38 protein-coding genes and 5 pseudogenes are annotated in these 42,939 nt (G+C 65.0%); 17 read left to right on the top strand and 26 right to left on the bottom strand.

Annotated features, from left to right (window positions below; all coding sequences use genetic code 11):
• Nucleotides 1-169: 169 nt before the first annotated feature.
• From AKN84_RS36980 to AKN84_RS50870, 4 genes and pseudogenes are all read right to left on the bottom strand, one after another.
• Nucleotides 170-901 (bottom strand): amino acid ABC transporter ATP-binding protein, encoded by a 732-nt coding sequence (locus tag AKN84_RS36980; RefSeq protein ID WP_050425339.1) that lies wholly within the window; start codon nt 899-901, stop codon nt 170-172.
• A complete protein-coding gene (locus AKN84_RS36975) occupies nt 898-1,551 on the bottom strand; it encodes an amino acid ABC transporter permease (RefSeq protein ID WP_050425338.1) in 654 nt (217 codons plus the stop codon). The genes AKN84_RS36980 and AKN84_RS36975 overlap by 4 nt, the downstream gene beginning before the upstream one ends.
• Before the next feature lie 167 nt (nt 1,552-1,718).
• Nucleotides 1,719-2,003 (bottom strand): annotated as a pseudogene (locus AKN84_RS50875) (substrate-binding periplasmic protein); the annotation flags it as partial.
• Between the two features lie 128 nt (nt 2,004-2,131).
• Nucleotides 2,132-2,485: pseudogene (locus AKN84_RS50870) on the bottom strand (transporter substrate-binding domain-containing protein); the annotation flags it as partial.
• Between the two features lie 181 nt (nt 2,486-2,666).
• Here AKN84_RS50870 and AKN84_RS36965 point away from each other — a divergent pair.
• On the top strand, nt 2,667-3,326 hold the full coding sequence (locus AKN84_RS36965; RefSeq protein ID WP_050425337.1) for a helix-turn-helix domain-containing protein: 660 nt from the start codon (nt 2,667-2,669) through the stop codon (nt 3,324-3,326).
• Nucleotides 3,327-3,658: 332 nt separating this feature from the next.
• On the opposite strand, the pseudogene AKN84_RS36960 reads toward AKN84_RS36965, so the two are convergent.
• From AKN84_RS36960 to AKN84_RS36950, 3 genes and pseudogenes are all read right to left on the bottom strand, one after another.
• A pseudogene (locus AKN84_RS36960) lies at nt 3,659-5,928 on the bottom strand (xanthine dehydrogenase family protein molybdopterin-binding subunit).
• 3 nt (nt 5,929-5,931) lie between these two features.
• Nucleotides 5,932-6,977, bottom strand: a pseudogene (locus tag AKN84_RS36955) (FAD binding domain-containing protein).
• Nucleotides 6,974-7,471 (bottom strand): (2Fe-2S)-binding protein, encoded by a 498-nt coding sequence (locus AKN84_RS36950; RefSeq protein ID WP_050425336.1) that lies wholly within the window; start codon nt 7,469-7,471, stop codon nt 6,974-6,976. The pseudogene AKN84_RS36955 and the gene AKN84_RS36950 overlap by 4 nt, the downstream one beginning before the upstream one ends.
• A gap of 154 nt (nt 7,472-7,625) precedes the next feature.
• On the opposite strand from AKN84_RS36950, the gene AKN84_RS36945 reads away from it, so the two are divergent.
• Nucleotides 7,626-8,270 (top strand): TetR/AcrR family transcriptional regulator, encoded by a 645-nt coding sequence (locus AKN84_RS36945; protein WP_050425335.1) that lies wholly within the window; start codon nt 7,626-7,628, stop codon nt 8,268-8,270.
• 465 nt (nt 8,271-8,735) lie between these two features.
• Nucleotides 8,736-11,867, top strand: coding sequence for a multidrug efflux RND transporter permease subunit (locus AKN84_RS36940; protein ID WP_050425334.1), 3,132 nt, complete (start codon nt 8,736-8,738; stop codon nt 11,865-11,867).
• Between the two features lie 28 nt (nt 11,868-11,895).
• Here the strand turns inward: AKN84_RS36940 and AKN84_RS36935 are convergent, their stop codons facing one another.
• Both AKN84_RS36935 and aptA read right to left on the bottom strand, forming a co-directional pair.
• Complete coding sequence (locus AKN84_RS36935; protein WP_050425333.1) at nt 11,896-13,161, bottom strand: D-amino acid dehydrogenase; 1,266 nt, start codon at nt 13,159-13,161, stop codon at nt 11,896-11,898.
• Between the two features lie 106 nt (nt 13,162-13,267).
• On the bottom strand, nt 13,268-14,596 hold the full coding sequence (aptA, locus tag AKN84_RS36930) for an omega-aminotransferase AptA (RefSeq protein WP_050425332.1): 1,329 nt from the start codon (nt 14,594-14,596) through the stop codon (nt 13,268-13,270).
• A 148-nt stretch (nt 14,597-14,744) separates the two neighbouring features.
• Between aptA and AKN84_RS36925 the strand changes: the two genes are divergently transcribed.
• Both AKN84_RS36925 and AKN84_RS36920 read left to right on the top strand, forming a co-directional pair.
• On the top strand, nt 14,745-15,293 hold the full coding sequence (locus AKN84_RS36925) for a cupin domain-containing protein (protein WP_018273259.1): 549 nt from the start codon (nt 14,745-14,747) through the stop codon (nt 15,291-15,293).
• Nucleotides 15,294-15,360: 67 nt separating this feature from the next.
• Nucleotides 15,361-16,899 (top strand): lysozyme inhibitor LprI family protein, encoded by a 1,539-nt coding sequence (locus AKN84_RS36920; protein ID WP_157863381.1) that lies wholly within the window; start codon nt 15,361-15,363, stop codon nt 16,897-16,899.
• Between the two features lie 215 nt (nt 16,900-17,114).
• On the opposite strand, the gene AKN84_RS36915 is transcribed toward AKN84_RS36920, so the two are convergent.
• Nucleotides 17,115-17,867 carry a Crp/Fnr family transcriptional regulator gene (locus AKN84_RS36915; protein ID WP_128971492.1) on the bottom strand — a complete coding sequence of 251 codons (753 nt, stop codon included), beginning with the start codon at nt 17,865-17,867 and terminating at the stop codon, nt 17,115-17,117.
• A gap of 139 nt (nt 17,868-18,006) precedes the next feature.
• Here AKN84_RS36915 and AKN84_RS36910 point away from each other — a divergent pair, with 139 nt between their 5' ends.
• Together AKN84_RS36910 and AKN84_RS36905 are read left to right on the top strand one after the other, a co-directional pair.
• Nucleotides 18,007-18,432 (top strand): hypothetical protein, encoded by a 426-nt coding sequence (locus tag AKN84_RS36910; protein WP_050425330.1) that lies wholly within the window; start codon nt 18,007-18,009, stop codon nt 18,430-18,432.
• Between the two features lie 136 nt (nt 18,433-18,568).
• A complete protein-coding gene (locus AKN84_RS36905) occupies nt 18,569-18,973 on the top strand; it encodes a DUF4864 domain-containing protein (protein ID WP_050425329.1) in 405 nt (134 codons plus the stop codon).
• 29 nt (nt 18,974-19,002) lie between these two features.
• Here the strand turns inward: AKN84_RS36905 and AKN84_RS36900 are convergent, their stop codons facing one another.
• From AKN84_RS36900 to AKN84_RS36890, 3 genes and pseudogenes are all read right to left on the bottom strand, one after another.
• Nucleotides 19,003-19,980, bottom strand: a complete 978-nt coding sequence (locus tag AKN84_RS36900; RefSeq protein ID WP_128971491.1) for a dienelactone hydrolase — start codon at nt 19,978-19,980, stop codon at nt 19,003-19,005.
• Nucleotides 19,981-20,471: 491 nt separating this feature from the next.
• Complete coding sequence (locus AKN84_RS36895) at nt 20,472-20,720, bottom strand: hypothetical protein (protein WP_050425327.1); 249 nt, start codon at nt 20,718-20,720, stop codon at nt 20,472-20,474.
• A gap of 255 nt (nt 20,721-20,975) precedes the next feature.
• Nucleotides 20,976-22,533, bottom strand: a pseudogene (locus AKN84_RS36890) (porin).
• A gap of 314 nt (nt 22,534-22,847) precedes the next feature.
• Between AKN84_RS36890 and AKN84_RS36885 the strand changes: the two are divergent.
• Nucleotides 22,848-23,339: a MarR family winged helix-turn-helix transcriptional regulator gene (locus tag AKN84_RS36885; RefSeq protein WP_050425326.1), complete on the top strand. Its 492-nt coding sequence runs from the start codon at nt 22,848-22,850 to the stop codon at nt 23,337-23,339.
• Between the two features lie 141 nt (nt 23,340-23,480).
• Here the strand turns inward: AKN84_RS36885 and AKN84_RS36880 are convergent, their stop codons facing one another.
• Both AKN84_RS36880 and AKN84_RS36875 read right to left on the bottom strand, forming a co-directional pair.
• Nucleotides 23,481-24,716 (bottom strand): MFS transporter, encoded by a 1,236-nt coding sequence (locus tag AKN84_RS36880; RefSeq protein ID WP_050425325.1) that lies wholly within the window; start codon nt 24,714-24,716, stop codon nt 23,481-23,483.
• Between the two features lie 107 nt (nt 24,717-24,823).
• On the bottom strand, nt 24,824-25,267 hold the full coding sequence (locus AKN84_RS36875; protein ID WP_128971490.1) for a hypothetical protein: 444 nt from the start codon (nt 25,265-25,267) through the stop codon (nt 24,824-24,826).
• Nucleotides 25,268-25,537: 270 nt separating this feature from the next.
• On the opposite strand from AKN84_RS36875, the gene AKN84_RS47560 reads away from it, so the two are divergent.
• The 4 genes from AKN84_RS47560 (at nt 25,538) to AKN84_RS36855 (ending at nt 29,207) form a co-directional block, all read left to right on the top strand.
• Nucleotides 25,538-25,747, top strand: coding sequence for a hypothetical protein (locus AKN84_RS47560; RefSeq protein WP_050425323.1), 210 nt, complete (start codon nt 25,538-25,540; stop codon nt 25,745-25,747).
• Nucleotides 25,748-25,851: 104 nt separating this feature from the next.
• A complete protein-coding gene (locus AKN84_RS36865; RefSeq protein ID WP_050425322.1) occupies nt 25,852-26,148 on the top strand; it encodes a hypothetical protein in 297 nt (98 codons plus the stop codon).
• A gap of 306 nt (nt 26,149-26,454) precedes the next feature.
• Nucleotides 26,455-28,587, top strand: a complete 2,133-nt coding sequence (gene flhA, locus AKN84_RS36860; protein ID WP_050425340.1) for a flagellar biosynthesis protein FlhA — start codon at nt 26,455-26,457, stop codon at nt 28,585-28,587.
• 419 nt (nt 28,588-29,006) lie between these two features.
• Complete coding sequence (locus AKN84_RS36855; protein ID WP_050425321.1) at nt 29,007-29,207, top strand: hypothetical protein; 201 nt, start codon at nt 29,007-29,009, stop codon at nt 29,205-29,207.
• Between the two features lie 327 nt (nt 29,208-29,534).
• On the opposite strand, the gene AKN84_RS36850 is transcribed toward AKN84_RS36855, so the two are convergent.
• The 4 genes from AKN84_RS36850 to fliI all read right to left on the bottom strand — a co-directional run bounded on the left by AKN84_RS36850 (nt 29,535) and on the right by fliI (nt 33,133).
• Nucleotides 29,535-30,518 (bottom strand): anti-sigma factor, encoded by a 984-nt coding sequence (locus tag AKN84_RS36850; protein WP_050425320.1) that lies wholly within the window; start codon nt 30,516-30,518, stop codon nt 29,535-29,537.
• Nucleotides 30,519-30,521: 3 nt separating this feature from the next.
• Nucleotides 30,522-31,067: a sigma-70 family RNA polymerase sigma factor gene (locus tag AKN84_RS36845; protein ID WP_050425319.1), complete on the bottom strand. Its 546-nt coding sequence runs from the start codon at nt 31,065-31,067 to the stop codon at nt 30,522-30,524.
• A 212-nt stretch (nt 31,068-31,279) separates the two neighbouring features.
• Entirely contained in the window at nt 31,280-31,699 is a 420-nt protein-coding gene (fliJ, locus tag AKN84_RS36840) for a flagellar export protein FliJ (protein ID WP_021081901.1), read from the bottom strand.
• 108 nt (nt 31,700-31,807) lie between these two features.
• Nucleotides 31,808-33,133 (bottom strand): flagellar protein export ATPase FliI, encoded by a 1,326-nt coding sequence (fliI, locus tag AKN84_RS36835; RefSeq protein ID WP_050425318.1) that lies wholly within the window; start codon nt 33,131-33,133, stop codon nt 31,808-31,810.
• A 367-nt stretch (nt 33,134-33,500) separates the two neighbouring features.
• Here fliI and ctrA point away from each other — a divergent pair, with 367 nt between their 5' ends.
• On the top strand, nt 33,501-34,202 hold the full coding sequence (gene ctrA, locus AKN84_RS36830; RefSeq protein ID WP_016848562.1) for a response regulator transcription factor CtrA: 702 nt from the start codon (nt 33,501-33,503) through the stop codon (nt 34,200-34,202).
• 62 nt (nt 34,203-34,264) lie between these two features.
• Here ctrA and AKN84_RS36825 read toward each other — a convergent pair whose 3' ends face one another.
• From AKN84_RS36825 to AKN84_RS36815, 3 genes are read right to left on the bottom strand one after another with little or no spacing between them, the layout of a single operon-like run.
• A complete protein-coding gene (locus AKN84_RS36825; RefSeq protein WP_050425317.1) occupies nt 34,265-35,851 on the bottom strand; it encodes a S53 family peptidase in 1,587 nt (528 codons plus the stop codon).
• Between the two features lie 10 nt (nt 35,852-35,861).
• Entirely contained in the window at nt 35,862-37,049 is a 1,188-nt protein-coding gene (locus tag AKN84_RS47870; RefSeq protein ID WP_050425316.1) for a hypothetical protein, read from the bottom strand.
• Nucleotides 37,050-37,070: 21 nt separating this feature from the next.
• On the bottom strand, nt 37,071-37,328 hold the full coding sequence (locus AKN84_RS36815) for a hypothetical protein (RefSeq protein WP_128971487.1): 258 nt from the start codon (nt 37,326-37,328) through the stop codon (nt 37,071-37,073).
• Nucleotides 37,329-37,647: 319 nt separating this feature from the next.
• Between AKN84_RS36815 and AKN84_RS36810 the strand changes: the two genes are divergently transcribed.
• From AKN84_RS36810 to AKN84_RS36795, 4 genes are all read left to right on the top strand, one after another.
• Nucleotides 37,648-38,052 carry a DUF350 domain-containing protein gene (locus tag AKN84_RS36810; protein WP_050425314.1) on the top strand — a complete coding sequence of 135 codons (405 nt, stop codon included), beginning with the start codon at nt 37,648-37,650 and terminating at the stop codon, nt 38,050-38,052.
• Nucleotides 38,053-38,068: 16 nt separating this feature from the next.
• Nucleotides 38,069-38,485: a hypothetical protein gene (locus tag AKN84_RS36805; protein ID WP_050425313.1), complete on the top strand. Its 417-nt coding sequence runs from the start codon at nt 38,069-38,071 to the stop codon at nt 38,483-38,485.
• A 96-nt stretch (nt 38,486-38,581) separates the two neighbouring features.
• A complete protein-coding gene (locus tag AKN84_RS36800) occupies nt 38,582-38,791 on the top strand; it encodes a hypothetical protein (protein WP_050425312.1) in 210 nt (69 codons plus the stop codon).
• Between the two features lie 42 nt (nt 38,792-38,833).
• On the top strand, nt 38,834-39,991 hold the full coding sequence (locus tag AKN84_RS36795; protein ID WP_050425311.1) for a glutathionylspermidine synthase family protein: 1,158 nt from the start codon (nt 38,834-38,836) through the stop codon (nt 39,989-39,991).
• Between the two features lie 175 nt (nt 39,992-40,166).
• On the opposite strand, the gene AKN84_RS36790 is transcribed toward AKN84_RS36795, so the two are convergent.
• From AKN84_RS36790 to AKN84_RS36775, 4 genes are all read right to left on the bottom strand, one after another.
• Nucleotides 40,167-41,036 (bottom strand): CheR family methyltransferase, encoded by an 870-nt coding sequence (locus tag AKN84_RS36790; protein WP_050425310.1) that lies wholly within the window; start codon nt 41,034-41,036, stop codon nt 40,167-40,169.
• The gene (locus tag AKN84_RS36785; protein ID WP_050425309.1) at nt 41,033-42,199 is read right to left on the bottom strand and encodes a protein-glutamate methylesterase/protein-glutamine glutaminase; all 1,167 of its coding nucleotides are present in this window, start codon (nt 42,197-42,199) and stop codon (nt 41,033-41,035) included. Before AKN84_RS36785 ends, AKN84_RS36790 begins: the two co-directional genes overlap by 4 nt.
• 75 nt (nt 42,200-42,274) lie before the next feature.
• Nucleotides 42,275-42,640: a response regulator gene (locus tag AKN84_RS36780; RefSeq protein WP_021081912.1), complete on the bottom strand. Its 366-nt coding sequence runs from the start codon at nt 42,638-42,640 to the stop codon at nt 42,275-42,277.
• 64 nt (nt 42,641-42,704) lie between these two features.
• Nucleotides 42,705-42,939: chemotaxis protein CheW (locus AKN84_RS36775; protein WP_193399712.1), on the bottom strand; the 235-nt coding region annotated here is incomplete at its 5' end.

Raw genomic sequence — 42,939 nt, 5'->3', positions numbered from 1 at the left:
TCTCCCATCGGGAGAGGTCGGCGCGAAGCGCCGGGTGAGGGTTCAGGTCCCACGAGAGAGCGTCACCCCTCACCCGCATCGCATCTGACGATGCGATCCGACCTCTCCCACAAGGGGAGAGGTGGACCGTTGGCATGGCAACGTCTCGATTCAAGTCAACCATCAGCCATCACAGCGGATGCAGCACGCGGCGCAGGAAATCCTGGGTGCGCGGGTGCTGCGGTTGGTTGAGGACGGATTTGGCGGCGCCCTGCTCGACGATGACGCCGCCGTCGATAAACAGCACGCGATCGGCGACGTCGCGGGCAAAGCCCATCTCGTGGGTGACGACCACCATGGTCATGCCGTCATCGGCGAGCTTGCGCATCACCGAGAGCACCTCGCCGACCAGTTCGGGATCGAGCGCCGAGGTCGGCTCGTCGAACAGGATCGCCTTCGGCTGCATCGCCAGCGCCCGCGCGATCGCGACACGCTGCTGTTGGCCGCCGGAGAGTTTTGGCGGATGCACCTCGGCCTTGTCGGCGAGGCCGACCTGCGCGAGCAGCGCGCGGCCGCGCGCGACGGCCTGCTCGCGCGGCTCCTTCTTCACATAAAGCGGGCCCTCGATGACGTTCTCGAGCGCGGTGCGATGCGGAAACAAGTTGAAGCGCTGGAACACCATCGAGACCTGGGTACGGATCGACACGATCGAGCGGTCGCCCTGATCGACGCGCGCGCCCTCGACGCTGATCTCGCCGCGATCGTAGCTCTCGAGCCCGTTGATGCAGCGCAGGATGGTCGACTTGCCGGAACCTGAGGGACCGATGATGCAGACCACCTCGCTCTTGGCGACGGAGGCGGTGATGCCCTTCAGCACCTCGACCTTGCCAAAGCTCTTGTGGACGTCGCGAAGCTCGATCATTTGCGGTTCGCCTTGTTCTCGAAGTGCCGAACCAGCAGGATGAGCGGAATGCTCATGGTGAGGTACATCAGCGCCACCAGGGTGAACACGCTGGTGTTCTTGAAGGTCGAGGACGCGATCAGCTTGCCCTGCAGCGCCAGCTCGGCGACCGTGATGGTGGAGGCCTGCGAGGAATCCTTCAGCATCATGATCATGATGTTGCCGTAGGGCGGCAGGATGATCCTGACCGCCTGCGGCAGCACCACGCGGCGCATGGTGAGCCACCAGCCCATGCCGATGGTCTGCGCCGCCTCGATCTGCCCCTTGTCGATCGCCTCGATGCCGGCGCGGAAATTTTCCGCCTGATAGGCCGAGTACGCGATGCCGAGCCCGATGATCGCGGCCTGCAGCGCTGAGAGTGCGATGCCGAAATCGGGCATCACGAAATAGATGTAGAACAGCAGCACGATGATCGGGATGCCGCGGATCACATTGATCAGCGCCGCGCTGAGCCAAACGAGGATGCGGATGCCGGACACCCGCATCAAGGCCCATACCAGCCCGAGCGCGGTCGAAAGCAACAGCGAGCCGACGGTGACGACGATGGTCAGCCAGACACCCTGCAGCAGGATCGGCACGAACTCGACGGCGTCATGGAAGAATTTTTGCATCGGCTAGGCGTATCCGGTCCCGTCACCTTCGAATTTTATCTCCGTTATCCTGAGGAGCGGCGTCTTCGCCGCGTCTCGAAGGATGTACGGCCCGGCTGGTGGCCGTCGCCCCTTCGAGACGCGCTACGCGCTCCTCAGGGTGACGGGTCAGCTCGGCGCGCGAGCCCTCACGACCCGCTGGCCTTCTGGCCCCATTTCTCCAGGATCTTCGCGATCGTGCCGTTCGCCTTCAGCTTCGCCAGCGAGGCGTTGATCTTGGCGAGCAGTTCGGTGTCGCTCTTGCGGACGCCGATCGCGACCGTGCCGACGGTGACGGGCTTGTAGCCGTCGACCAGCCGCACGTCGGCGAAATTGCCCTGCTGCAGATTGTAGGCGAGGATCGGATAGTCGGCGAAGCGGCCTTGAGGCGGCCGGCATTCACGTCGCGCAGGATATCGGGAATGGTGTCGTAGACCTTGACCTCGCTGAACAGCCCGGTCTTCTTCAGCGCATCGACAAAGGCTGTCCCGACCTGGGCGCCGACCACCGTGCCCTTCAGATCCTCCTGCGAGGCATAGGCCTTGGTGTCGGACTTCGGCACCACGAGCCCCTCGCCATAGGTGTAGACCGGCTCGGAGAAGTCGATCACCTCCTTGCGCGCAGCGGTGGCGAACATCGCGGCGGCAATGATGTCGATCTTGTTCGCGGTCAGCGAGGGGATCAGCGCCGAGAACTGCATCGGCTCGATCTGCACGGTGAAGCCGGCGTCCTTGCCGATCTCGGTGGCGAGATCGACCATGATGCCCTGGATCGAATTGGTCTTGGTGTCGAGGAAGGTGAAGGGGATGCCGGTCGGCGTCGAGCCGACCTTGAGCACCTGCTGCGCCTGCGACGGCGCGCTCACGGCAAGGGCAAGCGCCGCAACCGCGGCCTGAACAAGACGCTGAAAGGACATCGCACCACCTCCCAAACTGGCGCCGGTGCCGCCTCGCCCGCTGTATCAGCGCTTTTGGTTGCGGGCGACGCCGTTCCGGCCTGTTTTCACCAATATGAAATTGTGGTCACGAAACCGCGGCCAATGCAAGCGGTTTTCATGCACATGAAGGAAGCTGTGTGACGTGAGCGGCGGCAGGAGGATGCGCAAAGGCGCGGCAGCGAAGCCCGTGACGGTACGCCGCGCGGCCAAAAAGCCGGCCAAGAAGCTGGATAAGAAGCCGGCCGAGCCCGCGATGGATCTCGCGGTCGGACGCCGCATCCGCGACCTGCGCCGAGCCAGGCAGATGTCGCTGGAGCTGGTTGCCGCGCGCACCGATTTGTCGATCGGCTTCATCAGCCAGATCGAGCGCGGCCTCTCCTCGCCCTCGCTGCGTGCGCTGGCGACCCTGGCCGACGTGCTCGGCGTCGGCATCGCCGCGCTGTTCGGCGCGGCGCCGAAGGATGACGGCACCGGCGGCGTGGTGACCCGCGAGGTGCAGCGCGCCGAGCTGAAGCTGTGGCGCACCGGCATCTCAAAGGAGCTCTTGAGCCCCGCCGGCAGCGAGAGCCGGCTCAATCTGTTCCTGGTGCATCTCGACCCCGGCGGCAACACCGGCGACGAGTTCTATACCCATGACGGCGAAGAGGCCGGCCTCGTGCTGCAGGGCGAGATGACGCTGACGGTGGACACCGAGACCTGGACGCTGAAACAGGGCGACAGCTTCCGCTTCGCGAGCCGCAGGCCGCACCGGTTTTCCAATCCTGCGCGCGATGCCAACGCCGTGGTGCTATGGGTGAATTGCGTGACGGCGGCAGGGTAAACCCTCGCTCTCTCGCCGTCGTCCCGGCAAAAGCCAACACGACGATGATAGCCGTTTCGCGTGTCGTCATTGCGAGGAGCGAAGCGACGAAGCAATCCATGGTTCCGCATGCGCGGAGCAATGGATTGCTTCGCTTCGCTCGCAATGACAGGTCCACCCTGCCCTGGAGGGGGAGGGTCGGATCGCGTTGAGCGCAGCGAAATGCGAGCCGGGGTGGGGTGATCTCTCAACACGGGCAGCACCCGATACGAGAGACTTTCACCCCACCCCGCTAAGCATCTTGCTTCGCGCGATGCTTATCGACCCTCCCCCTCCATGGGAGGGTGAAGTCGCTAGTCTCCCAGCCCCATCACCAACTCCTCGATCTTGATCGGGAAATTCCGCACCCGGATGCCGGTGGCGTGGAAGACGGCGTTGGCGACGGCGCCGGCGCTGCCGGTGATGCCGATCTCGCCGACGCCCTTGATGCCGAGCGGGTTCACATGCGGATCGTGCTCGTCGACCGTGATGACGTCCATCGGCGGCACGTCGGCATTCACGGGCACATGATACTCGGCGAGGTTCGCATTCAGGATGCGTCCCGAGCGATGGTCCATCACCGCCTCCTCGTGCAGCGCGAAGGAGAGGCCCCAGATCATGCCGCCGCGGAGCTGGCTCTGCACCATCAACGGATTGATGATGCGGCCGGCCGCGAACGCGCCGACCAGCCGCGTGGCGCGGATCTGGCCGAGTTCCGGATCGACCTTGACCTCGGCAAAGACAGCGCCATGCGCGTGCATCGCATATTGCGACTGCGCCGCCGCATCCGCTGCGCCGCTGCCGGTCGCGTCGACCTCGGCGAGGCCGGCGCGCGCCAGGATCTCGGCATAGCTTTCGCTGCGCGCATCGTCGTCGCGGCGACGCAGCCGTCCACCCCGCGCCACCACGCCGGCATTGCCGGCGCCGAACAGCGGAGAGCGCTCGTCCGTGGTCGCAAGCTCGGCGAGTTTTGCGATCACGGCAGCACCTGCGTTATGGATCGCGGCGCCGACGGTTGCGGTATGGCCCGAGCCGCCGGCGATGCCGGCATCGGGCAGATCCGAGCTGCCGGAGCGGAACGTCAGCTGATCGAAATCGAGCCCGAGCGCGTCGGCTGAGATCTGCGCCAGCGCGGTCCAGGCGCCCTGCCCCATGTCATGCGCGCCGGTCTCCATCACGCCCTTGCCGTCGGCGCGGATCACCGCGCGCGCATTGCCCTGGAACATGATCGCCGGGAATGTCGCGGTCCCCATGCCCCAGCCGACCAGAAAACCGTTCTCGTCGCGCATCTGCTTCGGCTGCAGCGGACGACCCGCCCAGCCGAAGCGTTCGGCGGCTCTGGCGTAGCATTGGCGCAGCGCCTTGGAGGAGAACGGCTTGCCGGTGGTCGGCTCGACCTCGGCGTAGTTCTTCAACCGAAACTCCAGCGGATCGATGCCGCAGGCGAAAGCCGCCTCGTCGATCGCGCTTTCCAGCACGATCGATCCGGTGGCCTCGCCCGGCGCGCGCATGAACAGCGGCGTGCCGGTGTCGACGCGCACCGCTTCATGCGCGGTGCGGATCGCGGGGCTGGCATAGAGCGTGTGCGAGGCGTCGGCGGCGGGCTCGTAGAAATCGTCGAAGCTCGACGTCGTGACGCGCGCCTCATGATTGATCACGGTCAGCGCACCGGCATCGTCGGTGCCGATCCGGATGCGCTGGCGGGTCGGCGGACGATGGCCGACCGGGCCATACATCTGGCTCCTGCGCAACACGAGCTTGACCGGGCGGCGACCAGCTTGGCGGCCATGATGCCGAGCACCTGCGGCCCGGAGATCAGCCCCTTGGAGCCGAAACCGCCGCCAAGGAACGGGCTGTTGATGTGGATATTCGCCGGCGGAATGCCGAACAGGCCGGCGACGCGCATCTGGGCGAATCCCATGCCCTGGCTCGGCGTATCGATGAACAGGCGGTCGCCGTCCCACACCGCGACGATCGCATGCGGCTCCATCGCGTTGTGATACTGCGCCGGGGTTTCGTAGGTCGCATCGGTCAGCCTCACAGCCGCAGCCATGCCGGCGTCGATATCGCCGTGACGGACTTCGGCGGGATTGCCGATGCCCACCACCGGCGGCGCATAGGCTTCGCCGGCGTCGAGGCCGACCCGCGCGATCTCGACCTGGTAGCGCGGCGACAGCAGCGCCGCGCCTTCGGTTGCGGCCTCCAGCGTCTCGGCAATCACGACCGCGATCGCCTGGTTGGCGTAGCGCACCTCGTCGCTCTGCAACAGCTCCATGCGGAACGCGAACGGATTGCCCTTGGCATCCGGGTCTTCCGCGAGCTCGGGCTTGTGCGCCGGGGTCATCACGTCGATCACGCCGGGATGGCGCTTGGCAGCGTCGACACAGAGCGCGGTGACGCGGCCGCGCGCGATGCAGCTGGTCGCGATCACGGCATAGACCATGCCGGGCGGATGATTGTCGGCGGCATAGCGGGCCTTGCCGGTGACCTTCAGCACGCCGTCGGTGCGGGTCATCGGCTGGCCGATGTTCGAGCCATGCCGGATATGGGCGGGGTCGCGGGTCAGACTGAGTTCAACCGTCATGCGTTACGCTCCTGCAACGGACGAGAAGGGAGAGCCGGGCAGCGCGGGAATGCGATCCGGCGTACCTGCGGCAGCAGGGTGAGCGCGCGCACGACGATGCGCTGCGCGAGCTCGATCTTGAAGGCGTTGTCGCCGGACGGCTTTGCGTCCGCGAGCGCGGCACGCGCCGCCTCGCGATAGCAGGCGACATCCGGCGCCGCGCCGGCGAGCACCTGCTCGGCGTCGCGCGCCCGCCAGGGTTTTGCGGCGACGCCGCCGAGCGCAAGCCGCGCCTCGCGGATCTTACCGTCCTCGATGCGCAACCCGGCCGCAGCCGAGACCACCGCGAAGGCATAGGATGTGCGCTCGCGGACCTTGATGTAGCGGGCATGCCCGGCGAAATCCTTCGCCTCGGCCGGCAGGCGCAGCGCGACGATCAAATCGCCGCGCTCCAGCGCAGTCTCGCGCTCCGGTGCGTCACCGGGCAGACGGTGCAGCGCCTCCAGCGGCAACTCGCGCCGGCCGCCTTTGCCCTCGATCTCGACGACCGCGTCGAACGCCACCAGCGGCACGCAGAAGTCCGACGGATGGGTTGCGATGCAACCCTCGCTCCAGCCGAGCACCGCGTGCAGGCGGTTCTCGCCCTTCAGCGCATCGCAACCGGCGCCCGGCCAGCGCCGGTTGCAGGCGCTGCCGGCGTCGTAGAAATAGGCGCAGCGCGTCCGCTGCATCAGATTGCCGCCGACGGTCGCGGCGTTGCGCAGCTGCGCGGAGGCGCCCGACAGCAACGCCTCAGCGACCGCCGGATAGCTGCGCGCGAACTCCGTGTCATGCGCCAGATCGGCGTTGCGCACCAGCGCGCCGATGCGCAAGCTGCCGTCGGGGAGATGCTCGATGCGGTCGAGCCCGGGCAGGCGCGTGACGTCGACGAGACGGCTCGGCCGGCTGACGCCGCCCTTCATCAGGTCGAGCAGGTTCGTGCCGGAGGCGAGATAGCTCGCGCCCTTCTCGCTGCCCGCCGCGATCGCGTCCGCGACGCTGGCCGGCCTGACATAATCGAAGTTCATCATGCGGAGCGCCTCTGCTTGGTGGCGGTCATGTTGGATTGCGCCTCGAGCACGGCCTCGGTGATCCCCTGATAGGCGCCGCAGCGGCACAGATTGCCGCTCATGCATTCGCGCACCCGCTCCGGATCGTCGCCGGCCTGCCCTTCCTGAATCATGCCGATGCCGCTCATGATCTGGCCCGGCGTGCAGAAGCCGCACTGAAAACCGTCATGGGCGATGAAGGCGGCCTGCACCGGATGCAGCTCGCCGCCGCGCCCGACGCCTTCGATGGTGACGATCTCGGCGCCGTCATGGCTGGCGGCGAGCGCGAGGCAGGAATTGATGCGGCGGCCGTCGACCAGGATGGTGCACGCGCCGCACTGGCCGCGGTCGCATCCCTTCTTGGTTCCGGTGAGGTCGAGCCGCTCGCGCAGCAGGTCGAGCAGCGTGACCCGGGGGTCGTCGAGGACAATTTCCCGGCGGACGCCGTTAATGGTGAGGCTGAGTGGAAGATTCATGCAGGGCTCCGATCCGTGTATGGTCGGGTTGAATCGAGGCAACGCAGACCCGTGGCCGCCGATCCAGGGGGTCGGCGCGTCTTGTCAGGCCCGGTGCTGGTCGCCATATACGGAGGCATCCTCCGTTTACAAGGGAGGGTGAAAAGAAAAAGCAATGGCCGATCCATCACCAGAAATTGTCCGCAAGCCGCGCGCCGATGCCGTGCGCAACCGCGAGCGCGTGCTGGAAGCGGCCAAGGCCGTGTTCTCGGCCGGCGGCAGCGAGGCGAGCCTGGAGGCCGTTGCGCGCCATGCCGGCGTCGGCATCGGCACGCTCTACCGCCACTTTCCGACCCGCGAGGCGCTGTATGAGGCGGTCTATCGCCGCGAGGTCGAGCAGCTCGGCGATCTTGCCGAGCAATTGCAATGCGCCCCCGAGCCGGTCGAGGCGCTGCGGCGCTGGCTGCGCGCCAATGTGGAATTCGTCGCCACCAAGAAGGGCATGGTCGCAGCGCTGGCGCTGGTCGCGCATGGCTCGACCGAGCTGCACGCCTATTCGTTCGATCGCCTGACCAAAGCGATCGGCACCCTGCTCGCGCGCGCCGTCGCGGCCGGCGTCATCCGCAGCGACATCAGCGCCGAGGACGTGCTGCGCGCGCTGATCGGCATGTGCTACATGCACGACCAGCCGGGCTGGCAGACCACCGCGCTCAGGCTGTTGGACGTGTTCGTCGACGGCTTGCGGGTGCAGCCTGTGGCCAAGGAGGCATCGGCGAAGCCTGCGAAGAACGCCGGCCGAAAACCGCCGCGCAAGACATAGCTGCCGAAGCCTGCAGAAAAAAGAAATCGGCAAAATGTGAAAAAGTGCACAGACAGTCCGGCCGGCGTCCGGCTAGATCGTCGTATTGACGCGTCCAAGCTCATATTTGCTCTAGTTCATATTTGCGATCCAGCCCGGCCATCGTGCCGGGCTTTTCGTTGATCCATCGCGCAGCTGGCCGAACGGCGCGAATATACCGTAGTAAGATATATTACGCGCCAGGCACACGTTTGACGGCTCCCCGGCAGCGGCAATTGAACGAAGGTCGAATGGACCATCCGACGTTTCCATTCGCGCCGTCCTCAGGAATGATTATGCTGGCAAGAAAACAGGCAGACGCGAAGGCCAACTTCGCGATCTGCCCGTTGGCCATGGCGAGGAAAACGCGCGTTCGCGCTCGAGCTTTCGAGGACGACTCCCGGCATTCGGGAAAAGATGCGCCTGCCGTTCATTTGGATTGCAGAAATGAACGAGAGCATCTCATCTCCGTTTATCCGCTATCCCATTGGCACCTCGCTGCTGATGGCCGGCGTTCTGTTCGTCGGCATGGTCGCCTATCCGCTGCTGCCGGTCGCGCCACTGCCGCAGGTCGACTTTCCGACCATCCAGATTTCCGCAAGCCTGCCCGGCGCCAGCCCCGAAACCATGGCCTCCTCCGTCGCGCAGCCGCTGGAGCGGCAATTCGCGCAGATTCCCGGCATCGCGCAGATGACCTCGACGAGCTCGCTCGGATCGACCGCGGTCACCATCCAGTTCGATCTGAACCGCAACATCGACGGCGCCGCCAACGACGTCCAGGCGGCGATCAATGCCGCAGGCGGCCAGTTGCCCAAGAACCTGCCGTCGCCGCCGACCTATCGAAAGGTCAATCCGGCGGACTCGCCTGTCCTCATCTTGTCGGCGACCTCGGACACCCTGCCGCTGATCAAGGTGAGCGACGCGGTCGACGCCCAGCTCGGGCAGCAGATCAGTCAGATTTCGGGCGTCGCCCAGGTGTTCATCGGCGGGCAGCAGAAGCCCGCCATTCGCGTCCAGGTCGACCCCGCCAAGCTGGTCGCCAAGGGGCTCTCGCTGGAAGACATCCGCGGCCAGATCGCCATCACAACGACAGACAGTCCGAAGGGCAACATCGACGGCGCGAGCCGCGCCTACACGATCTACGCCAACGATCAGCTGCCGGATGCCAAGGACTGGAATGACGTCATCGTCGCCTACCGCAACGGCGGCCCGTTGCGGATCCGCGACATCGGCCAGGCCGTCGCCGCGCCGGAAGACATGAAACAGGCCGCCTGGGCCGATGGCCAACGCGGCGTGTTCCTCGTCATATTCAAGCAACCCGGCGCCAACGTCATCGGAACGGTCGACAGGATCAAGGAGCAACTTCCGAGACTGATTGCCGCGATTCCGCCCGCCATCAAGATCAAGATCATCAGCGACCGGACATTGACCATCCGCGCGGCGGTCGAGGACGTGCAGATCACGCTGCTGATCACCATCACCCTGGTCGTCATGGTGATCTTCCTGTTCCTGCGCAGCTTCTGGGCCACGGTGATTCCGGCCGTCACCGTGCCGCTCGCGCTGCTCGGCGCCTGCGCGCTGATGTGGGTATTCGGCTATACGCTCGACAATCTGTCGCTGATGGCCCTGACGATTGCGGTCGGCTTCGTGGTCGACGACGCGATCGTCATGCTGGAAAACATCACGCGCTATGTCGAGCAGGGTGAGCGGCCGCTCGCCGCGGCACTACGGGGCGCGGGCGAGATCGGGTTCACCATCCTGTCGATCAGCATCTCACTGGTCGCGGTGCTGATCCCGCTGCTGCTGATGGGCGGCGTGATCGGCCGGCTGTTCCGCGAGTTCGCGGTGACCCTGGCGATGGCGATCTTCGTCTCACTGGTGGTGTCGCTGACGCTGACGCCCATGATGGCATCGCGCTTCCTGCGCGCGCATGCCGAAACCAGGCACGGCCGGCTCTACCAATGGAGCGAAGCGGCATTCGATCGGATGCTGCACGGCTACGAGCGCGGCCTCGATCTGGCGCTGCGCTGGAGCCGCACCACGCTCTGCATCTTCTTCGCGACCGTTGCGCTGTCGGTCTACCTGTTCGTGATCATTCCCAAGGGATTCTTCCCGCAACAGGACAACGGCTTCCTGATCGCCGTATCGCAGATGGCGGAAGATATCTCGTTTGCCGACATGAAGCGGCATCAGGAGGAGCTCAGCAGCATCGTCCGGGCCGATCCCACGGTCGACAGCATGGCCGAGTTCATCGGCGGCGGCGGCACCGCGCTGAATTCGGGCCGCATGTACATCACGCTGAAGCCGCGCGAGGAGCGCGACGCGAACGCCGAGCAGATCATCGCCCGGCTGCGGCCGAAGCTCGAGGCTGTCGAGGGCGCCCGGCTCTACATGCAGGCGTCGCAGGACGTCCGGCTCGGCGGCCGCGCCACGCGGACGCAGTTCGAATACACGTTGCAGGACGCGAACCTCGCCGAGCTGAACGAATGGGCCCCGAAGATTCTGGCGAAAATGAAGACGCTGAGCGAATTGCGCGACGTTGCCACCGACCAGCAGACCGAGGGAACGACGCTGACGATGACCATCGATCGCGACACCGCGTCGCGCTTCGGAATCCAGCCGCAGTTGATCGATGACACGCTGTACGACGCGTTCGGCCAGCGCCAGGTAACCCAATATTTCACCCAGCTCAACAGCTATCACGTCATCCTCGAGATCCTGCCCGAACTGCAGGGCAAGCTCGACACGCTCAACAATATCTACATCAAGTCGCCGACGACCGGCGACGAAGTGCCGCTCTCCGTGTTCGCCAAATGGACGACGGTTCCGGTGCGGCCGCTCGCGATCGCCCACCAGGGGCAGTTTCCGGCGACCACGATCAGCTTCAACCTCGCGCAGGGCGTGGCGCTGGGTCAGGCCACCGACGCGATCCAGAACGCCGTCGCCGACCTGGGCGCCCCAGGCACGCTCAGCTCGAGCTTCCAGGGCACTGCGCAGGCCTTCCAGCAATCACTGAGTTCGGTGCCGCTCCTGATCCTGGCCGCGCTGGTCGTGGTCTATCTGATCCTCGGCATGCTCTATGAAAGCTACATCCATCCGCTCACGATCTTGTCCACGCTGCCCTCGGCCGGGGTCGGCGCGCTGGCGATCCTGATAGCGTTCGGATTCGATTTCAGCCTGATCGCGCTGATCGGCATCATCCTGCTGATCGGGATCGTGAAGAAGAACGGCATCATGATGGTCGACTTCGCGATCGCCGCTGAACGCGAGGAGCATCTGTCGCCGCGGGAATCGATCCGGAAAGCGGCGCTGCTGCGCTTCCGGCCGATCATGATGACGACGATGGCGGCCCTGCTCGGCGGCGTACCGCTGATGCTCGGCACCGGAACGGGGTCGGAAATCCGTCAGCCGCTCGGCTATGCGATGGTCGGCGGCCTGATCGTGAGCCAGGCGCTCACGCTGTTCACGACGCCGGTCGTGTATCTCTATCTCGACCGGCTCTCGAACGCGCTGTCGAGCTGGACGGCAACCAAGCAGGACGACGATGCCGAACCGCCGGTGAGGAACGCCGCCGAGTAGCCGTTCGCCTGCGACGATGAGGCCTGCCCTAGCCGAACCTGTGATCGTAGCGCTTGATCGACAGCTCCTTGGTGTCGATCTCGGGCTTCTTCCCTGAGAGCATGTCGGCCAGCACCCGGCCCGAGCCGCAGGCCATGGTCCAGCCGAGCGTGCCGTGGCCGGTGTTGAGGTGCAGATTGGCAAAACGCGTCGCGCCGATCACCGGCGGGCCATCCGGCGTCATCGGGCGCAGGCCGCACCAGAAGGTCGCCTTGGGAAGATCGCCGCCGCGCGGGAACAGATCCGTCAGCGAATGGTCCAGCGTCGCGCGGCGCGCGGCGTAGAGCTTGGTCGAATAGCCGGAGATCTCGGCGGTCCCGCCGACGCGGATGCGATCGCCTAGCCGCGTGATCGCGACCTTGTAGCTCTCATCCATCACGGTCGATTCCGGCGCGCCGGCAGCGTCCTTGATCGGCACCGTGATCGAATAGCCCTTCACCGGGTAGACCGGCAGCGAGATGCCGAGCGGCCGCACCAGATGCGGCGAGTAGCTGCCGAGCGCCAGCACATAGGCGTCGGCGGTCATCATGCCGTTACTGGTCGCAACGCCGGTGATGCGGGTCGTATCGGCGTTCAGCCCATCGATGCCGACATTGAAGTTGAAGCGCACGCCGATCTTCTCAGCTTCCAGCGCCAGGGCCTGCGTGAACATGTGGCAGTCGCCGGTCTCGTCATGCGGCAGCCGCAACCCGCCGGCGAATTTTTGCTTCACGCCGGCGAGCGCCGGCTCGGCTGCGATACAGCCCTCGCGGTCGAGCACCTCGAACGGCACGCCGTACTGCTTCAGCACGGCGATATCATCACCAGTGCCATCGAGCTGCGATTGATAGCGAAACAGCTGCAGCGTGCCTTTCGCGCGCTCGTCGTAGCGGATGCCGATCTCGTCGCGCAGCGCCTGCAGGCAGTCGCGGCTGTATTCCGCGATCGGGATCATGCGCGCCTTGTTCACCGCGTAGCGCGCCGTGGTGCAGTTGCGCAGCATCTTGAGCAGCCACAGCCACATCACGGGATCGAGCTTCGGGCGGATCACCAGCGGGCCGTGCTTCATCAACAGCCACTTCACCGCCTTCACCGGCACGCCCGGGCCGGCCCAGGGCGACGAATAGCCCGGCGACACCTCGCCGGCATTGGCAAAGGAGGTTTCGAGCGCGGGCTTCGGCTGACGGTCGATCACCGTCACGTCATGGCCGGCGCGCGCGAGATAATAGGCCGAGGTGACGCCGATCACGCCACTGCCGAGAACAAGGACCTTCACTTTTCCTCACATCCTGCAGCGAAAACGCAATCGCCGCTGCGAAACCACTCTGCTTCGCAACGGCGACAGCAATTTGTAGAGCTAGCTAGAATCTAGCTAGCAATTATCAGGCCACGCGCTTGATCGAGTCACCGAGGATCGAGACGATGTCGTCGATGTGCGACTTCTCGACGATCAAGGGCGGCGACAGCGCCAGCGAGTCGCCGCTCATGCGGAAGTAGAGGCCGCGATTGAAGCAGTCGACCATCACGTCGTAGCCGCGTACGCCGACGACGCCGTCACGCGGCGCGAGCTCGACCGCGCCCATCAGACCCTGGTTGCGGATGTCGACGACGTTCGGCAGGCCCTTGAGCGAGTGCAGGCCATCGCGCCAGTAGTCGGCGATCGAGGCACCACGGGTCAGCAGAGCCTCGTCCTTGTAGATGTCGAGCGTGGCAAGACCCGCCGCGCAGGCCACCGGATGCGCCGAATAGGTGTAGCCGTGGAACAGCTCCATGGCGTTGTCAGGGCCGACCATCAGCCCGTCATGGACCTGGCGGCTGGCGAACACCGCACCGCACGGCACGGTGCCGTTGGTGATGCCCTTGGCGGTGGTCATCATGTCCGGCGTCACGCCGTAGAAGTTGGCGGCGAACGGGGTGCCGAGACGGCCGAAACCGGTGATGACCTCGTCGAAGATCAGGAGGATGCCGTGCTTGGTGCAGAGCTCGCGCAGCCGCTGCAGATAGCCCTTCGGCGCCGGCAGCACCGCGGTCGAGCCCGGCACCGGCTCGACGATCACGGCCGCGATGGTATCGGCGCCATGCAGCGCGACCATCCGCTCGACGTCGTCGGCGAGCTCGGCGCCGTGGTCCGGCTGGTCCTTGGCGAAGGCGTTGCGGGCGAGATCATGGGTGTGACGGATGTGGTCGACACCCGGCAGATGGGTCGCGAACTGGCGGCGGTTGGCAACCATGCCGCCGACCGACATGCCGCCGAAGCCGACGCCGTGATAACCGCGCTCGCGGCCGATCAGACGGGTGCGAGTCGGCTGGCCGGCAGCGCGGTGATAGGCCAGCGCGATCTTCAGCGCGGTATCGACCGACTCAGAGCCCGAATTGGTGAAGAAGATCCGGTCCAGCCCCTTCGGGGCGATCTCGGCGAGACGCTCGGCAAAATCGAACGCCAGCGGGTGGCCCATGTTGAAGGAGGGCGCGAAATCCAGTGTCGACAGCTGGCGCTCGACGGCGGCTGCGATCTGCGGGCGACCGTGGCCGGCGTTGACGCACCACAGACCGGCGGAGCCGTCGATCACCTGCCGGCCATCGACCGAGGTGTAGTACATGCCCTTGGCGGAGGAGAACAGCCGCGGCGCTTTCTTGAACTGCCGGTTGGCCGTGAAGGGCATCCAGAACGAATCGGTCTTGATGGTGTTCGGAATCTGATGAACGGTCACGGCGGCGCTCCATTGTTGGTTAGCCTAGTCGGACCATTCTTCACGACACTCAACAAGTCCTTTTCTGTCGCACCGCAAGCCATTGATCTTGTTGGGGCGGTCTGCGAAGATTTGTTTGATCCGCAACACCTGCAACAGGGATCCTGTCATGAGCGTCGACATCGGCGGTCGGCTTCGATTCATCCGCGCGCGGCACAAGCTGTCGCAGCGCGAGCTCGCAAAGCGCTCCGGCGTGACCAATTCGACGATTTCGCTGATCGAATCCAACCAGATGAACCCGTCGGTCGGCGCACTGAAGCGCATCCTCGACGGCATCCCGATGGGGCTTGCGGAGTTCTTCGCGATCGAGCCGGAGCGGCCGCGCAAGGCGTTCTACCGCGCCGACGAGCTGACCGAGATCGGCAAGAAGCCGATCTCCTACCTGCAGATCGGCGACAGCCTGTTCGGACGGGCGTTGCAGATCCTGAAAGAGCGCTACGAGCCCGGCAGCGACACCGGCCGGGTGCCGCTGGTGCATGAGGGCGAGGAAGGCGGCATCGTGGTCTCGGGCCGGCTCGAGGTCACGGTCGACGACGAGCGGCGGGTGCTCAACGCCGGCGATGCCTATTACTTCGAAAGCCGCCGGCCGCACCGCTTCCGCTGCATCGGCGCCAAGCCGTGCGAGGTGATTTCGGCCTGCACGCCGCCGACATTTTGAACCCGGCGCGGGCGATGCGCGACCCAAGCCGCAAGGGCCGCGTGTCGCGGCGTTGCGGATGACGTCCATGCCTTGCTCCCCACGGCTTGCCGCCGCCGTCGCGGCCATCTCGGTCCTCGCGTCCGGCCCGTCGGTTGCGATGGACGATTTCCTGCGCGCATCGAGCAGCGCGCCGACCGCGATCAGGCTGTGCGGCGACAGCGGCGATGGCACGATCAAGACCGCCGACTGCAAGAAGGCCGGTACCGACAGGTTGGTGGCGCAGATCGACAAGGCCTTCGATGCGGCACTCGGCAAGATGCCGGCAAACGTCAAGCCGCTGTTGAAGCGCGACCAGGCCTGGTTCAACGAGATGATCATCGATGCCGCTGAAGTGCTGGCCGATTCCGGCGAGGACGCACTGAAGCAGAGTTTCACTGAAACGTTGCGCCGCCACGCGGCCGCGCTCGAGGGGATCGCATCCGGCCGGCCCGGCATTGCCGGCAAATGGGTCAATGCCTTCGGCAGCATCACGCTGACGCCGGCCGACGGCGGCGCCTATCGCCTCGCCGCCGATCTGCGCGGCGACTATGGCGGCGACCGCAGGCGGACCTGCAAGCTGACCGCCGAGTTGAAGCCTTCGGGGACTGGCTGGCTCTCTGGTACCGTGGTGATCGTCGCGGACACACCGGCCGACAAGCCGAAGACCGACACGGCGACGGACGCAGCCGCCACTCCCGCCAAGCCGCCGTCACTCAAACTCCGCCGCCAGGGCGAGACCTTGCGGATCGTCGGGACCATCGATGACGAGGACTGGGACGGCATCAACGACTGCTCGTCGATGTGGCAGGTCACCGGCAGCTATTTTGCCGCCGGCAAGGATGCGGCATCCGACAAAGCGGACACCGCCTTCGTCGCGCCGACCTTCGACTGCACGAAGCCTGAGACCGCGACCGACGAAGAAATCTGCGCCGATCCTGATCTCGCCGACAACGACCGGCGGCTGAACCGCGCCTGGAAGGCGTTGCAGCCGCGGCTCGACGAGGCGACGCGGCGCGCGCTGATCGACGACCAGCGCAACTGGGTGAAGAGCCAGACCGGACAATTCCCGGAATTCCTGCATCCGGCCTGGAACAAGCAGAGCTCGCAGGTCCACTTCACCGTCGATGCACGCGATCACGTCGACGGCTTGCAGCGCGAACGCCTGGCGCTGCTCGAAGGCTTCGACGACAAGCGCAGCGGACTTGCCGGCATGTGGCTCGCCTACAACGCCATCATCAAGGTTACCGCCGACGGCAACGGCGCCGTGACGGCCAAGGGATGGAAATGGGACCAGGGCGACTGGAAGGCCGGCTGCGACTACGAGATGACGGGCAAGATGGCAGGCGGCGCGTTCCGCTCCGACGAGCGGCGGAAAAATCCCGATACGCTCGAGCGCGACCATGCGATGCTGATCGTCAACCGGCTCGACGATGTCTTTGCCAAGAAGCGCACCGGGAAGGACGGCGCTGAAGACAGCGCCGACGAGGCCAAATGCAGGCGCCGGCTCGACAACTCCTCGGCCGCGCGGCTGTTTCCGGCCCGCCCCTCGCCCGATATCGACAATCTCAAGGGCTCGATCAGGTAGCCGCGCCAGCGCCGGTCATCACATCATCACAGGTCGCGCGTCTGCCGATCGCCCCAGGCGATCACGGCGGCAACGGTGGCAAACATCGCGACGGTGGCGATCAAGACAGGGATGGTGTCGAGAGACATCGGTCTTCTCCTGCGTGCTGCGGAGAAAACCTAACGTGCGGCTGCGCACATTGCTTTGTGCTGGATCAAATGCAGAGGTCGGGACGATCAGCTCGCGCCTGCGAGCTTGAGCCGCTCCAGATCGAGCAGCCGCACGCCGTCCGGCACGATCAACACCGCCTTCTCGCGCGCAAGCCGCGTCAGGGTGCGGCTCACCGTCTCGATGGTGAGACCGAGATAGTCGGCGATGTCCTGCCGGCTCATCGGCAACGGCACGGTGACGGAGACCGTTCCAATGCGGGCATACCGTGCCTGCATGTTGAGGAGGAATGCAGCGATCTTCTCCTCGGCGGTGCGCCGGCCGAGCAGCAGCATCTGCTCCTGCGCAAGGCTCAATTCATGCCCGGCGAATTCGTGCAGCCGGCGCAACAGATGCGGCTTGTCGTCGACATAGGCGAGGAACGCCGGTCGCGCAAAACGACACACCGCAACCGCGGTGACGGCTTCGGCGGTCACGCCGTAGCGGTCCTGCAACGCGAGCCCGAGGAAATCACCCGGCAGCGCGAAACCGACGATCTGCCGGCGGCCATCGGGCAACGACTTGTACAGGCGCACCACGCCTTCAGTGACGTTGAACACGCTGCCCGCCAGCGCGCTCTGCTCGAACAATGTCGTTCTCGCCGGGACCTCTCGGGCCTGGCTGATCCGGTCGAGCTCTTCGAGCTCGGGGGCCTCCAGCGCGGCGCAGACGCTGAACAGCCTGACCTTGCAGTCCTCGCAGCCATTCGTGGCCAGGCCATGCCTACAGTCGCGCGTCGCCGCGCCAGCACATGAATCCTGCAGGGGGTCGGCAATCCTCATCGCTCGGGGGTCCGCATGGTTCGGTATCGACCTTTATCGGCCGCTATTTGAGCTGGATCAACCATCCCCGGCATTGATGCAAATCAATGCCCTCACCGCCATCCCCCGGCAATTTCGCCAAGATCGGGGATTTCGGACGATGAACAAGCAATTTCAGGCGCTTCCGATCGACGATCGGCACGCAAATTCAGCCTATCCGCTCGTGTTCATGCATGATGCCAGTATTACCACGGGCCAATGGCTGGAATTCGTGCGCCGGCACAGCCGGGGCAGCTCCAGGCTGATCGCGATCCGCGACCGCCGCGGCGTGGTCCATGCCCTGTTCAGTTACCGGATCGACAGCGACCTGCGCGTCCGCAAGCGGCTCAGCATCGGCGACCTGATCGTGGCCCACCTTGCCGGATCGCAGATCGACGACGCAGTGGCGAACGTCGTCGCCGATGTGGCGCAGCAGTTCGGTTGCCAGATCGTCACCATCGAACGCCCCTTCGTCACACGCCGCGCGCGAGACGCCGGATGCCCGACCGCGGACGCGCTGCGGCGCGGCAACTGGCGGATCAACTGACGCGGCACTCGGCCTTGGCGCGGGCGGCAAGGCTTCGAGCAAGGACGTTCGGCGCCAGGGCACGGCATTTGTGCTTGCAGCGGAAACCGGCCCGGGGTGTCATCCGTAGCAGCTGGTATCCGAGACGGAGCCCCGCATGCGCGCGATCGCCCTCATTGCCGCCATTCTGTTCGCCCTCGCCTCACCTGCCCGAGCCGACGACGCCGGCGCCGCACAGGACGTGATCCGCGCCCAGGAGCAGGCGTTCGGCCGCGACGACGCCGCGGCGGCCTATTCCTATGCCGCGCCCGCGATTCGGCGGATCTTTCCGCAGGCCGAGATCTTCATGTCGATGGTGCAGAGCCAATACGCGCCGGTCTATCGCCACAAGAGCTTCGAGTTCGGCGAGGCGCAGAGCGAGGGCGACCGGATTGCGCAGCGCGTTCACATCGTCGATGCCAATGGCGAGGCATGGGAGGCGCTCTACACGCTGGAGCGGCAGGCGGACGGCAGTTTGAAGATCACCGGCTGCTCATTGCTCAAGGCCGGCCAATCGGTGTGATCGCCGCGATCGGCCGCGCGGTTGGCCCCTCAGGACAAGCCCTTTCGCAAGCGCAGCCTGTCTTCGAGCCAGTCGAAGATGACTTCATTGACCAATGTCGGGTTGTCGATATGACCTTGCATGGCAGCGGTTTCGCCACGCCGGAACAGGATCAACCTGGCGTCGCGGTGAGAGCTGCCCAGTTGATCGCCGAATTCGGTCAAGGCGCCCGGAAGCAGCCAGCCGGCTTCGCCCGCGGTGACAAGCAGCGGGCATTCGATGCTTCGCGAGATCGCATTGGCCTCCTCGAGCCATCCGGCCTGCTCGTCGTCGCCGGCTTGCCGAAAGAAGAAACTTCTTTCGTGCGAGTCCCACATTCCGGCATCGCAAACCGCCGCGGCAAACCGGGCGTCGCTTGCCGCCGCACGGGCGACCAGGGAGGAATTGCACGCATCCGCGACGATGGCGATCCGCGTGCTGTCGACACCAGGCTTCTCCGAAAGGAAGTCCAGCACGCGGCTCATGGCGGCTTCGAACCTGTGGCCCTCGAGCCGTTCCGGTGACACGGCCGTCTGCGTGCCCAGCAGGTCCACCGCGAGCAGCGAGAAGCCGCGCTCATTCGCATGACCGGCGTATTTGGTGATCAACTCTTCCTTGTACGAACCGGGCTCGCCGATGCACACGATGACGGGCCCATCGTCGCGAAACGCCGACGGCAGATAGTAGGCCTGAAGCGACAGGTCTTCGGTCCACGGAATCGAGAGCACCTGGCCGGCCGGAACCCGGGTCTTCAAAAAGCTGGTCGCGCATCGCCGCATTCCGTCGACAGCACGTGCCAGCAAATCGTTGGCGTATCCGGGAGGCCTTGCTGCGGCGTGAAAGTAGGTCGTGGCCCGAAGCCAATTGCGACGGGCGGTGACCAGATTGTTGTTCAGCAACGAAAGCTTGGCGCGCGCCTCGTTCAGTTCCGCGGTCTTGATCCACTGTTCGGACCACGAGCTCTCTGAAGCGAGGTTGATCTTGCTCAAGGTCAGCCAGCACTCGGAGACGGTCGACCCGCCTTCCTGCGCGGCGGCCAGCAGCTTGACGAACTCCGCCGACAGATCCTCTCGATCCGGCCAGGCAGGCCAGCCTTTGTCGTCGAACTCGACGCTGCTTGACGAGGCACCGCGCGCCCCACAGTGGTCATGCATATTTCGTCAACTCGTTCGCACCCGGCTCCGCTGCCGGCATGCGTGATCGGTACGAGTCCACTTGTTGTTATCGATGAGCCGCCGCCTCGGTAGCCGCGCGACGTTGGCGTCGAGATCGCAAACGCCAATCACCCAGCTCTCCCAAGAAAATATTCCAATGTCGCTTCATATAATTGAAGTAATTCGACGGCGGCAAATGTTGATATGGCGGCGCAGGAATGCGTTGCGCTTATGCCTGAGGGGCCGAACGTTGCTGCAGCAATCGTTGCCGAGCAAACGCTCGGAAACGTTCCGCTTGCGAACTTGCCGGCGGCGCAAGCAGCTGCTCACGGGATCGCGAGAACCGGCACGCCCTCACTCACTCGGCCGTGACTGCGCAGAGCTCGCAGCTCGAATGCGCAGGCATATCCCCGCACCGCTAAACGCGTGCGCTGGCGCCCGCCCTTAACCAGGTAGTCCTGCATTGCCGGCGCTCGGTCGCTGGATCTGATGCAGCGCTCGACGAGATCGAGAGAGATCGAGAACTCCGCGTCGTTCATGCAATCCAGCCAGACGTCGTTGACGTTCGACTGCATCGGCGCAAGCTCGAGCAGCGCGCGATCCTACCTCCCTGAAATGAAAAACCTCCGGCAGGGCATTGCCGGAGGTTTCGGAGGTTCATGAAGAAGTTTGATATCTCCTCGTCATGGTCGGCAGAGCAACCGACGTCACGTTTGTACATGATAGACTAATGTTAGTAAATCATACAATGCGCTCTTCTTCCAAAATCAAAGCCTCGACAGTTTCCCGTCGAGGCTTTGGGTCGCGATCAAGTCCGGATCAACCGGGCTTTACCAGTTGCGCTGCGCGCGGAGCAGCAGCATGTAGGTATCCTGGTTGCTGAGCGAGTAGACAGCGGCCGGCTTGCCGATCGCAGCGCTACCCGGGTAGGTGATCGTGCCAGCGTAGTTCTGATCCAGATGGGTGTAGGTGAAGTCAGCCGAGAAGGTCAGGTTCTTCACCGGGGTCCACTGAGTCTGCGTACCGATCTGAGCAATGCTGTAATCGGGGTTGCACGAGGTCAGGTTCGAGGTGGCGCCGATCAGCACGCCGAACGATCCGCCCACGCCAGTTCCGCCCGGACCGCAGATGTAGCTCTTGGCGGTGCCGTTGTAGTTCACCTGGGCCCACGCACCATAGACGCTGGTGTTCCAATATGGATTCCAGTTGTGGACGTATGCACCGCGCACGCCGTACGTCGTGATCAGCTGTTGCTGACCGCCCGAGACGAACACGCTGTCCGGCGCGATGCCGAAGCCGATGCTCTGATAGGCACCGGGAACGCTGGTGTTGCCGAAGGAGGTGAACGCACCGGCACCCGAGAGATCCTGGATGTTGTAGCGCGTTGCGCCGTTGGTGTAGACGCCCTGGACGTTGATGGTATCGCCGGGTCCGGTCGGGATGTTCTTGATCGACAGGGCCAACTGACCCGCCCAGCCCCACTTGTCGTCGGGATGACCGGTGAGTTCAGTGCCGCCATAGTAGGCCGCGTGATTGTCATGCGCCGCGAACGACGCCTGGAACAGGCCCCAGGCCTGGTCGACGCGGAGCGACGCGACGAGATCCGGAGCAATCGTGCCGGCATAGTCGCTCGCGCCGTAGGGACCGAGAGCGCCGGTACCGAGCACGCCGAGATTCTGCACGCCGGCCTGATAATAGGCCGACTGATCCTGGGCCGACAAAGCCAGCGACACGCCGTTGCCGAACTGTGCGGTGTAGGTGAACTGGTTCACACCGGTGATCGTGCCGCCACCGCCGACGAGACCGTCGAAGTTGTTGCCGGGATAGTTGGCCCACGGCGTAGCGAACTGCGAGACCGCCTTACCCATTGTGAAGCCGGCGAACTGAATGAAGGCGTAATAGACGCCGACCGTGCCGGCGGCGACACCGCCCGCGCTCGCGTTGTTCGGAGCAGCAGACGTTCCGATCGGCGAGTAGACCGTCGAGCCTGCCGCGGCGCCCGCGCCATAGCTGTCCGAGGTCCAGCTGAAGGTCGCATCGAAGAAGGTACGAACCACGCCGTATTCGGTCGCGGTGCGGGTGTCGACGTTGAGGTCTTCGCGCGAGCGCCAGGTGTAGCCGTTGGTGAAGCGGTTGTTCGCGCCGCCGGCGCGCGTAGTTGCCGGTGTGATCCGAGTTGGTGTTCGCCAGAACGTCGACGCGCAAATAGCCGCCCAGCTTGATGCAGGTGTCGGTGCCCGGAATAAAGTAGAAGCCCGGACCATAGAGCGAGCAGACCTTCACGTACTCGACTGCCTTGGCCTTGACCGGAAGGTCGGCCGCCATCGCTCCACTGCTCGCGGCGAGAGCTGCCGCCGAGCCCAACAAAAGGCCCTTAACTATCTTCATGCTATCCTCCAATTGATGCCTTGCTCTGCTGGCAAAGCGACAAACGTTCCCCTCCCGAAAACCGCTGCGGCGCAGCCATTTTCAAGATGCTCGTGGTCAACTCGGCCACTGCAGGCGTGAGATGGTGGATGCCCCCCATCTACGATGCGGAACAATGCAATTGAGAGGTCACATATTCAACTTATATTAGTTAGTCATTCTATGTTTGCGCACCCTTGTGTCATTCAGGCAACGCCCGCACGAACATTTTCGTCCAGCGCCTGCTTCAAAAATTGCTCGATATCTGTGAAGATGAATTTTTGTTAAGGTAGGTCATGACCGAGCGCAAATCGACCGACAAACTGCAGGACGCGGCTGAGCGATTGGCTTGGGAGATCGTGTCGACCAGCATCCGCCTGGACGAGTTGCGCAGCATCTGGGCCAAGATGATCGGAATCACCGGGCCGCAATGGATGATCATGACGGTGCTGGCGAATGCCGAGGACCGCAGCGTCGGCCTGCCTGTCGGCGCGGTTTCGAGGGCGCTGCGCGTCGATCAGTCGTTCGTGGTGACGCAGTCGAAGCTGCTCGAAAAGAAGAACCTCGTGCGCCGCAAGAGCTCGACCGAGGATGCCCGGGTCGTGAACCTGTCGCTGACCGAGCACGCCAAGAAGCAGATGGCGAATCTATCCGCGCAACGCCGGGAGTTGAACGAGTTCGTCTATGCCGACCTCGATCTGCGGGAGCTGTTGCAACTGACCGGCAAGATGGATTCCATCAAGAGCCGCCTGGACAAGGCGATCGCGAGGATCTCGGTCGATCTTTAGCGGAGTTCGCTGATCTCAGCCGCAGTCCTGATCAAGCTCTCATCCGAGCATGATCTCGTCGGAAAACCGCGTCGCACGTTTCCGGATCATGCTCTCATCTGAGCGTGATCTCTCCGGAAAACCGCTACGCACTTTTCCGGATCATGCCATCGCCAGCCGCTGCCGCGACCGCAGCAGGAGCAGCAGGATGATGCTGACATTGAGCAGGTTCCAGGCCAGGCCATTGGCGAAGGCTGCCGCATAGGAACCGGTGGCGTCGAAGATCACGCCCGAGATCCAGCCGCCAAAGGACATGCCGAACACCGAGGCGAAGATCACGATGCCGATCCGGGTCGCAGCTTCGGAGGCCGGCATCGCCTCGCGCACGATGATGGCGTAGCTCGGCACGATGCCGCCCTGGAACAGGCCGAACATCGCCGAGATGACGTAGAGCGAGGTCAGGCTGTCGAAGAACAGATAGAACAGCAGTGCCGAGCCCTGCGCGATCGAGCCGATCAAGAGCGTGCGGATGCCGCCGATCCTGTCGGCGAGGAATCCGGAGCCGATCCGGCTGATGATGCCGAAGCCGAGCATCAGCGACAGCATCTCCGCGCCGCGCGCCACGCCGTAGCCGAGATCGCCGCAATAAGCGACGATGTGAACCTGCGGCATCGACATCGCCACGCAGCAGGAGATCGACGCCAGCGACAGGACCGCGGTCAGCGCGTTGGTGGAGAGCTTGAGGTCGACGCGCGGCGGCGCCGCGTTGACATGGCTGCGCCGGGTCGCCGCCCCCATCAACAGCCGCAACACCACCAGCGCCAGCGCCATAGCGATCGCGGTGAAGATGCCGATCGCGATGTGGGTGGTGCGCCAGCCGACGCTCTGCATGCCGAAATTGACCAGCGGCGGCCACACCGTGCCGCCGACATAATTGCCGCTGGCGGCGATCGCGACCGCAAGCCCGCGGTAGCGCTCGAACCAGTGCGAAGCCTCCGCCATCAGGGGACCGAAGGTCGCGGCCGACGACAAGCCGATCGCGAAATGGAGCAGGATGAAGGCCAGGATCGACGGCGCGTAGCCGGCGCCGATATAGCCGAGGCCGAGGATGCCGATCCCGGCACCGATTGCCGCGACGATGCCGTAGCGGTCGCTGATCTTGCCGGTCACGACCTGGCCGAGGCCGAAGCCGAGCATCACCATCGTAAAGGCGAGCGATGCCGTTCCGCGGGTCGCGCCGAAGTCGGTCTGCACCATCGGCAGCGCCACCACCACCGACCACATGCCGACGCTGCCGAGCGAGCCGATCACCACGGCGACGACAAGGCGCAGCCATGCCCGGCTCGAGTCGGGAACGAACGTTGCAGCTTCAGGGGAATATTCAGAAGAAATTACCACGGCACGCGGAACTTCGTCGGCATTTGCCTCAAGGTCAAGCGCGTTGCCGAGAGATTAGGCATGCAGCAGCAAGGGGACGCGCCGAACTTCACCGGCGCGTGAGCAGCTCATTTGCCGTAGTTCGGATCCTGCGCCTGGAACGGGCCGCACTTCGCATCGAGTCCGAAGCGATGGTCGAAATCGACGGTGCCGCCGCCAACCGGGATGCGGGTCGGCGGCAGGCCGCGCGTATATTGATCAACCGTCACGAACTTCTTGTCCGCGCTCATCGTCACATGCACCGGCTCGAGGCCCTTGCCCTTGTTGAGCTCGGTCAGATCGAGCGTGTAATAGCCCTCCGCCGTCGTGCCCGCGGCCATGCCGCCATGCGGCGCGAACGCGACGGATTGCGGCAGATAGACCTCCATCAGGACGCCGTTGCCGTTGCAGGCAATCATGCGGATCAGCCAGGTCCGATCGTCGGGTAGCGTCGCCGCCGAGGCCGGCGCCGACAGCAGCGCGATTGCCGCGGCGCATGCTGCTGTCGCGGTTCGACCAGCGCGGTTCACCATGGATGCCTCCGGCGGCTGAATTGCCTTGCTGGCGTTTTCGTCGAAGACGAGGCCGCGAAAGTTCAACGGCGGTGTGGACCGCAGCGATCGCGGCCGGACCGATCGGCCGGGAATATCGTCGGCCGAACCGTGATCCATGTTGACGAGGAAAAACTGATACAATGCGAGCCGGTTCACACTGGCGGCTCGCCATCCGGACCTATCATCCCGCCGGATGGCGCGCAGTTCGCAGGTTATGAGGATCGAAGCGCACACCGTCGGAGGCTCATCATGCATTCGTCGTCAGCAGAGTGGTTACCCGTTGCAACGGCGCCGTCGGACCGGGAGCTCGAGGTCTGTGTCCTCGACTATGACGGCATGGTCCATGCGCTGATGTTCCCGTGCCACCGGGATGGCACCGAGTGGGTCGACCATGCCGGCAGCAGGCACCTCGACATCCAGCCGACGCATTGGCGCAAATGGATGCAGTCAGCCAACTAGCACCGCGCTGATCGGTCCGGTGCAGCCGACACCGGCCTCGCACCGGCCCGGATATTGAGCTAGAATTGCCACGTGAGGTTCAAGGGTGGGCCAGGAGGCTCGTCATGGAATCACACGTGATTCCTTTCGAAAATCGCTGGACCAACGGCAAGCATGCCTGGGAATGGCATTGCGAGCTCGAGCGGCTGGGCGTGGCGACGGTCCGGACGATGTACAGCGAGCACGAGACGCATCATCACGACGAGCCTGCCGTGGTGTTCGACATCCCCGCAGGCTTTGTCCGCGACTGGCTGGCCTTTCACGACCAGCGCACCGCCCGGCAGCAATTGCTCTGGCGGGCCAGCGTCATTACGCTCGGCATCATCGCCGCATCGGGCGTCGTGCTCGGCGCGCTCAGATAGCGGCCGCCGGCGCGCGCCCCCCCCCGGAACAGCCGGACGGTCCGACCCGCCCTTCACGGCCCAGAATCGCATTTCCTGGCCCCCTGCGACGTCCCGCGCAGCCCCTAGGACGGCACTTATTAACCCTTTGCTAACCATACACCCGGCAAGAATTGCCGAGTGAAGTCGAGTGTCGTCGAACGCGTCTAACGGGCGGAGATCCCCGTGAACGCCAGCGCGGTGCCTCACTTTCGGAACGGCGGCCCTGCGGCCGTCGCGCAGACGCTTGGCGGCCGCGGCCGCCAGTCGCGAGGGAGAGCGGCTACCATGGTCGACGTCACGGCGGGTCAGGGCACGGCAGGCAAGAGCGGATTACCGAGCCTCGGCGAGATCGGCGACATCCTGAAGCGCGGCGACATCGCGCTGGCGGTCGGCGTCCTCACCATCCTGGTGGTGCTGATCCTGCCGCTGCCCTCGATCGTGCTCGACCTCTTCCTGGCGGTCTCGATCACGGTCTCGATCCTGATCCTGATGACCTCGCTCTTCATCCAGGCGCCGCTGGAATTCTCGTCGTTTCCGACCATCCTCCTGATCTCGACCATGCTGCGGCTGTCGCTCAACATGGCCTCGACCCGGTTGATCCTGAGCCACGGCCACGAGGGCACGGCGGCGGCCGGCCACGTCATCGAGGCCTTCGGCAACTTCGTGATGGGCGGCAACTTCGTGATCGGCATCATCGTGTTCGCGATCCTGGTGATCGTGAACTTCGTGGTCATCACCAAGGGTTCGGGCCGCATCGCCGAGGTCGCGGCGCGCTTCCAGTTGGACTCGATGCCCGGCAAGCAGATGGCGATCGACGCCGATCTCTCCGCCGGCCTGATCGACGAGAAGGCCGCCAAGGAGCGCCGCAAGGCGCTGGAAGACGAAAGCGGCTTCTTCGGCGCGATGGACGGTGCCTCGAAATTCGTTCGCGGCGATGCCATCGCCGGCCTCCTGATCGTCGGCATCAACATCGTCGGCGGTATCATCATCGGCGTAGCCCAGCAGGGCCTGTCCTTCAGCGAAGCCGCCCGCACCTACACCGTGCTGACCGTCGGCGACGGCCTCGTCACCCAGGTGCCGGCGCTGATCGTCTCGACCGCAGCCGGCCTGCTCGTCTCCAAGGCCGGCATCTCCGGCGCCGCCGACAAGGCGCTGATGCGCCAGCTCTCCGGCTATCCGCAGGCGCTCGGCATGTCGGCCGGCGTCATGCTGGTGCTGGGGCTGCTGCCGGGCATTCCGACCCTGCCGTTCCTGGCGCTGGGCTCCGGCGCGGCGATGCTGGCCTGGAACGCGCGCAAGCAGAAGCGCGCGGCGAAGGCGGCCGAAACCGCAGCGGCCGCCGCCCCCGCTGCAGCCGCGGCCGCCGCCGCAGCCGCCGCGGAAGAGCCGATCGCCGCCGCGCTGAAGATCGACGACCTCAAGATCGAGCTCGGCTACGCGCTGCTGCCGCTGGTCAACGGTCCCGACGGCACCGACCGCCTCACCGAGCAGATCAAGGCGCTGCGCCGCTCGCTCGCGATCGAGATGGGTTTCGTGATGCCGGCGGTGCGCATCCTCGACAATGTGCAGCTCGAGGCCAACAGCTACGCCATCAAGATCAAGGAAGTCGACGCCGGCAGCGGCAAGATCTGGCCGAACCAGTTCATGGTCATGGACCCCGCCGGCAACCAGGTGCAGCTGCCGGGCATCCACACCATCGAGCCGACCTTCGGCCTGCCTGCGACCTGGGTCGATGCCGGCCTGAAGGAAGAGGCCGCGCTGAAGGGCTACACCGTGGTCGACGCCGCCACGGTGCTGTCGACGCACCTGACCGAGCTGCTCAAGACCAACATGTCGGACCTGTTGTCCTACGGCGAGGTGCAGAAGCTCCTGAAGGACCTGCCGAAGGAGCAGGGCGAGCTGATCAAGGACATCGTGCCGAGCCAGGTCACGGTGTCGGGCATCCAGCGCGTGCTGCAATTGCTGCTCGCCGAACGCATCTCGATCCGCGATCTCTCGACCATCCTCGAGGGCATCGCCGACGCGCTGGCGTTCTCGCGCAATCCGGCGACCATGGTCGAGCACGTGCGCACCCGGCTGGCGCGGCAGATCTGTGCCCAGAACACCTCGCCGAACGGCTACCTGCCGCTGATCGCGCTGTCGGCGCGCTGGGAGCAGGCATTCGCCGAGTCGATCGTCGGCACCGGCGACGACCGGAGCCTGGCGATGCAGCCCTCGAAGCTTTCGGAATTCATGACCGCCGTGCGCAACGCCTTCGAGCAGGCGGCGCGCGAAGGCGAGGCTCCGGTGCTGGTGACGTCGGCCGCGATCCGGCCGTTCGTCCGCTCGCTGGTGGAACGGTTCCGTTCGCAGACCACCGTTTTGTCGCAGGCCGAGATCCATCCGCGGGCCCGGCTGAAGACGGTCGGCAGCGTCTGAAGCTTCGATTCTGGCCGAGCGGAACCGAAGCCCTGGGTTGTTATCTGACGCGTTGTCGTCACGCGAACCGGGCGGCCGCATCATTCGAAAATGCTCTAGCGGCCGCAAATCACTTGCGTTTTCGTCTGTGTTTTCTCGCCACAGGCAACTGATTTGTGTGGAACAGACCGAAACGGACCTATCTGGGATGCAGCATCCCAGCATTCGTTCAAGATACTGATATTACATTGGTTTAATGCGACTCTAGATTACCAAAGGGTCATCTTTGATCGCGCCCGATCACGTCTCATCACGCCCTTGTGATGACCTCTGGGGAACGGAATCGGCAAATCCTACGTTAGCGAGGCACGAGACGTTGAACCGGGCAGTAGACCGAACCGACAGATTGACAGAGAGCAGGAAGGCGGCAGGAGACTTCCATGAACCACTCGATCTACAGCGCTGATCGTACGACGCATCTGAAGATTGTGGTCGTGGCGTTGGTCGCCGGTATCCTGGTCGCTGGTTTCGGCATCTCGGCGCACAATTCGTCGGACGAGGGTTACACCCAGACGGCGCGTGTGATGAAGGCCGGCAAGCCGGTGGCAATCACGAGCTCGAGCAACTCGCTGGTCCGTTGATCGGCAGGCTCGCTAACAGGAGAGTTTCAGGAATTCACGTAGTGTTCTTTACAGCCCCCCAAAGTCGCTGCGTGGATATTTAAGACCCCAACTACCCCCAAGTTGACTATCGAAAACGCCCGCTCCCCACGGGCGTTTTCTTTTTTGTGCGGGTGGCATTCAACCCAATCGCCGACCCCAGCGCGCACAGCCCTCTCCACGTCATTGCGAGCGAAGCGAAGCAATCCATGTCTCCGCATCTGCGGAAGTATGGATTGCTTCGTCGCTCCGCTCCTCGCAATGACGGGGTTACCGCTTCCGACAGTCTCCGACGACGAGGCGCCTGGCCTATCGCGGCGTCGAACCTGACCCAGGCCGCACGGTCTCGATCAGCTTGCCGGTGAAGATCGGCGCCGAGGTCGGCTGGCCGTTCGGCGAACCGCCGGCCTGTTCGACGGTCACCGCGTAGGTGGCGCCGTTGATCACGTCGGGATCGTAGCCCGACAGCACCGGACGCGCGGTGAAATCATCGGCGCCGATCACGCCGAGCGAGCGCGGCTGCGGCAGCTTGTCGGAGATCAGCCAGAGCTCGAAGCTCTTGCCGGGCTCCGAGGCGGCGCCGACCTTGCGCACGGTGAAGTTCTTGGTCGCGCCGTCGATGGTCATGATGAAGGCCGGCCCGCCATTCTGGCCCTGCAACAGCGCGACATATTGCGCCGACGGCGTGAAGGCCGGCGCGGGCGTCTTCACTTCCACGGTCTGGATGCGCGGCTGCGGCCGGATCGCGTTCGGCAAGGCATCGGGCCGGTAGATCTGCAGGCCGAGCGTCACCAGCAGCGCGGCCGCGATCGCTGTCGCGGCCGACGCGATGCCGCGCCAGCGCTTCATGCGGCTCGTCAGCGCGATCACCTGGCTGTCGTCGATGCCAAAACGCGCCCGGACCGATGCCCGGCGGGCCTCGGCGGGCTGCGGGATCTGTGGCGACTGCGAAGGCTCCGGATCGAACGCCGAGCCGAATTCGACATCGTCCGCGATCGGTGTCGGTGGCGGCGACGTCACCGTGGCGGCCGGCGTCTCGGGCAGCAGCAGCGGCGCCTGCGGCGCGCTGGCATGGCCGATCGCCGCCTTGATGTTCTCCCAGACCACCGGGCGCGGCTCGACCAGGCCGACCATCTGGTTCAGCGGCCCGAGCCTGAATTCCCAGGCCTGCACGAGCGCGGCGAACTCGGTGTCGACGGCCATCATGGTCTCGACCTGCGTGCGCTCGTCGGCATCGAGCGTACCGAGCGCATATTCCGCGGCGAGCGCGATATGGTCTTCGCTATAGGCCATCAATCAGAGTCCAAGACACTCCCGGATATCCATCAGGCTGCGGCGCAGCCAGGTCTTCACCGTATTCACCGGTGTCTCGAACTTTGCGGCGAGCTGCTCGCGGCTCCAGCCGTTGTAATAGGCGAGCAGCACGAGCTTCTGACGATCGGGCTCCAGGCGACCGACGCACTCCAGCAGCCGCTTCAACTCTTCCGTCATCTCCCGTCGCGCCAGCGGATCGGGCTGGTCGGCGGCGACTTCCATCGCGGCCGGCTCTTCTTCCAGCGAGGACTCGCCTCGCTTGCGCACCACATCGATGGCGCGGTTGCGCGCGATCGACGTCATCCACGTGATCGGGGAAGACAGGGCTGGGTTGAACTGCCCGGCGCTGTTCCAGATCTTGACGTAAGCCTCCTGAATGACCTCCTCGGCGAGGTCCTGTCGCCGCAAGATACGGAGCACCACGCCAAAGAGTTTCGCGCGGGTCGCGGCATACAGCCGCTCGAAGGCGGCCTCATCCCCCTTGGCGACGGCGGCGATCAGCCAGACGAGCTCAGCCGGCGTCAGCATTCAGCGCCCTCCAAGCCTGCATCCCCCATCGCCTCATTGCCACCGCGCCGCCGATCGTCCGGTCCGGACCGGTGGTAGCATATTTTGGAACAGCACGATCCGCCAAGTGGCTGACAAGAGGCCGGCACGTCGCGGGCTTGTGGACAGCGCCCAGCAAAAAGCCCGGGCGATCGGCCCGGGCTTGCAAGATGGTCAGCGGAGGGAGCTAGGGTTCAGGCGATGACGCCGAGACGGGCCCGCATCAGGCCGATCGAATCCATGTCGGCTTGCTCGCGAGCGCTCTCCTCCGCGCGTTCGCGCGCCTGGTCGCGCTCGTCGAGCAGCTCCACCTTCTTCAGCTCCTCGAAGGCTTCCGACAGCAGCGCCTTGGCGTCGTCGAGCTGGGCGCGCAACTCGTCGGCCGAGCGGGTCAGGTTCTCGCGGCGCTGGATCGCGGCCTTGGCATAGGTGGGATAGGCGAAGTGCGAGGGATCATTGATCCCGGCGCGCTCCTGCTCGGTCTGGATCTCGCGCTCGAGCTCGACTGACATGCGCTGGAAGTCGGCGATCATGCCTTCGATCTGGGTAACCCGACGGCGCTTTTCATCGACCTGAAATTTCTTCAGGCGGATCAGCGTTTCACGTGACTTCATCGACTCATACTCCCCAGAAGTCCCAAATCTGAACGCGGGACAGAGCCGGCTCCCCGCTGGGCCCCGCCGGCATAGCTATGGTGTGCCGGGGATGATGGCCTGACAAAGTTAGCGTTCCGTTTCCAAACCCGACAGGATTTGAGCAAGTTGCCGGTAGCCGTCGCCGAGGCTGGTCGCCTCGTCCTTGGCCTGGCGCAGATAGGCCTCGAGCGGCTCATGCAGCCGGATCGCCTCGTCGACCTCGGGGCTGGAACCCGGCCGGTAGGCGCCGAGCCGGATCAATTCCTCCATATCGGCATAGGTCGCCATCACCTGCCGCGCCTTGTTGATGAAGGGCAGGAAGTTGGGGTCGGCCGACTTCGGCATGGTGCGCGAGACCGACTTCAGGATGTTGACGGCGGGATAGCGGCCGCGCTCGGCGATCGCCCGCTGCATCACGATATGACCGTCGAGGATGCCGCGCACCGCGTCGGCGATCGGCTCATTGTGATCGTCGCCGTCGACCAGCACGGTGAAGATCGCGGTGATGGTGCCGGCGCCGGTGCCGGGCCCTGCCCGCTCCAACAGCTTCGGCAGTTCGGTGAACACGGTCGGCGTGTAGCCCTTGGCGGTCGGCGGCTCGCCCGCCGAGAGCCCGATCTCGCGCTGCGCCATCGCAAAGCGCGTCACCGAGTCCATCAGGCACAACACGTCCTTGTCCTCGTCGCGGAAATACTCCGCGATGGCCAGCGTGAGATAGGCCGCCTGGCGCCGCATCAGCGCCGGCTCGTCCGAGGTGGCGACCACCACGACCGAGCGCGCCAGCCCTTCCTCGCCGAGATCCTCCTGGAGGAATTCCTGCACCTCGCGGCCGCGTTCGCCGATCAGCCCAATCACCGAGATCGCGGCATCGACATTACGCGCCAGCATCGACAGCAGCACCGACTTGCCGACGCCGCTTCCAGCGAAGATGCCGAGCCGCTGGCCGCGGCAGCAGGTCAGGAAAGTATTGAGGCCGCGCACGCCGAGGTCGAGCGGCGGCCCGACCCGCTTGCGCGAATGCGCCGGCGGCGGCGAGTTGCGATAGGACATTGGCGAGGCGCCTTGCGGCAGCGGCCCCTTGCCGTCGATCGGTTCGCCCATCGCATTGACGACGCGGCCGAGCCAGGCGGGCGACGGCCGCACCTGGCTCGCCGCATTGGCGATGACGGCGCGGCAACCGCGCCTGACGCCTTCGAGTCCGCCGAACGGCATCACCACCGCGTTCTCGCCGGAGAAGCCGATCACCTCGGCCGGGATGAAGCGTCCGGCGCCGACGTCGATCACGATGCGCGCGCCGACCGACATCGCGTGAATGGGTCCGGCGATCTCGACCATCAGCCCGCGGACGCCGACGACACGGCCATAAATATTGACGCCGTCGATGTCGCCGATCTGCTCCGCGAGGGCCTTCATTGCGAAAACCTTAAGTTTCCGCGATTTTGCTCCAGCCGCTTAACTTCGTGTTTACCCGCATCATTAATCATTGCGTCACTGTCTTTGGTGACTGAGGTCGCTTGCCCATCAGAAGAAGGGCGAGTCGCGAGAGTCGGTTAGGCCCGTCTCTTAATGTGGAAACTGAACGAGCGCGGTTAGGAAAAGCTTCTTCTACGCAATATCTTAGGGCGATTCGACAAAAATTGCACGGTTAGAGCTTGCGTCGAGGAATCAGTTTTTGTTAACCATATCTCGTCAGGATCCGAATCAGTTGTTCAAAGGCGTTTTGTGAGTGCCGCAAGTGCGGCCGACCTGACGCCCGGAGCGGCGACTATAGGGGACTGGCATGCGCGTTTTGCTGATTGAAGATGATAGCGCCGTCGCGCAGTCGATCGAATTGATGCTCAAATCCGAGAGTTTCAACGTCTACACGACGGACCTCGGTGAAGAAGGCGTCGATCTCGGCAAGCTTTACGACTACGACATCATCCTGCTCGACCTCAACCTGCCCGACATGTCCGGCTACGACGTGCTCAAGCAGCTCCGGGTTTCGAAGATCAAGACTCCCATTCTGATCCTCTCCGGCCTCGCCGGCATCGAGGACAAGGTCAAGGGTCTCGGCGTCGGCGCCGACGACTACATGACCAAACCCTTCCACAAGGACGAGCTGGTCGCCCGCATCCACGCGATCGTGCGCCGCTCCAAGGGTCACGCCCAGTCGGTCATCCAGACCGGCGATCTCGTGGTTAACCTGGACACCAAGACGGTCGAGGTCGGCGGTCAGCGCGTGCACCTGACCGGCAAGGAATACCAGATGCTGGAGCTGCTCTCGCTCCGCAAGGGCACCACGCTCACCAAGGAAATGTTCCTCAATCACCTCTACGGCGGCATGGATGAGCCGGAGCTGAAGATCATCGACGTCTTCATCTGCAAGCTCCGCAAGAAGCTCGCCAACGCCTCCGAGGGCCGCAACTTCATCGAGACCGTGTGGGGCCGCGGCTACGTGCTGCGCGAGCCGCACGAGGCCGACGAGCGCATTCCCGCCTGACGCTTTCTGCAGCAAACCTCCTGAACCCCGCCGCAAATGGCGGGGTTTTTGTTTTTGGCAGTCTACGCCACCGGGACCGCGGCCAGCGCGGCGAGAACATCGGCGCCCCTGGGAACGCCGAGCCCGGTGCAGGCGCTCCAGCCGGGGCCGGCATCGTAGCCCTTGCCGCCGACGCGGTTGTTGCCCTGCTCGATCGCGCGGAAGGCGCCGGGATTGGCGTAAAGCGCCGCATTGAGGAAGCCGATCTGCTCGCCGCGCGTGGCGATCGCGATCGCGACCAGGGCGGCCCATAGCGGTGTCGCGGCGCTGGTCCCGCTCATCGCCATCGCCTGCCCGTTGACGATGATGCGGTAGCCCGGGCTCGCCGCGGCCGCGCAGGCGACGTCCGGGACGCCGCGCCGGATCGCGCCGTCGTTCTGCGACTTCGGCAGCGTCAGATGCGACTGATAATCGGGGACCGGAAACGCATCGCTGATGCCGCCGCCGGTGCCGACCGCGCCGGCGTTCCAGACCGCCTCCGCCGTGGCCGCCCCGTTGCCCGCGGCAAGCACCGGCTGCGTGCCGCCGCAGCTCGTCGCATAGGGGCTCGAGGCGGGAAACCAGACATGGACCTTGCCGTCGGTCAGGCCGCTGGTCGCAAGCTGATCGCCAGAGGCAAACAGCACGCTGACCCGCAGCCGCGCGGCATCGGCTAGCACCGCCTGCATCGCATCGCGCCCCGGCTCGGTCCAGAATTTCTCCGCGCTGCCCCAGCTGACCGAGATCACCTGCGGCGCATGCTGCTCATCGAACACCGCCTGATGGATCGCGTCGGTGAGACCGGCGGCGGAGTTCTCGGCAAAGTAGACCACGATCTTGGCCTTCGGCAGCAGGCCGGCGAGCACCTGGAGGTCGAGCGCGAGCTCCTGATCGGCGACATCGTTGGTGCCGAGACCGCTGTCGTTACCGGTCTGCGGCACATTGACGACGACCGGCGGCTGCCGGTTCATGCCGGTCAGCGCCATCGCGAGATCGCTCTGGAGATAGCCGCCGCCGAGCGCGACGATGCCGACGCAGATCGACGACACGTCGCGATCGAGCGGAATGCCGTAGAGGGCGGCGATGTCGGTCGGCCACAACCCGCTGTCGCTCCCCGTGTCGGCGCGGGCCTGCACAAGCGGCATCCTGGTCCGGAGCGGGCGCTGATCGAAACCGAGAATGGCGCGGGTCCATGGCGCGATCTCGGCCGGCACCGTCAGGCCGCCGACCCGCGCACGAAATTCGCGCTGGCCGTCACGATAGATGCGAAGCGTTGCGCCGAAGGTCTCGGCCATCTGCCTTGCGGTGCCTTCAAGCACGACGGTGCGCGCGACAACATCGGTGCCGAGGACGCTCAATCCCCGCTCCGCCGCCAATCGTGCGATCCGCGCGGCGGCGCGGGCATGGCTGCGGTGGCGCTGCGTTGCGAGCTGGTGCCGCGTGACCGGCTTGGCGAGCCGGGCCAGATCACCGGCGCTGCCCGGCTGAAACTCGTCCGGGGTCCGCCGCTTGACATAGACCACGATGGAGATCCGCTCGTTCGGATCGACATCGCCGACCAGCGTCGCGCCATCGGGCGCGGCGCGGTTGCTGCCCGCAAGCGGAATCCTGCGCTCGCGCGAGCCGGCCATCAGTGCGGTCTCACTTCCCGGCGCATGGCGTCGGCTGCACCGGACTTTGCGTATCGTCATAGGCGCAGAACGGGATCGACCACACGAAGTCCGCCGCTGTCGCGATCCGCGTGAGGCCGGGCTTGCCCTCGAAGATCGGCGGCTGGCTCGCGAACTTCCAGTACCATTCGGGCAGCAGCGGCCCGAGCGGAGCGACCGGACCATTCGGACCGAACGAGAGGAATCCGGCCTGCGACGCCGGCGTGCCGTCCGCCTTGAAGGCCGCGCGGCCGTGGCAGGTGATGCAGGACGACGTCGCGACGAAGCCGTCCTCGGTGACGGAATTGCCGACCCTGATGTCGAGCCCGACATTGTCGACGAAATCCACCTGCGACCCCTTCAGGCAGTAGTTGCTGTAAACGGGATCGATGTCCGCGCCCGACAGCATCGCCGCCAATGCGGGCGTCTTGACGCAATCCGGATAGCCCTGGCCGGCGGTCCGGTTCGACGGCACGAACGCGGTCTGCGCGCCGAAATTATCGCGGCAGCCGATGATGTCGCAGCGGCCCGGATTGAAGCGGTGCTCGAACGTCGCCCAGGTCCAGTTCGGCACCTGCTTGCTGATCACATGCATCGAGACCAGGGCGTACTGCACGCCGGCCGCGCTGTTGACGTGATAGAGCTGCGGCGCCTGCGCCGCCGTCACCTTGTTGTCGGTGAATTGCGGAATGTCGCTGACCGGCACCCAATTCCCCTTCACCTCGATCGAGTCGACCGGGAACGACAGTGTCTTGCCGAATGCGGCCTTCACGCCCGACAGCTTGTAGAGGTTGTTCTGGACGATGAAGTCGAACGTCGCCTTGTTGTGACGCGTTTCCTCCATCTGCCCTTGCGCTGCGCCCGGCGGCAGCGCCGGCAGCAATCCGCCGCTCTGCTGCACGCCTTCGCGCGCCACCTGCGGCAGGATCGGCGGACGCAGCGACGGCGGCGTCGCGGCCGCCGGAAACTGCGGATTGGGCTGGAACAGATCGGTATCGCTCGCCCAGGTCTCGAACGTCGAATTGCTGCCGCCGGCGCGGGTATTGGCCTGGATGAAGAGCTGCCAGGCGACCTGATCCGGCGCGGTCATCGCAAGATTCGGCGGCGACTGCGCCGCGGCCGGAACGGCAGGAAGCACAAACAGACCACAGACGAGCAGCGTGTCGATCGACCTTCTCATCTTTGCTCTCCACATTGAGGTTCAAGGATGGAAGCCGTCCCCCATCCAGCTCGCATAGAGATCGAGCGAGTCCTGGGACCATCGGTGACCGGGCGGCATGAAGCCGGACGACAGCGCGGCGAAGACGCGGCGTGCATTGGCGTGATCGGCAAAGTCATCATTGCCGGCCGGGTCGCCCATCCAGTCGGCGTCGCCGAGCCGAACGCCCTTTGGCGCCATGCAGGCGATGTCGCCCGGTCGAAACATCGGCAGGATGTCGTTGCCAAAACTGGTCGTCATCGGGATCACCGAGCCCATTCGCGACATGCACTTCTGGTTGCATATCGTATAGACGGCTATCGCAAGGGCCGCTGTGAAGCGGCTCACACCGGCGCAGCAATTTCCGGCGGCCGTCCGCACGCCGGTGCACAAGCCGGTGGCCGGATCGAACCTGAGCTTCGCGAACTGCGACCAATCAGCTATAGGATGACCATCTGGAGCATGATCCGGAAAAGTGCGAAGCGGTTTTCCGGAAAGATCATGCTCAAACAACGAGTAAAAGCGCGATGACGATTTAACCTGATCTCATCGCGCTTTTAGGGCTGTTCGGGCGCATCACATGATCCTGCAATCCCTCGCCGGCCTGCCGGCGTTCCTGGTCTATTTCTGCACGGCGCTGATCGCCGTGGTCGCCTACCTCTTCGTCTACACCCGCGTCACGCCGCATGACGAATTCCAGCTGATCCGCGACAACGATTCCGCGGCGGCGATTGCGCTGGGCCTCAGCCTGCTCGGCTTCGTGCTGCCGGTGGTCAGCGCGATCGCCCATTCCGCCAATGTGATCGACTGCCTGGTCTGGAGCATCATCGCGCTGATCGTGCAGATCATCGTCTATTACATCGTGAAGATCCCGGTGCCGAACCTGTCGGCGCGGATCGCCTCCGGCGAAATGGCGGCGGCGATCTGGCTCGGGCTGTCCTCACTGGCCGCAGGCGCGCTGAACGCGGCCTGCATGATCTACTGAGCCATCGAGCCAACCCATGGTGCGCAAACCCAACCCGGAATTCGGCAAGCGGCGACCGGTGGTGCCGGCGGTGCCGCCGCGGCCGGATCCGCCCTCCAAGCGCTCCAACCATGTCGCGCTGCTGATGATGGGCACGCTCGCGGTCGGCGGCGGCGCCTACGCGCTGATGCCACGGCAGAATTGCCAGCCGATTCCGCCGACACCGCCGGGCGTCACCGCGCCGGCCGTCCCGCAACCCGGCGCCGATTGCACGCAGCGCAGCTCGTCGTCCGGATCGGGCAGCAGCGGCGGCGGCTCGTCGCGCAGCAGCTTCTACAGCGGCAGCTCGTCGTCCGGCGGCTCCTCATCCTCGTCGAGCTCGTCGTCAAGCTCGTCGGTGAGCCGCGGCGGCTTCGGCTCGTTCGCGCATGCATTCGGCTTCGGCGGTGGCTGATGAGCACTTTGGCGTGTCGTCACGTGCTTTCACTTGCCCGGCGATCCGAGCTGATGGAAACTTGGCGCGGCTCCGCAGACGGCAGGGATCGCGCCGATGAAGCGTTCGCGCCGCGTCTGGCTGAAATTGATGGGAAGCGTCGCGATCGGCGCAGCGTCGATCGGCCTGACGCCAGGTCACGCCCGCAGTCATCACCACCATACGAGGCACGGAGAAAGGCGCAAGCCCGAGCAAGTGTACCCCTCCGGCGGCTTCGGCGATGCGCCGCGCGCGCTCGCTCGCGGCGAGCTCTCGCATGGCGGCTGACACGAGGCTGACACACATCTTCTGACAATCACGGTCCCCTTCATGCAACGCATCGCATGTCCCGAACGCGACGATTGGCAGGCGACCGCCGAAAGCGCCGGCTTCACGTTCCACACCATCGACGGTGAACGCTATTGGGACGAGCGCGCCTACTACGCCTTCACGCTCGACGAGATCGAGCGTGATATCGAGGCGCCGACCGGCGAGATCGATGCGATGTGCCTCGAGCTCGCCGGACGCGCGGTCAAGGACGAGCGCTATCTGCGCCGGCTCAGGATTCCGGAAGCATTCTGGGACCTGATCGCGGCGAGCTGGCGCCGCGAGGATCCAAGCCTCTACGGCCGGCTCGACCTCAAATTCAGCGGCAGCGGCCCGGCCAAGCTGCTCGAATACAATGCCGACACGCCGACCTCGATCTTCGAGGCGGCGGTGTTTCAATGGACCTGGCTCGAACAGGCGATCCAACGCAACATCATCCCGAAGCGCGCCGACCAGTTCAACTCGATCCACGAGCGGCTGATCGAGGCCTGGAAGACCATCGGCGCCAACCATCCGCTGCACCTCACCGGATTGACCGGCAATGCCGAGGACGCCGGCACGCTCGCCTATCTCGAGGACACCGCGGCGCAAGCCGGGCTGAAGACGACGCTGCTCGACATCGAGGAGATCGGGCTGCGCGATGATGGCCGGTTCGTCGACCTCGACGAAAGCCCGATCGCGCTCGCCTTCAAGCTCTATCCTTGGGAGTGGATGTTTCACGACGCGTTCGGCAAGAACCTCAGCTCCGCGCCGACACAATGGATCGAGCCGCCGTGGAAGGCGATCCTGTCCAACAAGGGCATCCTGCCGCTGTTGTGGGAGATGTTCCCAAACCACCCCAATCTGCTGCCGGCCTATTTCGACGACGACCCGCAGGCGGCGCAGCTCGGCACCTCCTTCGTGCGCAAGCCGATCTATTCGCGCGAGGGTGCCAATGTCGAACTGGTCAGCGCCGGCATCACGCTGGTCGCCGAGCAAGGCCCCTACGGCGCCGAAGGCTTCATCCGCCAGGCGCTGGCGCCGCTGCCGAATTTTTCCGGTCAGTATCCGGTGCTCGGAAGCTGGCTGGTCGACCACACGCCCTGCGGGCTCTCGATCCGCGAAGACGAAAATCCGATCACCGGCAACACCTCGCGCTTCCTGCCGCACGCGATTTTGTAGCTGGAACTGATTGAAGCGAACGCATCTCTCTCACCGTCATCCTGAGGAGCGCGTAGCGCGTCTCGAAGGATGCACGGCCCGGCCGGTGGCCGTGCATCCTTCGAGGCTCGCTTCGCTCGCACCTCAGGATGACGGGGAAGCAGTGAAGCTATTTTCTAGAGCAGAGGACTTGCCCTCACCGCGCCGCGGACGCAACCGCCTTCAGCACATGCGCGGCACCGGCGCGCGCGACCGGGGCGGTGCTGGGCTGGTAGAGCCCGCGGCGGTCGGGATAGGGCCTGAACAGGTTGGTGATGCCGACCACCGATTCCGCCGCGCCAAGCGCCAGCACGCCGTCGGGCTCGAGCATCCGGGACATCTTGCCGAAGATGCCCGCCTTGGTCTGCTGATCGAAATAGATCAGCACGTTGCGGCAGAAGATCACGTCGAAGGTGCCGAGATGCGAGATGTCCTGCAGCAGATTGAGCTGCCGGTGCTGCACCATGCCGCGGATGTCGGCGTTGAGCTGCCAGAGCTCGCCCTGCTGCGTGAAGTATTTCACCAGCAGCTGGATCGGCAGGCCGCGCTGCACCTCGAACTGGCTGAACAGGCCGGCCTTGGACTTTTCCAGCACCGCCTGCGACAGGTCGGTGGCGATGATCTCGACGCGCCAGCCGGCGAACAGCGCGGTCATCTCCTTCAGCAGCATCGCGATCGAATACGGCTCCTGCCCGGTCGACGATGCCGCGCACCAGATCCGCAGGCTGCGGCGTGCCGCGCGCGCCTGTGCCAGCGCCGGCAGCACCGCGTCCTTCAGATGATCGAACGGGATCTTGTCGCGAAAGAAAAAGGTCTCGTTGGTGGTCATCGCTTCGACCACCTCCGACGTCAGCTTCTCGGCGCCGCCCTTGATCCGCAGCACGAGTTCGGCAATCCCGGCAAGGTTCGACCGGCGCGCCAGCGGCAGCAAGCGGCTCTCGACGAGATATTGCTTGTCGCTCGACAGATCGAGCCCGGAACGTTCTTTCAGCAGCTTACGCAGATACTCGTAGTCCAGCGGCGTCACGAACGGTCTCCCGCAAACACCCGAACAAGCTTCGGTGCGATCTGATTGAGCGGCAGCACGGCGGCGCAGATTCCGGCATGGACCGCAGCACCGGGCATGCCCCACACTACGCTGGTGGCTTCGTCCTGGGCGATCACGCTGCCGCCGGCGGCGACGATGTCCTTGCCCCCGCGCATGCCGTCGGAGCCCATGCCGGTCAGGATCACCGACATGATGCTGCCCTGCCAGACATCGATCGCGGAGGTGAACATCGGGTCCACCGCGGGCTTGCAGAAATTGACCGGCGGCCCGTCGTCGAGCGCGATGGTGGCGTCGATACCGTGGCGAACGATGCGCATATGGCGCCCACCGGGTGCCAGATAGATCTGGCCCGGCTTGATGCTCTCGCCGTCGATCCCCTCATGCGCCGGCCGCTTGCTGGTGCGCGCCAGATGCTCGGCGAGAATGGTGGTGAAGGTCGGCGGCATGTGCTGGGTGATCAGCACCGGAACGCGATCGATCACCGGTCCGATCTCCGCAACCAGCGACATCAGCGCCTGCGGACCGCCGGTGGAGGACCCGATCAGAAGCACCTTCGGCTGCAGCAGACCGAACGAACGGCGTGCGATCTGGGCCGGCGCGGCGGGCGCAGCGGCGGGAGCCGGCGCACGCGGTCTGTCGTGACCGGGCGCGAGCGGCGGGCTCGCCGTGGTGTGCACGATGCTGCGCCGCGCCTTGGCGCCGAGGTGACGGATCTTCTGGATCAGGTCGTGGCGGAAGGTTTCGGCGGCGGTGGCCTCGCGCGTGCTCTCCGGCTTCGGAATGTAGTCGGACGCACCGAGCGAGAGCGCCTTCAGGCTGATCTCCGCGTTGCGGCGGGTCAGCGTGGAGGCCATGATGACGACGAGATCGCGCTTCTTGGCCAGCAGCTGCGGCAGCGCCGAGATGCCGTCAAGGTCGGGCATCTCGATATCGAGCACCGCGACGTCGGGATTGATGCGCTCGAGCTGGTTGACGGCGTCGAGGCCGGTGCGCAGCGAGGCCACCACCTCCATGTCGGGCTCGGCGCCGATCCAGCGCGAGATCATCCCGCGGATCACCACGGAATCGTCGACCACCATCACCCGCACCTTGTCGGACCAGGTCGATGTCGGAACCGCAGTATTTGTCAACGCAACACTCATGACTTCACCAGCGACGCAACACGACGCACAACAACCGTTGAGCCGAGGGCTTCTGCCGCCGGATCGAACGTAGATTTATATAAGCCCGACTTCCTGGAACTTCGCGGTGACGATGTCCCGGTCGAACGGCTTCATGATGTATTCGTTGGCACCGGCATGCAGCGCGCGTGCGATATGCGCGACGTCATTCTCGGTGGTGCAGAACACGACCTTGGGCTGATCGCCGCCGGGCATGCGGCGGAGATTGCCGAGAAACTCGTAGCCGTCCATGACAGGCATGTTCCAGTCGAGTAGCACGGCCTCGGGCATCGCGCGTTTGCAGGCCTCAAGCGCTTTCGCGCCGTCCTCAGCCTCGACGATCGTGAAATCGAGCCCTTCCAGGATACGGCGGGCGACCTTGCGAATGACGCTTGAGTCATCGACAACAAGACATGTTCTCATCTGCGACCTCACCTTCCTCATCCCCGGTGGGATGTTTCAGTTTCTTCAATTGCAGCGGCCGGTCTCAGGCCGCTTTGGCATCGGGCACCAGTTCGAGCACGCGATCGACATCGAGGACGACCATGAGCTGGCCGTCGAGGCGGTGGACGCCGCCGGCGAGCTTGGCCATGCGGGGATCGAGGTTGACCGGGTTGTCCTCGCGGCTGTCGTCGGGCAGCCGCAGCACCTCGCCGATCTGGTCGATCAGGAGACCATAGGACTCGCCGCGCTGGTCGACCCCGACCGCCATCGGCAGCTGG

Origin of the sequence: Bradyrhizobium tropiciagri (genome assembly GCF_001189845.1) — a bacterium.
GTDB lineage: Bacteria > Pseudomonadota > Alphaproteobacteria > Rhizobiales > Xanthobacteraceae > Bradyrhizobium > Bradyrhizobium tropiciagri.
This window is presented reverse-complemented; position numbering and strand designations above follow the sequence as displayed.

Coding starts and splice junctions, on each gene's coding strand:
- AKN84_RS47870 (WP_050425316.1), bottom strand. CDS start 37,049: ATGAGAAGGTCGATCGACACGCTGCTCGTCTGTGGTCTGTTTGTGCTT.
- AKN84_RS36815 (WP_128971487.1), bottom strand. CDS start 37,328: ATGACGACCAGTTTTGGCAACGACATCCTGCCGATGTTTCGACCGGGC.
- AKN84_RS36885 (WP_050425326.1), top strand. CDS start 22,848: ATGACCGAGCGCAAATCGACCGACAAACTGCAGGACGCGGCTGAGCGA.
- AKN84_RS36865 (WP_050425322.1), top strand. CDS start 25,852: ATGGAATCACACGTGATTCCTTTCGAAAATCGCTGGACCAACGGCAAG.
- AKN84_RS36825 (WP_050425317.1), bottom strand. CDS start 35,851: ATGGCCGGCTCGCGCGAGCGCAGGATTCCGCTTGCGGGCAGCAACCGC.
- AKN84_RS36855 (WP_050425321.1), top strand. CDS start 29,007: ATGAACCACTCGATCTACAGCGCTGATCGTACGACGCATCTGAAGATT.
- AKN84_RS36795 (WP_050425311.1), top strand. CDS start 38,834: ATGCAACGCATCGCATGTCCCGAACGCGACGATTGGCAGGCGACCGCC.
- AKN84_RS36945 (WP_050425335.1), top strand. CDS start 7,626: ATGGCCGATCCATCACCAGAAATTGTCCGCAAGCCGCGCGCCGATGCC.
- flhA (WP_050425340.1), top strand. CDS start 26,455: ATGGTCGACGTCACGGCGGGTCAGGGCACGGCAGGCAAGAGCGGATTA.
- AKN84_RS36810 (WP_050425314.1), top strand. CDS start 37,648: ATGATCCTGCAATCCCTCGCCGGCCTGCCGGCGTTCCTGGTCTATTTC.
- AKN84_RS36920 (WP_157863381.1), top strand. CDS start 15,361: ATGCCTTGCTCCCCACGGCTTGCCGCCGCCGTCGCGGCCATCTCGGTC.
- fliJ (WP_021081901.1), bottom strand. CDS start 31,699: ATGAAGTCACGTGAAACGCTGATCCGCCTGAAGAAATTTCAGGTCGAT.
- AKN84_RS36975 (WP_050425338.1), bottom strand. CDS start 1,551: ATGCAAAAATTCTTCCATGACGCCGTCGAGTTCGTGCCGATCCTGCTG.
- fliI (WP_050425318.1), bottom strand. CDS start 33,133: ATGAAGGCCCTCGCGGAGCAGATCGGCGACATCGACGGCGTCAATATT.
- AKN84_RS47560 (WP_050425323.1), top strand. CDS start 25,538: ATGCATTCGTCGTCAGCAGAGTGGTTACCCGTTGCAACGGCGCCGTCG.
- AKN84_RS36915 (WP_128971492.1), bottom strand. CDS start 17,867: ATGAGGATTGCCGACCCCCTGCAGGATTCATGTGCTGGCGCGGCGACG.
- AKN84_RS36800 (WP_050425312.1), top strand. CDS start 38,582: ATGAAGCGTTCGCGCCGCGTCTGGCTGAAATTGATGGGAAGCGTCGCG.
- AKN84_RS36845 (WP_050425319.1), bottom strand. CDS start 31,067: ATGCTGACGCCGGCTGAGCTCGTCTGGCTGATCGCCGCCGTCGCCAAG.
- AKN84_RS36785 (WP_050425309.1), bottom strand. CDS start 42,199: ATGAGTGTTGCGTTGACAAATACTGCGGTTCCGACATCGACCTGGTCC.
- AKN84_RS36950 (WP_050425336.1), bottom strand. CDS start 7,471: ATGAATCTTCCACTCAGCCTCACCATTAACGGCGTCCGCCGGGAAATT.
- AKN84_RS36850 (WP_050425320.1), bottom strand. CDS start 30,518: ATGGCCTATAGCGAAGACCATATCGCGCTCGCCGCGGAATATGCGCTC.
- AKN84_RS36905 (WP_050425329.1), top strand. CDS start 18,569: ATGCGCGCGATCGCCCTCATTGCCGCCATTCTGTTCGCCCTCGCCTCA.
- AKN84_RS36965 (WP_050425337.1), top strand. CDS start 2,667: ATGCGCAAAGGCGCGGCAGCGAAGCCCGTGACGGTACGCCGCGCGGCC.
- AKN84_RS36875 (WP_128971490.1), bottom strand. CDS start 25,267: ATGGTGAACCGCGCTGGTCGAACCGCGACAGCAGCATGCGCCGCGGCA.
- AKN84_RS36925 (WP_018273259.1), top strand. CDS start 14,745: ATGAGCGTCGACATCGGCGGTCGGCTTCGATTCATCCGCGCGCGGCAC.
- AKN84_RS36895 (WP_050425327.1), bottom strand. CDS start 20,720: ATGCAGTCGAACGTCAACGACGTCTGGCTGGATTGCATGAACGACGCG.
- AKN84_RS36910 (WP_050425330.1), top strand. CDS start 18,007: ATGAACAAGCAATTTCAGGCGCTTCCGATCGACGATCGGCACGCAAAT.
- ctrA (WP_016848562.1), top strand. CDS start 33,501: ATGCGCGTTTTGCTGATTGAAGATGATAGCGCCGTCGCGCAGTCGATC.
- AKN84_RS36780 (WP_021081912.1), bottom strand. CDS start 42,640: ATGAGAACATGTCTTGTTGTCGATGACTCAAGCGTCATTCGCAAGGTC.
- AKN84_RS36980 (WP_050425339.1), bottom strand. CDS start 901: ATGATCGAGCTTCGCGACGTCCACAAGAGCTTTGGCAAGGTCGAGGTG.
- AKN84_RS36940 (WP_050425334.1), top strand. CDS start 8,736: ATGAACGAGAGCATCTCATCTCCGTTTATCCGCTATCCCATTGGCACC.
- AKN84_RS36805 (WP_050425313.1), top strand. CDS start 38,069: ATGGTGCGCAAACCCAACCCGGAATTCGGCAAGCGGCGACCGGTGGTG.